The 56589-nt window shown below is 68.1% G+C and carries 54 protein-coding genes and 1 tRNA gene (2 of these 55 running past the window's edge); 27 read left to right on the forward strand and 28 right to left on the reverse strand.

The features are described from left to right. The 3 genes in view from araH to G432_RS09800 are tightly spaced (each overlapping or abutting the next) and all read left to right on the forward strand, a layout consistent with a single transcriptional unit that may run on beyond the window. Positions 1–827, forward strand: the 3' portion of a protein-coding gene (gene araH, locus G432_RS09790) for an L-arabinose ABC transporter permease AraH (protein WP_015458666.1). 190 nt of this gene lie to the left of the window's left edge; only the last 827 of its 1017 coding nucleotides appear in the window; its start codon lies off the left edge, out of view; its stop codon occupies positions 825–827. Beyond that, a complete protein-coding gene (gene dgoD / locus G432_RS09795) occupies positions 824–1969 on the forward strand; it encodes a galactonate dehydratase (protein WP_015458667.1) in 1146 nt (381 codons plus the stop codon). The genes araH and dgoD overlap by 4 nt, the downstream gene beginning before the upstream one ends. Continuing rightward, entirely contained in the window at positions 1963–2709 is a 747-nt protein-coding gene (locus G432_RS09800) for an SDR family NAD(P)-dependent oxidoreductase (RefSeq protein ID WP_015458668.1), read from the forward strand. Before dgoD ends, G432_RS09800 begins: the two co-directional genes overlap by 7 nt. Before the next feature lie 3 nt (positions 2710–2712). Here the strand turns inward: G432_RS09800 and G432_RS09805 are convergent, their stop codons facing one another. Both G432_RS09805 and G432_RS09810 read right to left on the reverse strand, forming a co-directional pair. Then, positions 2713–3141, reverse strand: a complete 429-nt coding sequence (locus tag G432_RS09805) for a CoA-binding protein (RefSeq protein ID WP_041865311.1) — start codon at positions 3139–3141, stop codon at positions 2713–2715. Between the two features lie 25 nt (positions 3142–3166). Further along, positions 3167–4180 (reverse strand): Mrp/NBP35 family ATP-binding protein, encoded by a 1014-nt coding sequence (locus G432_RS09810; protein WP_015458670.1) that lies wholly within the window; start codon positions 4178–4180, stop codon positions 3167–3169. A gap of 72 nt (positions 4181–4252) precedes the next feature. Between G432_RS09810 and hflK the strand changes: the two genes are divergently transcribed. The 7 genes from hflK to G432_RS09845 all read left to right on the forward strand — a co-directional run bounded on the left by hflK (position 4253) and on the right by G432_RS09845 (position 12988). Continuing rightward, positions 4253–5395, forward strand: coding sequence for an FtsH protease activity modulator HflK (gene hflK / locus G432_RS09815; protein WP_015458671.1), 1143 nt, complete (start codon positions 4253–4255; stop codon positions 5393–5395). Next, the gene (gene hflC, locus G432_RS09820) at positions 5392–6258 is read left to right on the forward strand and encodes a protease modulator HflC (RefSeq protein ID WP_015458672.1); all 867 of its coding nucleotides are present in this window, start codon (positions 5392–5394) and stop codon (positions 6256–6258) included. The genes hflK and hflC overlap by 4 nt, the downstream gene beginning before the upstream one ends. Before the next feature lie 132 nt (positions 6259–6390). Beyond that, a complete protein-coding gene (locus G432_RS09825) occupies positions 6391–7947 on the forward strand; it encodes a Do family serine endopeptidase (RefSeq protein ID WP_015458673.1) in 1557 nt (518 codons plus the stop codon). A gap of 62 nt (positions 7948–8009) precedes the next feature. Then, positions 8010–9671: a helicase HerA-like domain-containing protein gene (locus tag G432_RS09830; RefSeq protein WP_015458674.1), complete on the forward strand. Its 1662-nt coding sequence runs from the start codon at positions 8010–8012 to the stop codon at positions 9669–9671. 30 nt (positions 9672–9701) lie between these two features. Beyond that, the gene (locus tag G432_RS09835) at positions 9702–10334 is read left to right on the forward strand and encodes a hypothetical protein (protein WP_015458675.1); all 633 of its coding nucleotides are present in this window, start codon (positions 9702–9704) and stop codon (positions 10332–10334) included. Between the two features lie 57 nt (positions 10335–10391). Next, on the forward strand, positions 10392–11348 hold the full coding sequence (locus G432_RS09840) for an isopenicillin N synthase family dioxygenase (protein ID WP_015458676.1): 957 nt from the start codon (positions 10392–10394) through the stop codon (positions 11346–11348). A gap of 116 nt (positions 11349–11464) precedes the next feature. Then, complete coding sequence (locus G432_RS09845; RefSeq protein WP_015458677.1) at positions 11465–12988, forward strand: S10 family peptidase; 1524 nt, start codon at positions 11465–11467, stop codon at positions 12986–12988. A gap of 65 nt (positions 12989–13053) precedes the next feature. Here G432_RS09845 and queF read toward each other — a convergent pair whose 3' ends face one another. After that, a complete protein-coding gene (gene queF, locus G432_RS09850; protein ID WP_015458678.1) occupies positions 13054–13500 on the reverse strand; it encodes a preQ(1) synthase in 447 nt (148 codons plus the stop codon). 86 nt (positions 13501–13586) lie between these two features. Here queF and sseA point away from each other — a divergent pair, with 86 nt between their 5' ends. Then, complete coding sequence (gene sseA / locus G432_RS09855; RefSeq protein ID WP_015458679.1) at positions 13587–14426, forward strand: 3-mercaptopyruvate sulfurtransferase; 840 nt, start codon at positions 13587–13589, stop codon at positions 14424–14426. Then, positions 14423–15613, forward strand: coding sequence for a cystathionine beta-lyase (metC, locus tag G432_RS09860; protein WP_015458680.1), 1191 nt, complete (start codon positions 14423–14425; stop codon positions 15611–15613). The genes sseA and metC overlap by 4 nt, the downstream gene beginning before the upstream one ends. Positions 15614–15632: 19 nt before the next feature. Here the strand turns inward: metC and G432_RS09865 are convergent, their stop codons facing one another. Continuing rightward, entirely contained in the window at positions 15633–16016 is a 384-nt protein-coding gene (locus tag G432_RS09865) for a hypothetical protein (protein ID WP_015458681.1), read from the reverse strand. A 274-nt stretch (positions 16017–16290) separates the two neighbouring features. Here G432_RS09865 and G432_RS09870 point away from each other — a divergent pair, with 274 nt between their 5' ends. Next, positions 16291–17013, forward strand: coding sequence for a TorF family putative porin (locus G432_RS09870; protein ID WP_015458682.1), 723 nt, complete (start codon positions 16291–16293; stop codon positions 17011–17013). 108 nt (positions 17014–17121) lie between these two features. Here the strand turns inward: G432_RS09870 and G432_RS09875 are convergent, their stop codons facing one another. The 9 genes from G432_RS09875 to G432_RS09915 all read right to left on the reverse strand — a co-directional run bounded on the left by G432_RS09875 (position 17122) and on the right by G432_RS09915 (position 26533). Continuing rightward, positions 17122–18675 carry an ATP-binding cassette domain-containing protein gene (locus tag G432_RS09875; protein ID WP_015458683.1) on the reverse strand — a complete coding sequence of 518 codons (1554 nt, stop codon included), beginning with the start codon at positions 18673–18675 and terminating at the stop codon, positions 17122–17124. Further along, positions 18672–19460, reverse strand: a complete 789-nt coding sequence (locus tag G432_RS09880; protein ID WP_015458684.1) for an ABC transporter permease — start codon at positions 19458–19460, stop codon at positions 18672–18674. The genes G432_RS09875 and G432_RS09880 overlap by 4 nt, the downstream gene beginning before the upstream one ends. Continuing rightward, positions 19457–20377 carry an ABC transporter permease gene (locus G432_RS09885; RefSeq protein WP_015458685.1) on the reverse strand — a complete coding sequence of 307 codons (921 nt, stop codon included), beginning with the start codon at positions 20375–20377 and terminating at the stop codon, positions 19457–19459. The genes G432_RS09880 and G432_RS09885 overlap by 4 nt, the downstream gene beginning before the upstream one ends. A 78-nt stretch (positions 20378–20455) precedes the next feature. Continuing rightward, positions 20456–20878, reverse strand: coding sequence for a DUF3035 domain-containing protein (locus G432_RS09890; RefSeq protein WP_015458686.1), 423 nt, complete (start codon positions 20876–20878; stop codon positions 20456–20458). Further along, positions 20871–21383, reverse strand: coding sequence for a signal peptidase II (gene lspA / locus G432_RS09895; RefSeq protein WP_015458687.1), 513 nt, complete (start codon positions 21381–21383; stop codon positions 20871–20873). The genes G432_RS09890 and lspA overlap by 8 nt, the downstream gene beginning before the upstream one ends. Next, positions 21376–24213, reverse strand: coding sequence for an isoleucine--tRNA ligase (gene ileS / locus G432_RS09900; RefSeq protein WP_015458688.1), 2838 nt, complete (start codon positions 24211–24213; stop codon positions 21376–21378). Before ileS ends, lspA begins: the two co-directional genes overlap by 8 nt. Before the next feature lie 72 nt (positions 24214–24285). After that, positions 24286–25227 (reverse strand): bifunctional riboflavin kinase/FAD synthetase, encoded by a 942-nt coding sequence (locus tag G432_RS09905; protein ID WP_015458689.1) that lies wholly within the window; start codon positions 25225–25227, stop codon positions 24286–24288. 38 nt (positions 25228–25265) lie between these two features. Beyond that, a complete protein-coding gene (locus G432_RS09910; RefSeq protein ID WP_015458690.1) occupies positions 25266–25742 on the reverse strand; it encodes a dihydrofolate reductase in 477 nt (158 codons plus the stop codon). Continuing rightward, complete coding sequence (locus G432_RS09915; RefSeq protein WP_015458691.1) at positions 25739–26533, reverse strand: thymidylate synthase; 795 nt, start codon at positions 26531–26533, stop codon at positions 25739–25741. Before G432_RS09915 ends, G432_RS09910 begins: the two co-directional genes overlap by 4 nt. Positions 26534–26698: 165 nt before the next feature. Between G432_RS09915 and G432_RS23710 the strand changes: the two genes are divergently transcribed. Further along, positions 26699–26866, forward strand: a complete 168-nt coding sequence (locus tag G432_RS23710) for a hypothetical protein (protein WP_187293994.1) — start codon at positions 26699–26701, stop codon at positions 26864–26866. A 49-nt stretch (positions 26867–26915) separates the two neighbouring features. On the opposite strand, the gene G432_RS09920 is transcribed toward G432_RS23710, so the two are convergent. The 4 genes from G432_RS09920 to G432_RS09930 all read right to left on the reverse strand — a co-directional run bounded on the left by G432_RS09920 (position 26916) and on the right by G432_RS09930 (position 30988). Then, on the reverse strand, positions 26916–28058 hold the full coding sequence (locus G432_RS09920) for a glycosyltransferase (protein ID WP_015458692.1): 1143 nt from the start codon (positions 28056–28058) through the stop codon (positions 26916–26918). A gap of 152 nt (positions 28059–28210) precedes the next feature. Then, entirely contained in the window at positions 28211–29884 is a 1674-nt protein-coding gene (locus tag G432_RS09925; protein ID WP_015458693.1) for a hypothetical protein, read from the reverse strand. A 33-nt stretch (positions 29885–29917) separates the two neighbouring features. Further along, positions 29918–30052 carry a hypothetical protein gene (locus tag G432_RS24280; protein ID WP_269078664.1) on the reverse strand — a complete coding sequence of 45 codons (135 nt, stop codon included), beginning with the start codon at positions 30050–30052 and terminating at the stop codon, positions 29918–29920. A gap of 90 nt (positions 30053–30142) precedes the next feature. Beyond that, positions 30143–30988, reverse strand: a complete 846-nt coding sequence (locus G432_RS09930; protein WP_041865316.1) for a LysR family transcriptional regulator — start codon at positions 30986–30988, stop codon at positions 30143–30145. A gap of 99 nt (positions 30989–31087) precedes the next feature. Between G432_RS09930 and G432_RS09935 the strand changes: the two genes are divergently transcribed. Then, a complete protein-coding gene (locus G432_RS09935) occupies positions 31088–32557 on the forward strand; it encodes an amidohydrolase family protein (protein ID WP_015458695.1) in 1470 nt (489 codons plus the stop codon). Positions 32558–32565: 8 nt separating this feature from the next. Next, positions 32566–33735, forward strand: coding sequence for an amidohydrolase family protein (locus G432_RS09940; protein WP_015458696.1), 1170 nt, complete (start codon positions 32566–32568; stop codon positions 33733–33735). Positions 33736–34217: 482 nt separating this feature from the next. Here G432_RS09940 and G432_RS09950 read toward each other — a convergent pair whose 3' ends face one another. After that, positions 34218–34685, reverse strand: coding sequence for a MarR family winged helix-turn-helix transcriptional regulator (locus tag G432_RS09950; RefSeq protein WP_015458698.1), 468 nt, complete (start codon positions 34683–34685; stop codon positions 34218–34220). A 111-nt stretch (positions 34686–34796) separates the two neighbouring features. Between G432_RS09950 and G432_RS09955 the strand changes: the two genes are divergently transcribed. The 6 genes from G432_RS09955 to G432_RS09980 all read left to right on the forward strand — a co-directional run bounded on the left by G432_RS09955 (position 34797) and on the right by G432_RS09980 (position 41876). After that, positions 34797–35978, forward strand: a complete 1182-nt coding sequence (locus tag G432_RS09955) for an HlyD family secretion protein (RefSeq protein WP_015458699.1) — start codon at positions 34797–34799, stop codon at positions 35976–35978. Continuing rightward, positions 35978–37531: an MDR family MFS transporter gene (locus G432_RS09960; protein ID WP_015458700.1), complete on the forward strand. Its 1554-nt coding sequence runs from the start codon at positions 35978–35980 to the stop codon at positions 37529–37531. Before G432_RS09955 ends, G432_RS09960 begins: the two co-directional genes overlap by 1 nt. 8 nt (positions 37532–37539) lie before the next feature. Beyond that, a complete protein-coding gene (locus G432_RS09965) occupies positions 37540–38973 on the forward strand; it encodes an efflux transporter outer membrane subunit (RefSeq protein WP_015458701.1) in 1434 nt (477 codons plus the stop codon). A 202-nt stretch (positions 38974–39175) separates the two neighbouring features. Then, a complete protein-coding gene (locus G432_RS09970; protein ID WP_015458702.1) occupies positions 39176–40042 on the forward strand; it encodes an SDR family NAD(P)-dependent oxidoreductase in 867 nt (288 codons plus the stop codon). Positions 40043–40094: 52 nt separating this feature from the next. Then, on the forward strand, positions 40095–40856 hold the full coding sequence (locus G432_RS09975) for a helix-turn-helix transcriptional regulator (protein ID WP_015458703.1): 762 nt from the start codon (positions 40095–40097) through the stop codon (positions 40854–40856). A 54-nt stretch (positions 40857–40910) separates the two neighbouring features. Then, a complete protein-coding gene (locus G432_RS09980) occupies positions 40911–41876 on the forward strand; it encodes a DMT family transporter (protein ID WP_015458704.1) in 966 nt (321 codons plus the stop codon). 24 nt (positions 41877–41900) lie between these two features. On the opposite strand, the gene G432_RS09985 is transcribed toward G432_RS09980, so the two are convergent. The 6 genes from G432_RS09985 to G432_RS10010 form a co-directional block, all read right to left on the reverse strand. Beyond that, positions 41901–43277: an amino acid permease gene (locus G432_RS09985; RefSeq protein WP_015458705.1), complete on the reverse strand. Its 1377-nt coding sequence runs from the start codon at positions 43275–43277 to the stop codon at positions 41901–41903. A 60-nt stretch (positions 43278–43337) separates the two neighbouring features. Next, on the reverse strand, positions 43338–43826 hold the full coding sequence (locus G432_RS09990; protein WP_015458706.1) for a GNAT family N-acetyltransferase: 489 nt from the start codon (positions 43824–43826) through the stop codon (positions 43338–43340). Between the two features lie 59 nt (positions 43827–43885). Beyond that, on the reverse strand, positions 43886–46135 hold the full coding sequence (gene speC, locus G432_RS09995) for an ornithine decarboxylase (RefSeq protein ID WP_202192005.1): 2250 nt from the start codon (positions 46133–46135) through the stop codon (positions 43886–43888). A 63-nt stretch (positions 46136–46198) separates the two neighbouring features. Next, positions 46199–47548: a putrescine-ornithine antiporter gene (gene potE / locus G432_RS10000; protein ID WP_015458708.1), complete on the reverse strand. Its 1350-nt coding sequence runs from the start codon at positions 47546–47548 to the stop codon at positions 46199–46201. A 388-nt stretch (positions 47549–47936) separates the two neighbouring features. Then, the gene (locus tag G432_RS10005; RefSeq protein WP_015458709.1) at positions 47937–48701 is read right to left on the reverse strand and encodes an NRDE family protein; all 765 of its coding nucleotides are present in this window, start codon (positions 48699–48701) and stop codon (positions 47937–47939) included. Between the two features lie 73 nt (positions 48702–48774). Continuing rightward, positions 48775–49956, reverse strand: a complete 1182-nt coding sequence (locus G432_RS10010) for an aromatic ring-hydroxylating oxygenase subunit alpha (RefSeq protein ID WP_015458710.1) — start codon at positions 49954–49956, stop codon at positions 48775–48777. Between the two features lie 166 nt (positions 49957–50122). Here G432_RS10010 and G432_RS10015 point away from each other — a divergent pair, with 166 nt between their 5' ends. Beyond that, positions 50123–51025: an enoyl-CoA hydratase gene (locus G432_RS10015; RefSeq protein ID WP_015458711.1), complete on the forward strand. Its 903-nt coding sequence runs from the start codon at positions 50123–50125 to the stop codon at positions 51023–51025. Positions 51026–51055: 30 nt separating this feature from the next. Here the strand turns inward: G432_RS10015 and G432_RS10020 are convergent, their stop codons facing one another. Then, positions 51056–51661: a TetR/AcrR family transcriptional regulator gene (locus G432_RS10020; protein ID WP_015458712.1), complete on the reverse strand. Its 606-nt coding sequence runs from the start codon at positions 51659–51661 to the stop codon at positions 51056–51058. Positions 51662–51730: 69 nt separating this feature from the next. Here G432_RS10020 and bdcA point away from each other — a divergent pair, with 69 nt between their 5' ends. After that, a complete protein-coding gene (gene bdcA, locus G432_RS10025; protein ID WP_015458713.1) occupies positions 51731–52444 on the forward strand; it encodes an SDR family oxidoreductase in 714 nt (237 codons plus the stop codon). Positions 52445–52515: 71 nt separating this feature from the next. Continuing rightward, positions 52516–52591: transfer RNA gene (locus G432_RS10030), tRNA-Glu, on the forward strand. 593 nt (positions 52592–53184) lie between these two features. Here the strand turns inward: G432_RS10030 and G432_RS23265 are convergent. Further along, on the reverse strand, positions 53185–53400 hold the full coding sequence (locus G432_RS23265) for a hypothetical protein (protein WP_144062026.1): 216 nt from the start codon (positions 53398–53400) through the stop codon (positions 53185–53187). A gap of 61 nt (positions 53401–53461) precedes the next feature. Here G432_RS23265 and G432_RS10040 point away from each other — a divergent pair, with 61 nt between their 5' ends. After that, a complete protein-coding gene (locus G432_RS10040) occupies positions 53462–53956 on the forward strand; it encodes a LutC/YkgG family protein (protein WP_084673643.1) in 495 nt (164 codons plus the stop codon). A gap of 15 nt (positions 53957–53971) precedes the next feature. Here the strand turns inward: G432_RS10040 and G432_RS10045 are convergent, their stop codons facing one another. Both G432_RS10045 and G432_RS10050 read right to left on the reverse strand, forming a co-directional pair. After that, entirely contained in the window at positions 53972–54562 is a 591-nt protein-coding gene (locus G432_RS10045; protein WP_015458716.1) for an OmpA family protein, read from the reverse strand. Positions 54563–54858: 296 nt separating this feature from the next. Then, positions 54859–55809 (reverse strand): helix-turn-helix domain-containing protein, encoded by a 951-nt coding sequence (locus G432_RS10050; RefSeq protein WP_015458717.1) that lies wholly within the window; start codon positions 55807–55809, stop codon positions 54859–54861. A gap of 168 nt (positions 55810–55977) precedes the next feature. Between G432_RS10050 and G432_RS10060 the strand changes: the two genes are divergently transcribed. Then, positions 55978–56589 (forward strand): IS3 family transposase gene (locus G432_RS10060; protein WP_144062027.1). Its coding sequence is split into 2 segments (ribosomal slippage): positions 55978–56230 and positions 56230–56589, totalling 1128 coding nucleotides; it runs 515 nt beyond the window's last position; the frame shifts between segments, so codons are not numbered across the junction.

Here is a 56589-nt window from a genome sequence, read left to right on the forward strand (position 1 = left end):
TGCGCGAGGTGGATCTTTCGGTCGGATCGATCACTGCGCTTTCGGGCGTGGTCTGCGCGGTCGTGATCGCAAGCACCGGCAGCGTCGCGGGCGGCGTGCTGGCGGGGCTTGCCGCCGGCGGCGCGGTCGGCCTCGTCAACGGTCTGGTGATCGCGCGGCTGAAGGTCAATTCGCTGATCGTGACCCTGGCGATGATGGAGATCGTGCGCGGCCTCGCCTTTCTCGCTTCCGGCGGCGAAGCGGTGTCGATCCCCGCCGAGCGCTTCTACGAACTGGGTTCGGGGACGCTGCTCGGCATCAACTATCCGATCTGGATCATGATCGCCTGCTTCATGCTGTTCGGCGTGCTGCTCAACCGCACCGTCTTCGGCCGCAACATTCTGGCGATCGGCGGCAATCCGGAAGCCGCGCGGCTGGCCGGCGTGCCGGTGGATAGCGTGCGGATCACCGTGTTCTGCCTGCAGGGGCTGATCGCGGGACTGGCCGGCATCGTGCTGGCCGCGCGCATCACCAGCGGCCAGCCCAATACCAGCCTGGGGCTGGAGCTGGCCGTCATCTCCGCCTGCGTGCTCGGCGGCGTATCGCTGGCCGGCGGCGTCGCAACGATCACCGGCGTCGTCATCGGTGTGTTCATCATGGGTGCCGCACAGAACGCGCTCAACCTGCTCGATGTGCCGACCTTCTACCAATATGTGGTGCGCGGCGGCATCCTGCTGGCCGCCGTGATCTTCGATCGCCTGCGCCAGGCCGGCGGCCTGCGCCTGGCAAGGCGCGCCGCATCTCCATCCCCGTCCCAATCGAGTGAGAAAGGCTCCGCCACCGCATGACATCCATCGCGCGTATCGAATGGTTCCTCGTGCCGCCCCGCTGGCTGTTCGTGCGGGTCGAAACGTCGGACGGCGTGGTCGGCTGGGGCGAGGCGAGCCTCGAGGGCTTCGCCGAAGCCGTGGCCGGCGCACTGGAACATATCAAAGACCGGCTGATCGGCCATGATCCCGACAGGATCGAGGATGCCTGGCAGATGTGCCACCGCCTCGGCTTCTATCGCGGCGGGCCGGTGCTGATGTCCGCCATCTCCGGCATCGACCAGGCCCTGTGGGACATAAAGGGCCAGCGGCTCGGCGTGCCCGTGTGGCAGATGCTGGGCGGGAAGGTGCGGGATCGCGTGGACGTCTATGCCTGGATCGGCGGCGATCGCCCGGCCGACGTCGCGGAGGCGGCCGCCCGCCGAAAGGCGCAGGGGTTCCGTGCCATCAAGATGAACGGCACCGAGGATCTGGGCTGGCTCGACAGTCCGTCCCGGCTGGCGGAGCCGGTGGAGCGCCTGCGGCTGGTGCGCGAGACGGGGATGGACGCGGGCATCGATTTCCACGGCCGCGTCCACCGGCCGATGGCGCGCCAGCTCGTCCACGCACTGGAGCCGCTCGGGCCCCTGTTCATCGAGGAACCGCTGACATCCGAGCATCCGGAAGCGATAGCCCAGCTCGCGGGCCAGACGCACGTGCCGCTGGCATTGGGCGAGAGGCTCTATTCGCGCTGGGATTTCAAGCGCCTGTTCGAAATGGGCGCGGTCGACATCATCCAGCCCGATCTCAGCCATGCGGGCGGCATTTCGGAAGTGCGCCGCATCGCTGCCATGGCCGAGGCCTATGACGTGGCCGTGGCGCCGCATTGCCCGCTCGGGCCGCTGGCACTGGCGGCGTGCATGCAGATCGCCATCGCCACGCCCAATTTCGTCATCCAGGAAATGTCGCTCGGCATTCATTACAACCGCGCGGATGCCGACCTTGCGACCTATCTCGAGGATGATTCGGTGTTCGCGATCGAAAATGGCAGCGTTGCCGCCCTGACCGGCCCCGGCTTGGGCGTGCGGATCAACGAGGCCCGCGTGCGGGAAGCCGCGCGCGATCCGCATCGCTGGCGCAACCCCGCATGGCGTGGCCGGGACGGAGCCTTGCGCGAATGGTGACGCGGCCCCGCTTCGCCGGCAAGGCGGTGATCGTTACCGGCGCGCTCGGCGGCATCGGCCGGGCCGTGGCCGAAGCCTTCGCGCGCGAGGGCGCGCACCTGATGCTCGCCGATCTCGCGCCGGCCGAAGGCGCCCTTTTCGAAGACCTACGCGCGCTGGGCGCCGGCAAGGTTGCCGGCGCGGCCTGCGACGTGAGCGACGAAGACGCCGTCGGCCACGTCGTCAATCGCACGCTTGCCGAGCTGGGCGGCTTCGACGTGGTGGTGAACGTGGCCGGCGCGATGATCTACAAGCCGATCGCGGAGCTGACGGGGGCGGACTGGCATCGCCTGCTTTCGGTGAACCTGCTGGGCGCCGCTTATTTCGCCACCCGCGCGTTGCGCCACATGGCAGCCGGCGGCGCGATCGTGAACGTCGCCTCGGTGCATGCGCAGCAGACGTCGCCGCTGGTCGCTCCTTATGCCGCGGCGAAGGCCGCCTTGTGCAGCCTCACCCGCACCACGGCGATCGAGGGCAAGGATCGCGGTATCCGCGCCAACGCCCTGCTGCCCGGCGCGATCGACACGCCGATGCTCTGGTCCAGCCCAAACATCGCATCCGGCGCCGAAGTGATCGAACCGGGCGACGTCGGCCGGCCCGAGGATATCGCCTCGGCCACGGCCTTTCTCGCATCGGATGAGGCTCGCTTCATCTCCGGCGCGTCGCTGCTGGTGGACGGGGGGCGGCTGGCCAAGCTCTGAAGGTCAGGCGACGGGGGGCAGGCCCAGGCGCGGGATTTCGATCGCGGGGCAGCGGTCCATCACCACCTTGAGGCCGGCCGCCTCGGCGCGGGCGGCAGCGGCTTCGTTGACGACGCCCAGCTGCATCCACACCGCCTTCGCGCCGGCCGCGATCGCCTGGTCCACCGCCTCGCCCGCCGCTTCGGGTCGGCGGAAGATATCGACCATGTCGATCGGATCGCCCAGCTGGGACAGCTCCCGCCAGATGAATTCGCCATGGACATGCTCGCCGGTGATCTGCGGGTTCACCGGGATCACGCGATAGCCATGATCCTGCAGGAAGCGCATGACGCCGTAGCTCGGCCGGTCGGGCCGGTCGGACGCGCCGATCATCGCAATGGTCCGCACTTCGGACAGCAGGGCTGCGATATCTTCGTCGGACGTGAGCGGCACGGTCATTCTCCTCTGTTCGTCCCGTTCAGAACGTAGGAGCGGCCTTCGCGTTCAGCCAGCCCATCAGCGCGCCGGCGATATCGAGGAAAGGCTGGGCGATCGCCTCGCCATGGGCTGCCGGCGGATCGCCCGCGTCGGATGCCTTGCGGATCGCGATCTCCAGCGGCACGCGGCCGAGGAAGGGCACGCCCAGCGCCCCGGCAGCCGCCTCCGCGCCCCCGGCGCCGAAGGGGTCGCTCACCTCGCCGCAATGGGGGCAGGCATAGCCGGCCATATTCTCCACCAGCCCGATGATCGGCACCGTCGCCTGGCGGAACAGGTCGATCGCGCGGGTGGCATCGATCAGCGCCAGATCCTGCGGGGTGGAGACGATGATCGCGCCCGCGGGCTTGTGTTTCTGGATCAGCGAGAGCTGCACGTCGCCGGTGCCGGGCGGCAGATCGAGGATCAGCGTGTCCACATCCCCCCAGTCCGCCTCGATCAGCTGGCCCAGCGCGTTGCCGGCCATCGGCCCGCGCCAGGCGATCGCCTGCCCCGGCTTCACCAGATGGGCCATGGACAGCATCGGCAGGCCGAAGGGAGATTCGATCGGCAGCAGCCGCTGGCCCTCGGCTTCGGGGCGGCGGCCCTCGGTGGCGAGCAGCCGGGCCTGCGACGGGCCGTAGATATCCGCATCCACCAGCCCCACCTTCGCGCCCAGCCGCTTGAGCGCCACCGCCAGATTGGCCGCCAGCGTCGATTTGCCGACGCCGCCCTTGCCGCTGCCCACCACGATCAGCCGCCGCGCCGTCTTCTCCGCCGTCATGGCAATGCGCACGTCGCGCAGCCCGCCGAGGCCGATCAGCTTCGCCCGGATCGCCCGTTCCAGCCCGGCGCGGTCGTCGCCCGAAAGGCCGGTCACGTCCAGGATCACGCTGGCGGTGGCATCGGCATCGTTGACGCGGGGTGCGGCCGCCCGCCCGCTCGCGATCAGGCCGCGGCCCGAAACGGGATCGGCAATGGCATCGAGGGCGGCGGCGAAAGGATCGGAATCGCTCATGATTGGCGCCATAGGCCACGCAAACGGCGGATGGCACTGTTTTTCCGCGAACCGCTACTTATAATGACGCCCATGCAACAGATTTCCGGCCCGTCCGCTTCTTCCATCGCGCACCTGAACGAAAGCGGCGGGGGCGGCCCGTGGGGCGGCGGCGGATCGGGCGGGTCCGGCGGCAATGGCGGCGGGGACGGCGGCGGCCTCGGCCCGCGCAATCCGTGGAGCCAGCCTCCGCGCAAGCGCCCCCCGGGCGGCGGCGGCGGCAAGAATCAGGGGCCGAGCGCGCTGGACGAGCTGCTGCGCCGCGGCCGGGAGAAGATGGGCGGTGGCGGCGGCATGGGCGGCATGCCCCAGTTCCGCGGCCGGCCACTCTGGTTCTGGGGCCTGCTGGGCTTCATCGCCATCTGGGTCGCCATCACCAGCATCCACACGATCGGCCCGCAGCAGCGCGGCGTCGTCACCTTCTTCGGCGCCTATGCGCGCACGATGGGCACCGGCCTCAACTTCTCGCTGCCCGCGCCCTTCGAGATCGTCCAGAAGATCGACGTGGACGAGATCCGCACCGTCGACATCGGATCGACCAGCGAAAGCTCCGAGAATCTGGTGCTGACGGGCGACCAGAATATCGTCGACCTCGCTTATTCCGCGCGCTGGAACATCCGCGATCCCGAACTTTACCTGTTCGAGCTGGCCGATCCCGACGACACGATCCGCGAGGTCGCCGAAAGCGCGATGCGCGAGGAGCTGGCCCGCGTCACCCTGAACGACGCGATCGGCCCGCAGCGCAGCCAGATCGAGGCCCGCGTCGCCGCCCGCATGCAGGAATTGCTGGACAGCTATCGCGCCGGCGTCGCCGTGCAGGGCGTGGCGATCAAGCAGGCCGATCCGCCGGCCGCCGTGAACGACGCCTTCAAGGAAGTGACCGCCGCCCAGCAGCTCGCCCAGTCCTTCCTCAACCAGGCGCGCGCTTATGCGATGCAGAAGACGGCCCAGGCATCGGGCGAGGCGCAGGCGTTCGACAAGGTCTATGCCGAATATAAGCTGGCGCCCGAAGTGACGCGCAAGCGCATGTATTATGAGACGATGGAGAAGGTTCTGGCCAAGACCGACAAGACGGTGATCGAGGCGAACGGCGTGCAGCCCTATCTGCCGCTGCAGCAGCTGCGCCGGCCGGAAGCCGCCACGCCGCCCGCGACCGCGCAGGGAGCCGGCCGATGAGCCCCGCCGATCGCTTCGGCCGCACCCCCACCGCCTGGCTGGTGCTGGCCGCCATCCTGCTCGCCGCCCTGCTGATGTGCGTGAAGGTGGTGCCCGAAACCAAGCAGGCGCTGATCGTCCGCTTCGGCCAGCCGGTGCAGGTGGCCAACCGCTATCACGCCAATGAGGATTTCGGCCGCACCGGCGCGGGCCTGCTGTTCCGCATCCCCTTCGTCGAGCAGATCATCTGGGTCGACAAGCGCGTGCTCGATTTCGACATGCAGCGCCAGGCGGTGCTTTCGACCGACCAGCTCCGGCTCGAGGTCGACGCCTTCGCCCGCTACCGCATCGTCGATCCCCGGCGGATGTTCGTATCCGCCGGCAGCGAGAAGCGCGTGGGCGAGGCCCTGCGCCCGATCCTGGGGTCGGCGCTCCGCAACGAGCTGGGCAAGCGGCCCTTCGCGGCGCTGCTCAGCCCCGAACGCGGCCAGGTGATGGACAATATCCAGAACGCGCTCGCCCGCGTCGCCCGGCAATATGGCGCGGAGATCGTGGACGTCCGCATCAAGCGCGCCGATCTGCCCAGCGGATCGCCGCTGGAAAGCGCCTTCCAGCGCATGCGCACCGCGCGCCAACAGGAAGCCCGCTCCATCGAGGCCGAAGGCCGCAAGCAGGCCCAGCTCATCACCAGCGAGGCCGATGCCGATGCCTCGCGCGTCTATGCCGAAAGCTTCGGCAAGGACCCGGCCTTCTACGATTTCTATCGGGCCATGCAGTCCTATCGCATCACCTTCGGGACGGACGGCAATGAGGCGTCGGGAGCTTCGTCCGTAATACTCTCGCCGGACAACGAATATCTTCGCGAGTTCCGCGGGCGGCGCTAGATAAGGACAGGGTTGGGCAGGCGGCGTTCATTCAATCGCCGTTCAGGCGCCGCTTCCCACCTAATATAGGCTCGCGCCCCGCCCGTTCGACCAGATGGCGGCGCGGGGGGAATATCTGAGGAGTCTGCGATCGTGCGATACGCTTATGCCATCACTGCCGCCCTGCTCGCCGGCGGGGCCTCTGCGACGATGGTGCTGCAGCAACCGGTGGGGGCACAGGTGGCGCAGAACGCGCCGGGCCAGATCCAGGCCGCGGCGCCGCGCCCCGGCGCGCCGCTGAGCTTTGCCGATCTCGCCGCCAAGCTCCAGCCGGCGGTGGTCAACATCTCCACCACCCAGCGGGTGCAGGTGCAGAACCAGAACCCGTTCGCCGGCACGCCCTTCGGCGACCTGTTCGGCCGCTTCGGCGGCAGCGGCGACGGCCAGCCGATCACACGCGAGGCGACGTCGCTCGGCTCGGGCTTCATCGTGTCGCCGGACGGCTATGTCGTCACCAACAACCATGTGATCTCGGGCGGCGCCCAGGGGCGCGGCATCGTCAGCTCGGTGGTGGATTCGATCACCGTCACGCTTCCCGACCGCAGCGAATACAAGGCCAAGGTGATCGGCCGGGATCCCTATTCGGATCTCGCCCTGCTCAAGATCGAATCGAAGACGCCGCTGCCCTTCGTCCAGTTCGGCGATTCCACCCGGACGCGCGTGGGCGACTGGGTGGTCGCGATCGGCAACCCCTTCGGCCTGGGCGGCACGGTGACGGCGGGCATCGTATCGGCGCTGCACCGCTCGATCAGCGGCGGCGCCTATGATCGCTACATCCAGACCGACGCCTCGATCAACCAGGGCAATTCCGGCGGCCCGATGTTCGATCTTTCGGGCAATGTGATCGGCATCAACACCGCCATCTTCTCGCCCACCGGCGGCAATGTCGGCATCGGCTTCGCCATCCCGGCGGAACAGGCCAAGCCGGTGATCGAGCAGCTCAAGGGCGGCGGCCGGGTGAAGCGCGGCTATCTGGGCGTCGGCATCCAGCCGATGAGCGAGGATATCGCCTCCGGCCTCGGCCTGCCCAAGGATCGCGGCGAGATCGTGAGCCGGGTCGAGCCTGGCGAGGCGGCCGCCCGCGCCGGCATCCGCCAGGGCGACGTGATCGTGAAGGTCAACAACCGCGAGGTCACGCCGGACGAGACGCTGAGCTACATCGTCGCCAATTCGCCCGTCGGCACCCGCATGCCGATCGAGCTGATCCGCGACGGCAAGCGCATGACCCTGACGGTGGTGGTGGGCGAACGCCCGCCCGAGGACCAGCTTGCCGCCGCCGCCGGCGATGACGATGATGGCGACGGTTCGGCCACGCCCGCGCCCAACGCCCAGTCGACGCGCCAGTCGATCGGCCTCGGCGTGCAGGCCCTGACGCCCGAGGTCGCCCGCCAGCTCGGCGTGCCCACCACCACGCGCGGCGTGGTCGTGGCGCAGGTCGATCCGAACAGCGATGCGGCCCAGGAAGGCATCCAGCGCGGCGACATCATCCTTTCGATCAACCAGCGCCCGGTGACGACGGTGGCCGATGCCGCCGCCGCCGTGGATGCCGCGCGCAAGGCCGGCCGCTCCACTGCCCTGCTGTTCATCCAGCGCGGCAACGGCACGCCGCGCTATATCGGCGTGAAGATCAACTCCGGCAGCGGCAACTGATCGCGCGATTGCCTAAATCCCGTCGTCATGCTGAATTCCCTTCGGCATGACGACGGAGATCCATGGGCATGACCGACGACACTAGCGGCATCTTCATCGGCACGAGCCCCGCGGCCGGCCCCCAATATCTCAACCTCCGCCGCGCCAACCGCCACGGCCTGATCGCGGGCGCCACCGGCACCGGCAAGACCGTCACCCTCCAGGGTATCGTCGAAGGCTTTTCCCGCGCCGGCGTTCCCGCCTTCGTCGCCGATGTGAAGGGCGATCTTTCCGGCATGGCGCTGGCCGGATCACCGACCGACAAGCTGCACGACACCTGGGCCGCGCGCGCCGCCGAGATCGGCTATTCCGACTGGGCCTACGCGGACAATCCCGTGGTCTTCTGGGACCTGTTCGGCGAGCAGGGCCATCCCGTGCGCACCACCATATCCGAAATGGGGCCGCTGCTGCTGGCGCAGCTGATGGGGCTGAACGAGGTGCAGGAAGGCGTGCTCTCGATCGTCTTCCGCGTCGCCGACGAACAGGGGCTGCTGCTGCTCGACCTGGGCGACCTGCAGGCGATGCTGACCCATGTGGGGGAGAATGCCGCCGATCTCACCACGCGCTACGGCAACGTCACCAAGCAGAGCGTGGGATCGATCCAGCGCCAGCTCCTCCAGCTCGAATCGCAGGGTGGCGACCGCTTCTTCGGCGAGCCCGCGCTCGACATCGCCGATTTCATCACCACCGATGAAAAGGGCCACGGCACGATCAACATCCTCGCCGCCGACAAATTGATGGCGAGCCCCAAGCTCTACGCCACCTTCCTGCTCTGGCTGATGTCCGAACTGTTCGAGACGCTGCCCGAGGTGGGCGATCCGGACAAGCCGAAGCTCGTCTTCTTCTTCGACGAGGCGCACCTGCTGTTCGATGACGCGCCCCCGGCGCTGCTCGACAAGATCGAGCAGGTGGTGCGGCTGATCCGGTCCAAGGGCGTCGGCATCTACTTCATCACCCAGAATCCGATCGACATCCCCGAAAAGGTGGCGGGCCAGCTCGGCAATCGCGTGCAGCACGCGCTGCGCGCCTTCACCCCGCGCGACCAGAAGGCGGTGAAGGCGGCGGCCGAAACCTTCCGCGCCAACCCGGACGTGGACGTCGCCACCGTGATTACCGAGCTGAAGGTGGGCGAGGCGCTGGTGTCGCTGCTCCAGGCCGATGGCGCGCCGTCGCCGGTGCAGCGCACGCTGATCAAGCCGCCGTCCAGCCGGGTCGGCCCGCTGACGGAGAAGGAGCGCGCGATCATCCGCTCCGTCTCGCCCATCGACGGCAAATATGACACGGCCATCAATCGCGAGTCCGCCGAGGAGATTCTGGCGGCCAAGGCCGGGGAGGCCGCCGCCGCCGCCGCGGAAGCCAGGGCGGCCGCGGAGCAGGCGAAGCTGGATGCCGCCAAGGCCAAGGAGGACGAAAAGGCCCGGATCGCCGCGGAACGGGAAGCCGCCCGGCAGGCGAAGGAAGCCGAACGCGCCCGCGTCGCCGCCGAGCGCGAGGCCGCGAAGCCCGACGCCCTCGACAGGGCGATCACCTCCGCCACGCGATCGGCCTCCTCCTCATTGGGCCGGCAGGTGGCGAACGAGCTGGGTCGCCAGATCTTCGGCGGCAGCGGCCGTTCGCGCAGCGGGGGCGGCATCGCCGGCCAGCTCGTGCGCGGCATATTGGGCGGCCTGTTCAAGGGGCGCTGACGGCGGCGGCGGCAGAGGGAGACCGGAACGATGGCGCTGATACTGGCCGCGCTGGCGCTGCTCCAGTCGATCGACGCGACGCCCGATCCGGCAAGCCTGGCCGGCGCCTATAACGGATCGCGGGCGGAGGTGGCGGCCGAGCTGATCCTCCGCCCGGACGGCCGCTTCGAATATGGGCTGGCCTATGGCGCGCTGGACGAGACCGCGTCCGGCCGCTGGCACGTCGCCGCCGGATCGGTGGTGCTGGACAGCGATCCCGTCCGCGCACCGGCCTTCAGCTTCACCGATCGCGGACGCGGGGAACCGGGTGTCGTCACGGCCCGGCTGGTTCTGCCCAAGGAACTGAACCCGCAATTCTTCTCCTTCGTGCTGGTCGGCCCGATGATGTCGCCCGTCGAAGGCCGTGTCCGACAGGATGGGACGGCGGAAATCGCTTATGATCCCGCCCAGCCGCCCCGCGCCATCCACCTGATCCTGCCGATCTACGATCTGGTCAGCCAGGAATTCCCGCTGGACCTAAAGGGCGGCGGACGGCGGATCGAGGTGCGTTTCGCCCCCAATGATCTCGGCCGCGCCGCCTTCAACGGCACGCGGCTGCCGATCGACGGGGACAAGCTCCATTTCGAGCGGTTCGGGGAGGCGATCACCTTCCGGCGGCGATAAGGGGCGGCTTCGGCGCAGCCGATTGAGCGTCGCCACGGCCGCACTATAAGGGCGGCCATGACAAGCCTTCACAATGCCGATCAGGATCGCGTCGCCTCCGTCTCGCTGCTGCGGGCCGGGGCCGATCCCATGGAATTCGCCCGGGCGCTGGGCGGCAGCTTCGAACGCTACGGCTTCGCCATCGTCGCCGATCACGGGATCGATGCCGCGCTGATCGCGCGCGCCGATGCCGCCGCCCGCGCCTTCTTCGCCCTGCCGGAGGAGGTGAAGCGCCGCTATCATGTGCCCGGCACCGGCGGCGCGCGCGGCTACACCCCCTTCGGCGTCGAGACCGCCAAGGATGCCGTCCAGTCCGACCTCAAGGAATTCTGGCATGTCGGGCGCGAGCTGCCGGCCGGCCACCGCTTCGCCGAATATATGCAGCCCAATCTGTGGCCCACGGAAATCGCCGATTTCCGCGAAACCCAGCTCGCGCTGTTCGATGCCTTCGACGCCACCGGCCGCAAGCTGCTTTCCGCCATCGCCCGCTATCTGGGCCTCGCGCCCGACTGGTTCGACGATACGGTGGCGGACGGCAATTCGGTGCTGCGCCTGCTCCATTATCCGCCGGTATCGGCCGATGCGCCGGGCATCCGCGCGGGCGCGCACGAGGATATCAACACCATCACGCTGCTGCTGGGCGCCGAGGAAGCGGGCCTCGAGCTGCTCGACCGCGACGGCCGCTGGCTGGCGGTCGCGCCCAATGTGGGCGAGCTTGTGGTGAATGTGGGCGACATGCTGCAGCGGCTCACCAACAACATGCTGCGGTCGACCACCCACCGTGTCCGCAACCCGCCGCCCGAACGGCGCGGTTTCTCGCGCTATTCCATGCCCTTCTTCCTGCATTTCCGCCCCGATTTCCTGATCGAAACGCTGCCGGGCTGCACGGGCGAGGGCCGGCCCGACCTCTATCCCGAACCGATCACCGCGCACGATTATCTGATGCAGCGGCTGCGGGAGATCAAACTGCTGTAATAGTGTTGCAAATCACCGTCGGCGCGGCATAACGGCAGGCCTCAACAACCGCCGTATGTGCCGAGGTCTTGGGGGGATCGGGGCTCGTGCGGTCCATAAAAGGGGCTGCATTCCTCATGAAATTCCGTTCGTTGCTGCTTGCCTGCGCGATAGCCGCCTTCCCCCCCGCCGCTTATGCGGACGTGCCCGCCAAGGACGAGAAGAAGGCCGAACAGCCGGCGGCCGAAATCCCCCCGCCCACCGTTTCCGTCACCAAGCATAGCGGCCGTTTCGGCGGCACGACGATCAACTATCGCGCCACCGCCGGCGAAACCTATCTGAAGGATCAGGACGGCAAGCCGATCGCGGCGATCTATTCCACCTCCTATGTGAAGGAAGGCCCGGTCGATCCGAACCGGCCGATCACCTTCCTCTACAATGGCGGCCCCGGCTCCGGCTCGCTGTGGCTCCACATGGGCGCCTTCGGCCCGAAGCGCGTCGCCATCCCGTCCGACGCGCGCGACGATGGCGCGCCGCCCTATCCGATCGTCGACAATCCGGAGAGCCTGCTCGACGTCACCGACCTCGTCTTCATCGATCCGGTCGGCACCGGCTTCTCGCGCGCGCTCGGCAAGAAGGACCCCAAGGATTATTGGGGCGTCACCAAGGACGCGAAGTCGATCGCCGAATTCATCCGCATCTGGCTGAACGAGAATGGCCGCTGGAACGCGCCCAAGTTCATCGGCGGCGAAAGCTATGGCACCACCCGCTCGGCGGCGCTGCTGAACGAGCTGGAAGGCACCTATAACGACGTCGCGGTCAACGGCGTCATCCTGATCTCGACGATCCTCGATTTCGCGGCCGGCGCGGATACGCCCGGCAACGAGATGACGCACATCCTGAACCTGCCGTCGATGGCGGCGACCGCCTGGTATCACAACAAGGTGAGCGGCGACCGCCCGGCCAAGGTGGAGGATTTCGTCGCCCAGGCCCGCGCCTTCGCCGCCGGCCCCTATGCCGCCGCGCTGCTGAAGGGCAATGCGCTGGGCGCCGAGGAACGCGCCAGCGTCCGCCAGCAGCTTTCGCACTTCACCGGCCTGTCCGAACAGTTCCTCGACCGGGCGGACCTGCGCGTGCTGCCCAGCCGCTTCTACAAAGAGCTGCTGCGCGATCGCGGCCTCACCGTCGGCCGCCTCGACAGCCGCTACACCGGCGTCGACTATGATTCGGCGGGCGAGGAGCCGGACAATGATCCCAGCTTCTACGGCATCGACGGCGCCTATGCGGCGGCGATGAACAGCTATGCCCGCCAGACGCTCGGCTTCAAGACCGAGCGCGACTATATCAGCATCGGCGGGGTCAGGGGCTGGGACTGGAAGCTGGAAGGCGCCGGCCGCGACCAGGAAGTCTATATGAACGTCGCCCCCTATATCGGGCGGGGCCTGCGCGAGAATAGCGGCCTGCGCATCTTCGTGGGCCAGGGCTATTATGATTTCGCCACGCCCTTCTTCGCGGCGGAATATTCGCTGTCGCGGACCGGCATGCCCACGGACGGCCGCATCCAGTTCCATTATTACGAGTCCGGGCACATGATGTATGTGCGCGAACAGGATCTGAAGAAGCTGTCGGCGGATGTCCGCCAGTTCATCCGCTCGCGTTAATCGTCATCCTGAAGCCTGGCCGCCATGCCCGCGCAAGCCGGCCTGGCGGTCGGGCCGGGGAGGCTTCATCCCCGGCCGCGATAGGGGGCGACCCCCTGATCGGGCAGCCACAGCCCCGCCGGCGGCGGGCCGGACTGCCAGAACACGTCGATCGGGATGCCGCCGCGCGGATACCAATAGCCGCCGATCCGCAGCCATTCGGGCTTCATCTCGTCGAACAGGCGCTGGCCGATGCCGACGGTGCAATCCTCGTGGAAGGCGCGGTGGTTGCGGAAGCTGCCCAGGAACAGCTTGAGCGACTTGGATTCGACGATCGTTTCGCCCGGCGCATAATCGATCACCAGATGGGCGAAATCCGGCTGCCCCGTCACCGGGCAGAGCGAGGTGAATTCGGGCGCGGCGAAGCGCACCATATAGAGGCTTCCGACGCGCGGATTGGGGACGTAATCGAGCACCGCTTCCTCGGGGGAGGCGGGCAGCGCGCTGGCCTGGCCAAGATGGATCGGGTTCATGCCGCCCCACCTAGGTAAGGCCCGGGGCTTGCGCAACCTCGCCACGCGCGCGGCGATCGGCTAGGCGGGGGCCGAAGGAGCAGGCGATGGACCCACTGGTTTCGACCCGATGGCTGGCGGATGCGATGGACGAGCCCGATCTCGTCATCCTCGACGCGAGTTATTTCCCGCTCGATCCCACACGCGATCCGGCGGCCGAATATGAAGCAGACCATATTCCCGGCGCCATGTTCATGGGGCTGGCATCGCTGGCCGACACCAATTCCCCCCTGCCCGGCATGCTGCCCCCGGCGGAGAAATTCGCCAGCCGGATGGCGGCGCTGGGCATCGGCGACGGCAGCCGCGTCGTCCTCTACGATTCGACGCCGCACCGCACCTCGGCGCGCGCCTGGTGGATGTTCCGCACCTTCGGCAAGAACCAGGTCGCGATCCTCGACGGCGGCTTCCAGACATGGCAGGCCGAGGGCCGCCCGCTGGAAACCGGGCGGCGGGAGACGCGCCACCGCCACTTCACCGTCTGGAAGGACGAGGCGCGCGTCCGCGATCTCGATCAGATGCGCGCCAACCTCGCCAGCGGGGCCGAGCAGGTCGTCGACGCCCGCGGCGCGAAGCGCTTTACGGGCGAGGAGGCCGATCCGCGCGGCCTCGCTTCCGGCCATATCCCGGAATCGCGCAGCCTGCCGATGGATCGCCTGCTGAACGCGGACGGCACCTTCAAGGACGAAGCCGGCATCCGCGCCGAATTCGCCGCCGCCGGGATCGATCTCGCCCGGCCGCTCGTCACCACCTGCGGATCGGGCGTCACGGCGGCGACGGTGCTGTTCGCCGCCCATCTGATCGGCAAGGACGATGTCGCGCTCTATGACGGGTCGTGGAGCGAATGGGGCATGCGCCCCGACACACCCAAGGCGCTGGGGCCGGCATGAGCGATACGGACGATCGGGCTTTCCGCCCCGCGACAGAGGTTGTGGCGGCAGGGCGGCGGCGGGAATGGACGCAGGGCGTGGTCAACACGCCGGTCTGGCGGGCATCGACCATATTGTTCGACAGCGTGGGCGACCTGCGCGCCGCCGTCGCCAGCCCCAACGACCGGCTCTATTACGGCCGGCGCGGCACGCCGACCCAATGGTCGCTGGCCGATGCGCTGACCCGGCTGGAGCCGGGCGCGGAAGGCACGATGCTCTACCCGTCGGGCGTGGCGGCCGTCGGCATGGCGCTGCTTTCGGTGCTGAAGGCGGGGGACGAGCTGCTGATGGTCGATTCGGCCTATGAGCCGACGCGCGCTTTCTGCCGCAACGTGCTGGCGCCGATGGGCGTCACCACCCGTTTCTATGATCCGCTGATCGGCGCCGGCATAGCCGAGTTGTTCGGCGATCGCACCCGCGCCGTGTTCATGGAGAGCCCCGGCAGCCTCACCTTCGAGGTGCAGGATATCCCGGCGATCTGCGCGGCCGCCAAGGCGCGCGGCATCGCGACCCTGCTCGACAATACCTGGGCGACGCCGCTTTTCCTGCCCGCCATCGCCAGCGGGGTCGATCTGTCGATCCTCGCCTGCACCAAATATATCGTCGGCCATTCGGATGCGATGCTGGGATCGGTGACGGCGGCGCCCGGCCTGCTCGATGGCCTTCGCCGCATGACCCACGCCTTCGGCCAGCATGTCGGCCCGGACGATGCGGCGCTGGGCAGCCGGGGGCTGCGCACGCTCGACGTCCGGCTGCGCCAGCACCAGGCCGGCGGGCTGGAGGTGGCGCGCTGGCTGGAAACGCATCCCGCCGTCGCCCGCGTCCTCCATCCGGCCCTGCCCTCCTGCCCCGGCCACGACCTGTGGCAGCGCGACTTCCGGGGTGCTTCCGGGCTGTTCGCCTTCGTGCTGGCCGGCGGCAGCGACGCGGACCGCGCCGCCCTGATCGACGGGCTCGACCTGTTCGGCATCGGCTTTTCCTGGGGCGGCTTCGAAAGCCTGGCCCTGCCGGTCGATCCGGCGCCGATCCGCACCGCCACCCGCTGGCAGGCGGAAGGGCCGCTCGTCCGGCTCCATATCGGGCTGGAGGACCCCGCCGATCTGATCGCCGACCTGAAGCGCGGGCTGGATCGCTACCCCGGCCGCTGAACGGCCGCCGCCGGCGGGATCAGGCGGCCGGGCCGCGCCGGGCGACGAGCGCGGCCATCGCCGCCAGCGCGGTCGCGATCTCGGCGGCGAGGCGCCGTGCGGCGGCGCGGCAATCGCCCCGGCGGGCCGTGCGCTGGCGCAGCAATATCTCCATCCCCGCCGCGCTGAACGTCGCCGTTTCGGATGCCAGCGCATCGAATCGCCGGCGCGCGATCGGCGTCGCGCGGCCATAGCCGGCGGCGATATCTTCCGCCGAGGCCCGGTCTTCCGGGGGCGATTCCATCCCCGCCAGCCGCTCCACGAGCGCAAGCGCGCCCGCCAGCCGCGCGAAACGCCGGCCGGGATCGTCCGCATCCTCGGCCGCAGCCGGGATCGGGGGGGCAAGGGCATGATTTCCCGTCATCTGCGCCTTCGGCGATAGCAGGCCGCCGGTAAGGAAAGCCTAAACGATTCGCCCGCCGGGCCGGCCGCGCGCATGGACATCATCTGTTGCGATCCAGCAACAGTTTGTCTGATTCCCCCTCGCGAACGGCCAATTCCGTTTGTGCAGTGCGAAAAGCCCATGCACAAAAGAGCCGTTCCGAAGGCAGCCGGCCCGCCACGTCTATAGTGGAAAATGAGGCCCGGCGCTGAAGGCGCGGGGAATGGAACGAACACAAGAAGGGGAAACATTTCTCATGCGCAAGATTCTGCTGGGCCTTCCGGCCCTGGCCCTTTTCGCCGCGTCCGCACCCGCCTTTGCCGGCGGCACCGAGCCGATCGAGGGCATCACCATCAGCGGCGGCATCACCGGCGTCACCGACTATCGTTTCCGCGGCGTATCGCTGACGGACAAGGATCTCGCCATCCAGCCGACGCTGACCATCAGCCACAAGAGCGGCTTCTATGTCGGCACCTGGATGTCGAACCTGAAGGACAGCTATACCTATGGCAGCTGGGAAACCGATCTCTACGCCGGCTGGACGGGCGAGGTCGGCGCCGGCATCACCGTCGACGCCGCCGTGCTCTATTACACCTATCTCGATGGCCGCGGCGACAGCGACTATTTCGAACCCTATGTCAGCGCGTCCTACACGATCGGCCCCGTCACCGCGAAGGCGGGCGTGAACTGGGCGATCTCGTCCAACGCGACGGGCAATGAGGACTGGTTCTACAGCTACGGCCAGCTTTCCGCCGCCATTCCCAGCACGCCCATCACCGTGACCGGCAAGTTCGGCCACCAGGAACTGGGCAATTATGCGCACAGCTACAGCGACTGGTCGCTCGGCGCCTCGGCCACCTTCGGCGTGATAACCGCCGGCGTCACCTATTCCGGCACCAACATCAAGGGCATCCGCCCCTATGCCGAACCCCGGCTGGCGGACGATGCCGTGGTCTTCTCGCTCGGCGTCGCCTTCTGAACGACACTCCGGGCAAGCCGGAGCGAGAAAGGGCGCGTGGGCAACCACGCGCCTTCTTTTTTGGGCCGAGTGGCAAATCCGGCGGAACCGGATTTGCCAAACCGCCCCTCAGGCGCTGGCGGCGACGAGCGCGCGGGTGACGGGATGACAGGGCGTGCGGATCACCGCCTCCATATCGCCTTCCTCCACGATCCTGCCGCCTTCCATCACCGCGATCCGCCCGCATAGCCGCCGGGCGACGGCCAGATCGTGGGAAATGAACAAGATCGCCAGCCCGCGCGCGCGCTGAAGCCGCGCCAGCAGATCCAGCACGCGGCCCGCCACCAGCACGTCGAGCGCGGACGTCGCCTCGTCGAGCAGCAGCATCTCCGGCTCCGCCACCAGGGCACGGGCGATGGCCACGCGCTGCGCCTGCCCGCCGGAAAGCGTGGCCGGCCTCCGCCTGGCAATCGCCGGCTCCAGCTCCACCTCGGCGATCGCCCTCGCCACCGCCTCGTCCCGCGCGGCGGCATCCAGCCCCGGCCGCAGATGGCGCAGCGGCTCGGCAATGATATCGGCCACGCGCCATTGCGGATCGAGGCTCGCCACCGGATCCTGGAAGACAGGCTGGATCAGCCGCCGATCGCCCGGCCGCATCGCCTTGCGCGGCGGCAGATCCCGGCCCTGCCAGCGGACCGCGCCGGCATCGGCCGGGCCGATCCGGGCGATGGCGCGGCCCAGCGTGGACTTGCCCGATCCCGATCCACCGACGATCGCCAGCCCTTCGCCCCGGCCCAGCCCGATCGAGACGCCCGCCACCGCCGCGATGCGCCCGCGCCGCCAGCCCGGCCGGGGAAAGGAAACCGCGACGCCCCGCGCCTCCAGCAACGTCCCGCCCGCCTGCGGGAGATCGGGCGGCGGATCGGTGAGCCGGGGGCTGGCCGCGATCAGCGCGCGGGTATAATCGGCGCGCGGGTCGGCGAATATCCGCGCCGCATCCCCCGCCTCGGCGACATGGCCTTCCTCCAGCACCACCACCCGATCGGCATGCTCGGCCACCGCCGGCAGATCGTGGCTGACCAGCAGCAGCGCCAATCCCTCCTCCCGCCGCAGCCGCGCGATCAGGGCCATGACATCGCGGCGCAGGCCGGCATCGAGCGCGGTCGTCGGCTCGTCCGCCACCAGCAGGCGCGGGCCGTGGGCGATGGCGGCGGCGATCATCACCCGCTGGCGCTGCCCGCCGGACAGGCGATGGGGATATTGATCGAGCCACTCGTCGCCGCGATCGAGGCCGACGCGGGCCATCAGCGTCACCAGATCGCGCCGGTCGGGCCGGGGCGCCCCGGCCTGCCGCCATGCCTCGTCCAGCTGGCGACCGATCCTGAGATGGGGCGTGAGCGCGGTCAGCGGCTGCTGGAAGACGAAGCCGGCATGGCCAGCACGCAGCCGCCGCAGCCGCGCCTCGTCCGCACCGACCAATTCCTCCCCGCAGAGCCGCGCCGATCCCATGGCGCGAAGCGGGGAGAGGCCGAAGGGGGCGAGGCAGGTCTGGCTCTTGCCCGATCCCGATGCCCCCACCAGCGCCACGCATTCGCCCGCCGCGATGGCGAAATCGACGCCGCGCACGATCGCCCGGTCGCCGGCATGCACCTCCAGCCCCGCGACCGCATAGACCGCGCTCATGCCAGACGATCCCGCAAATCCTCGCCGATCAGGGTGAGGCAGATCAGGATCGTCACCAATATCCCGCCCGGCAGCAGCAGCGCGTGGGGCGCCACGTCCATGTCGTCCGCCCCTTCCTTCACCAATATGCCGAGCGAGGTCAGCGGCTCCTGCACGCCGAGGCCGAGGAAGGAGAGGAAACTTTCGATCATCACCACCTGCGGGATCGTCAGCAGCAGATAGGCGATGGCGATGCCGGCGAGATTGGGCAGGATATGGCCGATCATGATCGCCGGCGCCCGCGCGCCCGCCGCCTCGGCCGCGAGCACGAAGGGGCGTTCGCGCAGCGCCAGCACCTGGCCGCGCACCACGCGGGCCATCGTCAGCCATTCCACCGCGCCGATGCCGAGGAAGACGAGCAGGATCGACCGGCCGAACAGCACCATCAGCAGGATGACGACGAACATGAAGGGCAGCGCATAGAGCCCGTCGACGATCCGCATCATCGCCTCGTCGGTGCGGCCGCCCTTCCAGCCCGCGACCGCGCCCCAGGCGACGCCGATCAGCAGCGACACGCCGGCCGCCGCCGCCGCGACCAGCAGGGTGATCCGGGTGCCGGCGAGCGAACGGGCCAGCAGATCGCGGCCCACCATGTCGGTGCCGAGCGGATGGCCGGGGCTTCCCGGCGGCACGCGCACGGCATTCCAGTCGATGGCGTCATGCCGCCACGGCAGCAGCATCGGCCCGACGATCGCGGCGAGGATCACCAGCCCCAGCAGGAGGACGGGCAGGCGCGCCGCCTTCATCCGCGTATCCGCGGATCGAGCCAGCCATAAGCGAGGTCGGCGATCAGGTTGAACAGCAGGATCAGCGCGGCGTAGAGGATGACCACCGCCAGCACCAGGGGATAATCTCGGTTGAGCGCGCCCTGCACGAAATAGCCGCCGAGGCCGGGCAGCGCGAACACCGTTTCGATCACCACCGCGCCGGTGAGCAGCCCGGCGGCGGCCGGCCCCAGATAGCTCGCCACCGGCACCAGCGCCGGCCGGAGCGCATGGCGGACGAGGACGCGCAGCGGCGACAGGCCCCGCGCCCGCGCGGTGCGGACATGATCCTGCGCCAGCGCCGTCGCCAGGCCCGCGCGCGCCAGCTTGGCGATGGCGCCCGCCACCGGCAAGGCAAGCGCGATCACCGGCAGCACCAGGAAGTCTGGCCGGCCATCGCCCCAGCCCGATACGGGCAGCCAGCCGAGCCAGAGCGCGAAGACCAGCGCCAGCACCGGCCCGGTGACGAAGCTGGGCAGCGCGGTGAGCAGGGTCATCGCCAGCATGATGGCATGATCGATCGGCCGGCCGGCGCGCGCGGCGGCGAACAGCCCCGCGCCGATGCCGATCGCCAGCGACGCCACCAGCGCGAGTGCGCCCAAGGTGAGCGACACCGGCAGCCCCTGCGCCACCAGATCGGTGACGGTGAAGTCGCGATAGACGAGGGACGGCCCGAAATCCCCCTGCGCGATCCGCAGGAGATAGCGCCACACCTGCTCGTGCAGCGGCAGATCGAGGCCATAGGCACGGGCGAGCGCGGCCTCGGTCGCGGGATCGAGCGCGCGTTCGCTGTCGAACGGGCCGCCCGGCGCGACCTTCATCAGCAGGAAGGAGAGGATGACGACCGCCAGCAGCGTCGGCAACGCCGTCAGCAGCCGGCGGAGGATCAGCGCGCGCATCGCGGGCGGGCTATGCCGCGGCCGCCCGCGCAAGGGCGGGCGGACGGGAAAGGGAAGACGGGCGGAAAGCCGCCACCCTTATTGGGGCGTGGTGACCGTCGCGTCCTGGCCGGGGCCTTCGGGCGCCGCGATGATGTCGCGCGTCACCGCGCCCTTGTTCACCACGGCGGTATCGGGGTCGCCGGCCTGGGACCGGATGGCGGGCGCGGCTGCCTTGCCCGTCTGGTCGATCAGCCCGCTCTCGCCGCCGCTGCGCGGGGCCTGGCCGCCGAACATCGCCTGCAGCGCCTGGGTGGAGGAGTCGGCCTCCTGCGGGCGCGGCGCGCCGGGCTTGGGCGGCACCAGCGCGAAATCGGGCGGGATAACCAGCGGCGCCTGCCGCGCGACGGCGAACTCGTCCGGCCCGCTGCGGCCCGCAAACACCCCGCCCTGCTTGCCGCCGCAGGCCGCAAGCGCCAGCAGCGATGCGGTGGCGGCCCCGACGATGACAATCTTACGCATTCAGTTTCTCCGCAGGATCGGAACGGTCGCGCGTCAGGAAGGCGCGCAGCACCAGCAGCAGGACGCCGATGGTAATGGCGGCGTCCGCGACATTGAAGACCAAAAAGGGATACCAGCCGCCGATATGCGGCCCGAGGAAATCGACGACATAGCCCAGCCGCACGCGATCGACGATATTGCCGATCGCGCCGCCCAGCACGAGGCCGAGGGCGATCGTGTCCGCGCGGTTCTTCTCGCGCCACATCCAGATCAGCACGACCAGCGCGATGGTGGCCGTCATCCCCACCAGCAGCCAGCGTTCCAGCGCGCTGCCGGCGGTGAGGAAGCCCATCGAAACGCCGTAATTCTCCACCCAGCGCAGGTTGAAGAAGGAGGTGATCTCGATCTCGCGCACGACCTGGAGGTCGAGCGGGCCGCTGACCAGCCACTTCAGCAGCTGATCGAGGATGAAGACGATCGCCGCGGCGGCAAGCCCCAGCGCGACGCGCGGGCGGCGATCACCCATTCACCACCTCGTCGCACCGGCCGCAGAGCGTGCCGTCCTGCGTCACTTCGGGCAGGTGGCGCCAGCAGCGGCCGCATTTGTGGCGCTCGGTGACGATCACCGTCACCCCCTCGCCATCGGTTTCCGCGGTGGACAGGCGGGAAACGATGCAGATCTCGTCGAACGGAACGGAAGCCACCGCCGCGCGATCGCCGGCATCGCCCAGGCCGAGGATGATCTCCGCCTCCAGGCTCGATCCCAGCCTCTTCTCGCGCCGCAGCGGCTCGACCGCTTCGGTCACCAGCGCGCGGAGCGTGCGCAGGCGGCTCCACTTCGCCGCCATGGCGTCATCCGCCCAGCCGGTATCCACCACCGGCCATTCCAGCAGGTGCACGCTGCCCGCTTCCGGATAGCGGGTGCCCCATACTTCCTCGGCGGTGAAGCAGAGGATCGGCGCGGCATAGCGCACCAGCGTGTGGAACAGCGTGTCGAGCACGGTGCGATAGGCCCGCCGCTTCGCGCTGCCGGGGGCATCGCAATAAAGGCTGTCCTTGCGGATATCGAAGAAGAAGGCCGACAGGTCGTTATTGGCGAAATCGGTCAGCGCGCGGGCAAAGGCGTTGAATTCGAACGCATCCGCCGCGCGGCGGAGTTCCGCATCCAGCTTTGCCAGCAGGTGGAGGACATAGCGCTCCAGCTCCGGCATTTCCGCCACCGGCAGCCGCTCCGCCTCGTCGAAGCCGTCCAGCGCGCCGAGCAGGTAGCGGAAGGTGTTGCGCAACTTGCGATAGGCATCCGACGTGCCCGACAAGATCTCCTTGCCGATGCGGACATCCTCGAAATAGTCGGTCGAGGCGACCCACAGGCGCAGGATATCGGCGCCGCTTTCGTTGATGATCTTCAGCGGATCGACGACGTTGCCGATCGACTTGGACATCTTGCGGCCCTGCCCGTCCAGCGCGAAGCCGTGGGTCAGCACCGCATCATAAGGCGCGCGGCCGCGCGTGCCGCAGCTTTCGAGCAGGCTGGACTGGAACCAGCCGCGATGCTGGTCCGACCCTTCCAGATAGAGGTTGGCGCGCACGCCCTCCCCGTATCGCGCCTCGATGGTGAAGGCATGGGTGGAGCCGGAATCGAACCACACGTCGAGGATGTCGTTGATCGGCTCATAATCGGCGGCGTCATAGGCATCGCCCAGCAGCGCCTGATGATCGGCGGTGAACCAGGCATCGGCGCCGCCCGCCTTGAAGGCATCGACGATGCGGGCGTTGACGGCGGTGTCGCGCAGATATTCGCCGGTCTTGCGATGCACATAGAGCGCGATCGGCACACCCCAGGCGCGCTGGCGCGAAATCACCCAGTCCGGCCGGCCTTCCACCATCGCATGGATGCGGTTGCGCGACTTCTCCGGCACCCAGCGCGTCCGCTCGATCGCATCCAGCGCCAGTTGCCGCAAGGTCGGGCCGTTGCCCTGCGCGTGGCCGCGCGTATCGCCCTCGACCCCCGATTCCACCACCGGCAGCGCCTCGCGCCCGCCGATCTCGCGATCCATCGGGATGAACCATTGCGGCGTGCAGCGGAAGATCACCTTCGCCTTGGACCGCCAGCTATGCGGATAGCTGTGCTTATAGTCGTAGCTCGCCGCCAGCAGCGCGCCCGCTTCGCGCAGGTCCGAACAGATCGGCCCGTCCGGCGCGTTGAACTTGGGATTGATGACGGAGCCCTGCCCGCCGAGCCAGCCCCAGTCCTCGCGATATTTGCCGTCGTCGGCCACCGCGAAGACGGGATCGATGCCGTTGGCCTTGCACAGCAGGAAATCGTCCTCGCCATGGTCCGGCGCCATGTGGACGAGGCCGGTGCCGGTATCGGTGGTGACGAAATCGCCGGCCAGCAGCGGACGCGGCTTGGCGAAGAAACCGCCGAGATGGTGCATCGGGTGGCGGGCGACGGTGCCGGCGAGGGTGCGCCCCGGCATTGCGGACGACCGTTCCGCTACAGCAATGCCCGTGCGCGCGATGAAGGCATCCGCCAAATCCGCGGCCACCAGATATTTGCGATCCGCCGCGAGCAGGACATATTCAACGTCCGGCCCGTAAGCGAGCGCCTGGTTGACCGGGATCGTCCAGGGCGTCGTCGTCCAGATCACCGCATAGGCGCCCTTCAGCGCCTCGATCGGCGAGTCCGTGATCTCGAACGCCACGTCGATCTGGGTGGAGGTGATATCCTCATATTCCACCTCGGCCTCGGCCAATGCGGTCTTTTCGACCGGGCTCCACATCACCGGCTTGGCGCCGCGATAGAGCTGGCCCGATTCCGCGAACTTCAGAAGCTCGCCGACGATCGCCGCCTCGGCATCGAACTTCATGGTGAGATAGGGATCGTCCCAATCGCCCATCACGCCCAGCCGCTTGAACTGTTCGCGCTGCACCGCCACCCATTTTTCGGCATAAGCGCGGCATTCGGCGCGGAACTGGACGGGATCGACCTCGTCCTTGTTCAGCTTCTTCGCGCGATAGGCTTCCTCGACCTTCCATTCGATCGGCAGGCCGTGGCAGTCCCAGCCGGGCACATAGGGCGCATCCTTGCCCATCAGGGATTGCGAACGGACGATGATGTCCTTCAGCACCTTGTTCATGGCGTGGCCCATGTGGATGTCGCCATTGGCGTAGGGCGGGCCATCGTGGAGGATGAAGCGTTCGCGGCCCGCGCGTTCCTTGCGCAGCCGGCCGTAAATGTCGTCCGCCGCCCACTGCGCCAGAATCGCCGGCTCCTTCGCGGCGAGGCCGGCCTTCATCGGAAAGGCGGTCTTCGGCAGGAAGACGGTTTCGCGGTAGTCAGGTGCGTCGGACATCGGGGGCTTCGGCCTGGCAATAAGGTGATCGGGCCTGGCCGCCGCCGGGGCGGCCGCCAAGGTTTTCACGCTCTAGGGTAGCGGCGGTGCCGCCGCAAGCCGGCGCGCCGCTTCGGCGCAATCGGCATCGATCTGCGCCTTCAGCGCCTCCAGCCCGTCGAAGCGCAGCTCGGGCCGGATGAAGGATATCAGCTCCACCGCGATCGTCTCGCCATAAAGGCTGCCGGAATAATCGAAGAAATACGGCTCCAGCAGCTCCTTGGGCGGATCGAAGCTGGGGCGGATGCCCAGATTGGCCGCCCCGCCCACCACGCGCCCGCCGGGCAGCCGGCCGCGCACGGCATAGATGCCGTAGGCCGGGCGCAGATAATCGCCCATGTCGATATTGGCGGTGGGAAAGCCGATCTGGCGGCCCACCTTGTCGCCGTGGATCACCACGCCCTCGATCGCGAAGGGGCGGGTGAGGAGGGCGGCCGCCGCCTCGCAATCGCCGCGCTGCAGGGCATCGCGGATGCGGCTGGAGGATATCTGCCCTTCCGCGTCCGCCACCGGCGCCACCGCCTCGGTCGCGATGCCGAGCGCCTCGCCCAGTTCGGCCAGCACCGCGACATTGCCGCCGCGCGCCTTGCCGAAGGTGAAATCCTGCCCCGTCACCACCGCCGCCGCGCCGGTGCGCCCGGCGATGCGTTCGCGCACGAATTGCTCGGCGCTTTCGCCGGCCAGCTCCGCATCGAAGCGGAAGACCAGCATCGCATCGGCCCCCGCCTCGGCGAACAGGCGCGCGCGCTGGTCCAATGTCGTCAGCCGGAAAGGCGGGGTATCGGGGCGGAAGAAGCGCACCGGATGCGGATCGAAGGTGGCGACGATCAGCGGCCGCCCTTCCGCCCGCGCCCGTTCGCGCGCACGGGCGACGACGGCCTGGTGGCCGCGATGGAATCCATCGAAATTGCCGAGCGCGATCACGCCCCCGCGCAGGCGATCGGGCAGCGGGGCATCGTTGGTCAGCCGGTCCATGGCGCGAGGGCTATAGGAAAGCGGGCGCGCCGGCACAATCAGCGGTTGCGCTCGATCGTCACGAAATCGAAATCGGGGCCGCCCATTTCGCGGTTCGCGACCCGCCAGCCGGCGCCGAGCGGCGGCATCTTCGTATCCCCCTCCACGGTGCGGTGCACCTCGGTCAGCTCGATCCGGTCCGCTTGCGGCATGAAGAGCGCGTAGATCTCCGCCCCGCCGATCACGGCCACCTCCTCCACATCGCCGGCAAGCGCGATCGCCTGATCGACCGAATGGGCGACTTCCGCGCCGTCCGCCGCCCAGGCCGGATCGCGCGTCAGCACGATATGGCGGCGGCCGGGCAGCGGCTTGGGAAAGCTCTCGAAGGTCTTGCGCCCCATCACCATCGGCTTGCCCATGGTCATGGCCTTGAACCGCTTCAGGTCCTCCGGCAGCCGCCAGGGCAGCCGGCCGCCGCGCCCGATCACGCCATTATCGGCCCGCGCGACGTAGAAGGTGATGCGCGGCCGGCTCATATCGCCACCGGCGCCGCGATATGCGGGTGCGGATCATAATCCACGAAGGCGAAATCCTCATATTCATAGGCGTCGATCGAAGGCGGCCGGCGCCTGATCTCCAGCCTCGGCAGCGGCCGGGGATCGCGGCCCAGCTGCTCGCGCGCCTGATCGAGATGGTTGGAATAAAGGTGGCAATCGCCGCCGGTCCAGATGAACTCGCCCGGCTCCAGCCCGCATTGCTGGGCGAGCATGTGGGTGAGGAGCGCATAGGAAGCGATGTTGAACGGCACGCCCAGGAACACGTCGCAGCTCCGCTGGTAGAGCTGGAGGCTGAGCCGGCCGTTGGCGACATGCGTCTGGAACAGGCAATGGCAGGGGGAAAGCGCCATCCGGGGCAGGTCCGCCGGGTTCCACGCCGTCACGATCTGGCGGCGCGATCCGGGATCGCGGTTGATGAGATCGATCAGCGCGGCGATCTGGTCGACATGCACGCCGCCCGGCCCTTCCCAGTCGCGCCACTGCTTGCCGTAGACGGGGCCGAGATCGCCGTTCGCGTCCGCCCATTCGTCCCAGATGCTGACCTTCCGGTCCTTGAGCCAGGCGATGTTGGTATCGCCGCGCAGGAACCAGAGAAGCTCGATGATGATCGAGCGCAGGTGCAGCTTCTTGGTGGTGACGAGCGGGAATCCCGCCGCCAGATCCCAGCGCATCTGGTGCCCGAACACCGAAAGGGTGCCCACGCCGGTGCGGTCGGCCTGGGGCGTGCCTTCGTCGAGGATGCGGCGGATCAGCGCGAGATAATTGTCCATCGCTGCCGCTTATGGCGGCGCACGGCGCGGCGCGCAACGCCGGGGGCGGCCCGCCCCGCATGCCGGACGGACGGATTCGCGCTCGTCCGTTCGCTGTGGCATGGTGCTGCCATGAGATCCGACCGGGCGTCCGCGCCGGGCGCCCCATCTGGCAAGGAGGCCTAAATGGGTATCGACCGCGATTTCATCTGGCGTCGCTATATCGAGGAATGCGCCGCCGCGAAGACGGCCAAGGCGCGCGATGCGCAATCCGCCCACCAGCATCTCGCCAGCCGTTTCGGCGAGCAGATCCGCATCATGCGCAGCGGCCGCCCGCCCAACCTGGTGGTCTGAAGGGATTTCGCGGCCGCTCCCGCATCTGCCGGGGCGGCCGCGATCCGGCCTATTTCTTCTTCCAGACGAACAGCGACGACGCCGAATAATTCCACAGCGTGCCGATGACGATGCCGGCCGCCGAGGAAAGCCACCAGGTGAACTTCTCGGTATACATGATGTTGGCGACGCCGACATTGCCGATCACGCCGATGCCGCAGATGGCATAGAAGGCGATCAGGCCGGTCAGGAAGCTCCACCCCTTCTTCCGCTTGTCGCGATAGGTGAGGATGTTGTTGAAGACGTAGTTGGTCGTCATCGCGACCACCGTCGCCACCGTCTGCGCCGCCACGAAGGTGGATTTCAGCCCGAAATACAAGGCGGCGAAGGTGGCGAAGTGCACCACCACGCCCGATCCGCCGACCAGCGCGAACAGGAGCAGCCGGGCCGGGATGAAGCGGCCGACCAGCTTGTCGACGATGAGGACGAGATATTCCCACAATACCGCGCTATCGAGCTTGCTTTCGCCATGCTGGCGGGTGCGGAACTCATAGGGCACCTCGGCGAAGCGCAGCGGCGGATCGGCCGAGGCGAACAGATCGAGCAGGATCTTGTAGCCTTCGCCCGAAAGCCCGCGCATCGTGCGTTCGAAGGCGTCGCGGTTGATCATGAAGAAGCCGCTCATCGGGTCCTTCAGGTCCGATTTGAGGACCAGGCCGGCGAGCCGGGTGGCGAACTGGCTCATCCGCGCGCGCTTGCTGTCCCATTCGCCTAGGCCGCCGCCATCGGTGTAGCGCGATCCGACGACGATATCATATTGGCCGCTGCGCAAGAGTTCGAGCATCTCGGGCAGCTTGCGTTCGTCATGCTGCAGATCGGCATCGATCACGGCGAGCTTGGTGGCGCCCGTGGCCAGCATGCCTTCGATCACCGCGGTGGAAAGCCCGCGCCGGCCGACGCGCTGGATGGCGCGGACATTCTGGTTGTCGATCGACATCTCGCGGACGAATTCGGCGGTGCCATCGGGCGAATCGTCGTCGACGACGATCATCTCCCACCGCACGCCCTGCAGCGCATCTTCGAGAAGGCCGTATAGCCTGCCGACATTCTCGCGCTCATTATAGGTGGGAACGATGACGGCAAGCTCGATCGGGCGGCGCGCCGCGCGGCCCATGTCGATCCGGCGATCGCCTTCGGATGATACGTCAAGCACTCGATTTCTCCGCCGAATTGCCGCTTTGGCGTCCGTCCGCCCGCATCCTATGCTGCAAAGCAAAAATTCCCCCGCCACGCGCCCGCGGTCAAGCCCAGAACGCATCCGGCCCGCCGATCGGCGTTCCTAGCCGGATTTCCTTTGAATTTCGTTCATTTGGTGGCGGGACGCGCCCGGAATCGCCAGATGCGGGCGATGAACAACCCCTGGCTTTCGCGTTCCTCCACCAATTCCCACCGGGGATCGGCGGCGAGGCGGCCGGCGATCGGCCCTGCCTCCAGATGGCGGGGATGGCCGTCGATCGCCGCGCGCACGTCGCGATAGGAACCCGCCGCCACGCGGCCGACCAGGATCGCGGGCGCGCCGGCATCGATCACGGCGGCGGCCGGCGCGGTCGCGCCGAACAGCGGGCTTCCGGTCGCGAAGCGGACGAGCCGGTCGCCCGCCGGCGGTTCCGCCTGCCAGATCGCCACATCGTCATGGAAGCGCCAACGCGTCGGCAGCGCGGCATAGCCCAGCGGATCGCCGGGCTCGAAGATCAGGGTCGCCGCACTATCCTTGCCGATCGCCTCGGCGAACATCCGCCCCGGCCCATGGGCGAAGAGCGGCGCGTGCCGCCAGAGCAGGCCGGTGGCGATCAGCCCGCCCGCGACGATGGCGGCGACGGCGCCGCGCGACAACAGCGCCAGCGGGCGGCGCGCCGGCAGGCCCATCCCCGACAGGCCCACCGCGATCGCGGCGGCGGCGAAGGGCATCATCCAATAGCTGTAGGTGGGCTTGATCGCGTTCAGCGTATCCAGCGCGATATCGGCGCCGATGGTGATGGCGAGCCCGAGGAGGACGACCGCCACGAGGGAGAGGAAGGCGCCCCGCCGCGCCGGCTCCATCCCGCCCGCCGCCAGCCGCCACAGCGCGGCGGCCCCGGCCAGCACCAATCCTGCCAGCAGCAGCGACGCCGCCACCGGATAGACCATGTGGATCGATCCCACGAACAGGCGCGAGAGATAGATGGCATAGGTGGCGATCGATCCGCCGCCGGCGGCATGATCCACCTGCCCGCTGGCCGCGACGATGAAGGGCAGCACCGCCACGCTGAGCGCCGCGCCCAGCGCGCCGGAGACGGCCAGCACGATCAGCGCCCGCCGGTCGCCGATATGCCGCGCGATCAGCACCACGAACACGCACGCGCTCATCACCGCGCCGAAGAAATGGACATGCACCGTCGCCGCGCACAGCAGCGCCACGGCGAGGGGCGCGCGCCAGCCGCGATTCCAGGCGGGATCGACGATGGCGAGGAAGGGGGCGATCATCGCGCAGGCAAGCGCCAGATAGAGCGGATAGGCGCGGATTTCCGGCGCCGTCATCGCGATCTGCGGGTTGAGGCAGAGGATCGCCAGCGCGATCGCCGCACAGCCGGGGCCGAACCGCCGGCGCAGCGCCGCCGCCATCACCACCAGCCCGAGGACCAGCAGCGCGCCGTGCAGCAGCCGCAGCCCCAGCGGCGACAGCGCGAACAGGTGCACGCCCAGCCAGTCCAGCGCATAGCTGCCCAGCGGCATGCGATCGTCCGGCACCACGAACAGCGCCTTGGGCGTGCCGAGCAGCCAGTGGACCATCTTGAGGAAAGGCAGGCCGCTGCCCGACAATTGGGTGGTCTCGTCGATCCAGATATCCTGGACGAAGGCGAAACGGCAGACGACGGCGGCAAACAGGGCGATCAGCAGCAGCGATATGCCGTCCGCCCAATGGAATCCCGGCCAGGGGGGCTGGGTGCCGAACGGCCCGCCCGCCACCGCCCGGTCGATCGGGCCGCGCTGCTTCAGCAAGGGGCGTATCCGGACGGGCAAAAGACGGGCCGGTCATTCATCGCCGTCGTCCTTCCCCCTTTTGTGCCAGACGAAATAATAAAGGAGCAGCAATATGCCGAAGATCACGATCATCGTGATCAGGTTCTGCAAGGTATATTGCGTCGATCCGTTGCCCCCGAAACGCATGACCGTCCCCCATCTGGCAGTAAAGCGTTACACGCTAGCGACCATGGGAGAAAGTCCCGAACGCATGAGGCGGCGGCCGGGCGGCCGCGATCACCGGCCCCGGCGTTCCGCCAGCACGTCGCGAACCATGTCGGCAAGCCCGCCGATCGCGCCGTCGGCGGTGCGGGCATAGAGCGATATCGCCATCGGCGCGACGGGGCCGAAGGCCGGCCGTTCGCGCACGGCCGCGCCTTGCACGGCGCCCACCGGCAGCAGCGACAGGCCCAGCCCCGCCTCCACCGCCGCCAGCACGCTCTGCAGGCTGCTTCCCGAGAAAGCGACATACCAGCGCCGCCCCTGCCGTTCGAGCGCATCGAACATCTGGTCGCGATAGAGCCCGCCGGGCGGGAAGGTGACGAGCGGCAGCGGATCGCGCGCGACCAGCGCATCGTCCGCGCCGATGAACCAGCCCAGCGGTTCGGGGAAGGCGGCAAGGCTGCCATTGCCGGCCGCCATTTCCTTCACGATCGCCAGATCGAACTCGCCGTCGCGATAGCGGGTGGCGAGATCGCGGCTGAGGCCGGTGGTCACGTCCAGCCGGATCGCCTTGTCGCCGGCCATGAACCGCGCGAAGCCTTCCGCCATCGCGCCCGTCGCCAGATCCTCGGGCAGGCCGATATGGATGGGCGCGGTGCCCGCCGGATCGCGGAGCAGCAGCTCCGCCTCGTCCTGCAGGGCCAGGATGCGGCGGGCATGGCCGACCAGCCGTTCGCCGGCCGCCGTCAGCCGCACGGGCCGGGCGGATCGATCGATCAGATCGCGGCCCAGAACCTCCTCCAGCCGGCCGAGCTGCTGGCTGATGGTCGATTGCGTCATGTTCAGCCGATGCGCCGCCAGCGTGAAATTGCCGCTGTCGGCGATGGCGACGAAGCTCCTGAGCAGGCGGGGATCGAGCATGACATCATCATGAACCTTAATGGAGATCATGATAACATCTAATTTGTGAATATGGCTTCCCGCGCCTAGCTTGGCGATATCTTTTCCGGGAGCCGCCTGATGTCCTCCACGCTTCGCGGCGCGATCGCCGCCCTCCTCGCCTTCGCCGCGCCGATCGCGACGGTTTTCCCCGCGCAGGCCGCCGCCAGGGCCGGCGACGTCATCATCCGCCACGCCACGATCGTGGACGTGGAGCATGCCCGAACGCTGGCCGATCAGGCCGTGGTGACGCGCGGCGGCGATATCGTCGCCACCGGCCCCGACGCGAAGGTGGCCAGAAGCTGGCAGGCCAAGCGGAGCATCGACGCCACCGGCCGCTTCCTGATCCCCGGCCTGTGGGACATGCACATGCATTTCGGCGGCGGCCCCGAGCTGATCGAGGAAAACAAGGCGCTGCTGCCGCTCTACATCGCCCACGGCATCACCACGATCCGCGATTGCGCGGGCGACATGCCCTATGACGTGCTGGCCTGGCGCGACGAGATCGCGCGCGGCACGCTGGCCGGGCCGACCCTGCTCACCTCCGGACCCAAGATCGAAGGCATCAAGCCGATCTGGAAGGGCACGCTGGAGGTGGGATCGCAGGCGGAGGTCGATGCCGCGATCGCCCGGCTGAAGGGCCTCAAGGTCGATTTCGTGAAGATCACCGACAGCACGCTGAAGCCGGAGCTGTTCCTTTATGCCGTATCGCAGGCGAAGGCGGCGGGGCTGCGCACCTCGGGCCATATCCCGATGGCGCTCACCGTCGGCCAGGCGGTCAATGCCGGGATCAGCTCGATCGAGCATCTCGATTATGCCTTCAAGGCCGGGGTGAAGGACGAGGCGCGGATCGCCGCCGATTTCGCCGCCGGGCGGATCGACCGGGCGGAGGCCAACCGCGAGCTGGACGCCGGTTTCGATCCGGCGACGGCGATGGCCGCCTATCGCACCTTCGCGGCGAAGGGCGTGTTCGTCACCCCCACGCTGAACGGCAGCCGCGTGCTCGCCTGGCTGGACAGCGATACCCATGCGGACGACGCCTATCTCGCTTATATCGGGCCGAAGCTGCGCAAGACCTATGACTGGCGCATCCAGCGCGCCGCCCAGGCCGATGCCGCCAGAATCGCGGCGCGCCACGATCATTTCGATCGCATGGCCGCCACCCTGCCGATGCTGCGCGATGCCGGCGTCACCATCATCGCGGGCACCGATGCGGGCTTCCTCAATTCCTTCAACTATCCGGGCATCGGCCTGCATGACGAGCTGTCGCTGTTCGTCGCCAAGGGGCTGACGCCGGCCGACGCGCTTTCCGCCGCCACCCGCGCCGGGCCGGCCTGGTTCGGGCGGCTCGACCGCTACGGATCGGTCACGCCGGGCAAGGCGGCCGATCTCGTCCTGCTCGACGCCAATCCCCTGCAGGATATCGCCGCCACCCGCGCGATCGAGACCGTGATCCTGCGCGGCGAGGTGCACGACCGCGCCGATCTGGACCGCATGCTGGCCGAAGCCCGCGCCAAGGTGGCCGCCTGGAACGCCGCCGAGGCCAAGTGAGCGCCCCCGTGATCGACACGCTCTTCACCAATGCGCGGCTGGCCGACGGCAGCTTGGCGACGCTCGCCGTGGCCGCGGGCCGCTTCGTATCCGTGGGCATCGCCCCGAGGGACCGGCAGGCGGCCGAAACCGTCGACCTTGGCGGGCGGCTGGTGCTGCCCGGCTTCGTCGACGGCCATATCCACCTCGACAAGAGCTTCGTCGGCGATCGCTGGCACCCGCACCGGCCGGCCGCGACGCTGCGCGAGCGGCTCGCCAACGAGAAGGCGCTGCTGGCGGGCGCCCGCCCGGTGGCGGAACGTGCCGAGGCGCTGATCGCGCTCGCCGCCGGCCATGGCACGATGGCGATGCGCAGCCATGTCGACGTCGACGCGACCACCGGCCTCGCCAATCTCCACGCCGTGATGGAGGCGCGTGAGCGCTGGGCCGGGCGGATGGCGATCGAGCTGGTCGCCTTCCCGCAGGCGGGCATCCTCACCTGCCCTGGCACCGCCGACATCCTCGATGCCGCCATCCGCGAGGGCGCGGACGTGATCGGCGGCATCGATCCGACCACGCTGGACGGCGATGCCGACGGCCATCTCGATATCGTCTTCGGCATCGCCGACCGGCGCGGCGCGAAGGTGGACATCCACCTGCACGAGCCCGGCGAGGGCGGCATCGCCCAGCTCGGCCGGATCGCGGAGCGCACCGCCACGCTGGGCCTGAACGGCCGCGTCGCCGTGAGCCACGCTTATGCGCTGGGCGACGTGCCTGGGGCCGAGGTCGATCGCATCGCCGAACGCCTCGCCACGGCCGGCGTCGCGATCATGACCAACGCGCCCGGCAACCGCGCCTTCCCGCCCATCGCCCGCCTGCGCGCGGCCGGCGTCACCGTCTTTGCCGGCAACGACAATATCCGCGACGCCTGGTGGCCCTATGGCGATGCGGACATGCTGCGCCGGGCGATGCTGATCGGCTACCGCTCCGGCTTCTACACCGATGCCGATCTGGAAACGGCGCTGGACATGGCGAGCGGATCGGCCGCCCGCGTCCTCGGCCTCGACGGCTACGGAATCGCGCCGGGATGCGCCGCGGATTTCGTGGCGATGGATGCGCAGAACGCCGCGGCGGCCGTCGCCGGCGTGCCGGCCGCGCGGCAGCTCTTCCGTAAAGGAAAAGCGATTACGGCCCTTTAATGAACGTCGTTCATTGCCTCTTGCGGGCGGCCGCCAACATGATACCCTCCCCCTGCGATCACCGTAAGAGTGACGAATGGAGAGGTGCTTTCATGGAGCACTATGAGTCCGTGGTGCAGGAGTGCGGCTTCCGCTTGCTGTGCGTCGCAAGCGGCTTGGTGGCGAGCTTCTCCGCCATCATCTATCTCGCGCTGACCTGACGCCTCTCCGGCGCCGATCGGCGCCCACCTTCGGGGTGGCCCGGCGCGCGAGCAGGAAAGTCCCGTCAACCCGCCCCAACCCGTCATTCCCGCGCAGGCGGGAATCCATTGTGTCGGGAGCCATCGACTCAATCGAGCCAGCCGTGCCCATGGATTAGCCGCGCCGACCCACGGCTCCCGCCTTCCTGGGAAGGACGATCGGGGGAGAGAAATGCCCGCTTCCCATTCAGGCGCACAGCGATCCGAAACGCGGCAGCCCTTCCGGCCGGGAATCCACGCAGCCTAGCCCGCCGATCCCGCCTGCTCGGCCGCGCATTCGGCCTGTATTTCCTCCAGCCGGTCGTTGAGCTTGCCGATCAGCCGGGCGAGCTGCAGCGCCTCCTCGTCCGTGAGCGCGCGATAGAGGCTGTCGACGAAGCGCTGCTTAGTGGGTTCCGCCGCGCACAGCGCCGCCAGCCCGGCATCGGTGATCGAGATATATTTGGCCCGCCGGTCGGCCGGGTCCTGATCGCGCCGCACCAGCCCCTCGCGCTCCAGCGCGTCGATCGCCACCGTCACCGTCCGGGGGGCATAGGCCATGCTTTCGGCGATGTCGGTGGAGCGGACCGGCCCTTCCTTATGGATATAGCCCAGCAGCCGCGCCCGCGCGAAGGACGCGCCGGTATCCTTCATCAGCCCGTCCAGCAGCCGGTGCGTCCGCAGGTAGAAATCCCGGAGCCCCGCCGAAACCGCGTCCCTCGCCACCGTCATGTCGCATCCCGCCAGAATATGTATGTATGCATACTATATGGTCTTGCCTGATAGCGCGATCAGGTGCAAGGGGCCGCCATTACCCCTTGTGCAATTGCGAGATGATTCCCCATGCAAGAGAGTGCGGCCGGAAATGGCGCGGCGCCCGGCAACCCGTTGAGCGATGGTGAAAGTCAGGCGGCCGATCGGCTGCCCGCCTTCCGCCGGCCGGGCGTGCGGCGCGCGCTGATCATCGGGGCGGCGATCGTCATCGCGGCCGTGCTGATCTGGTTCGTGCGCTACCAGCTCTACGGCAAATATCTCGAGGAAACGAACGACGCCTATATCCAGGCCGATGCCGTGGTGATCGCGCCCAAGATATCGGGCTATGTCGCCGAGGTGTTCGTGCGCGACAACCAGGACGTGAAGGCCGGCCAGCCGCTCGTCCGCATCGATCCGCGCGACTATCAGGCGCAGGCCGCGCAGTATCAGGCGCAGATCGATGTGGCGGCCGCCAATGCCGACAATGTCCGCGCGATGATCGGCGAGCAGGAAGCCCAGATCGCCCAGGCGCGGGCACAGGCCGCCGCCGCCGACGCCCAGGCCACCTTCGCCGCGCATGAGGTGGATCGTTATGCGCCGCTGGCCGCCACCGGCGCCGAAACCGGCGAGAAGCTGACGACCCTGCGCAACCAGGCCGTGCAGGCGGCGCGGCAGGCCGCCGCCCAGCATGCCGCGCTGGCGATGGCCGAACGGCGCGTGGCCGCACTCAGGGCGCAGATCCGCCAGGCATCGGCGCAGGGCGAGGTCGCCCAGGCGCAGCTCGCCACCGCGCGGGTCAATGTCGGCTCCACCATCCTGCGCGCCAGCACCGACGGCCGGATCGGCGACAGGACGGTGCGCGTCGGCCAGTTCGTCCAGCCGGGCGCGCGGCTGATGTCGGTGGTGCCGCTGTCGGCGCTCTACATCACCGCCAATTTCAAGGAGACGCAGATCGGCCGCATGCGCGTGGGCCAGCCGGTGAAGATCCGGGTGGACGCGCTGCCGGGCGTCGACCTGGACGGCCATGTCGAAAGCGTGGCGCCGGGCACGGGCGCGCAATTCTCGATCCTGCCGCCGCAGAACGCCACCGGCAACTTCACCAAGATCGTGCAGCGCGTGCCGATCCGCATCGCGCTGGATGCCGGCCCGGATGCCCGCAAGGTGCTGGTGCCCGGCCTGTCCGTCACCGTCGAGGTCGATACCATGTCGGCCAAAGGTGAGGAGCGCCGCATCGCCGACCAGGAAGCCGCCCGCCGCAAGGCCGCGCGCTGATGGCATCCGCCGCCCCTGCCCCCGCCGTGCCGGAAAAGGCCGATGCCGCCGCCTGGCTGGCGGTGGCGGCCGGTGCGCTCGGATCGCTGATGGCGACGCTCGACATCTCGATCGTCAATTCCTCGCTGCCGACCATCCAGGGCGAAATCGGCGCCAGCGGCACCGAGGGCACCTGGATCGCCACCGCCTATCTGGTGGCGGAGATCATCATCATCCCGCTTTCCGGCTGGCTGACCCGCCTGTTCGGCCTGCGCACCTTCCTGATCATCGCCGCCGGCCTGTTCACGGCCTTTTCGGTGATGTGCGGGCTTTCCACGACCCTGCCGATGATGATCGTCGGCCGCATCGGCCAGGGCTTCACCGGCGGCGCGCTGATCCCCACGGCGATGACGATCATCGCCACCCGCCTGCCGCCATCCCAGCAGCCGATCGGCAATTCGATGTTCGGCGCCACCGTCATCATGGGCCCCGTGGTCGGCCCGGTGCTGGGCGGCTGGCTTACCGAGAATATCAGCTGGCACTATGCCTTCTTCATCAACCTGCCGGTCGGCATCGCCCTGCTGACGCTGCTGGTCGTCGCCATGCCCTACCAGAAATCGCAGCTTTCGCTGATCCGCGAGGCCGACTGGCTGGGCATATTCGGCCTCGCGCTCGGGCTTGGCGGCCTCACCGTGGTGCTGGAGGAAGGCGAGCGGGAACAATGGTTCTCCTCCTCGCTGATCGTCTGGCTGTCCGTCATGTCCGCCTTCGGCTTCGTGCTGCTGCTGATCGGCCAGTTCGTGGCACGCAAGCCGGTGATCCGGCTGTCGCTGCTGCTCGACCGGCAGTTCGGCGCCGTGGTCGCGATGGTCATCGTCGTCGGCATGGTGATGTTCGGCACGTCCTACACCATCCCGCAATTCCTCGCGACGATCTCCGGCTACAACTCGCTGCAGGCGGGCGAGATCGTGCTGCTGTCGGGCATACCGGTGATCCTGCTGATGCCGTTCACGCCCTTCCTGCTCCGCACCATCGACATCCGCGTCGCGGTGGCGTTCGGCCTCGCCGTGCTCGCGGTCAGCGCCTATATGGAAACCACGCTGACCGTCCTGTCCGACGGATCGACCTTCGTCGATTCCCAGCTCCTGCGCGGGCTCGGCACCGTCTTCTCGATGATCTACCTCAACCAGGCCGCGATCCGGTCGGTGCCGCCCGAACATGCCGGCGATGCGGCCGGCCTCTACAACGCCGCCCGCAACCTTGGCGGGTCGCTCGCGCTGGCCGGCGTGGCGGTGGTGCAGGACCAGCGCGTCTGGCTGCACAGCCGGCGGATCGAGGAAACGCTGAACGCCAATTCGATCGAGGTCCAGGCCTATGTCGATCGCCTTGCCCAGGCGCTTGGCGGCCCCGATGCCGCGATGCGCTCGATCGAGGCCAGCATCCAGGCCCAGGCGCTGACGATGACCTATTCGGACCTCTTCTGGATCCTTTCGGTCGGCATCGTCGCGGTCATGCCGCTTGTCCTGTTTCTCCGGCCGCTGCCCCAGGGCGGGCGGCCCGTCGCAGCCCATTGAGGAGCGCCATGCGCCCGTTCCCTGTCCTTCTTCCGCTTTCGATCGCCCTTCTCGCCGCCGGCTGCACGATGGGGCCGGATTATGCCGGGCCTCAGCCGCTAGCCGCCGCCAAGGCCCCCGGCGCGGCGTTCGCGCGCGCCGATACCGGCTTCTCGGCCGAAGCGCCGCTGGCCCGCTGGTGGGAATCGCTGCACGATGCGGTGCTGGACGATCTCGTCCGGCAGGCGCTCGCCGCCAATCCCGATGCCAGGGTCGCCGAGGCCCGGCTCCGCCAGGCGCGGTCGGCGCTGCGGCTGGAGCGCGCGAACGGCAGCCCCAATGTGAACGCCCAGGCCGTCTATGCCCACGCCCATCTGCCCGGCGTGGACTTTGGCGGCGAAGGCGACAGCGGCGATACCGATCTCAACCTCTACAATCTCGGCTTCGACGCGAGCTGGGAGATCGACCTGTTCGGCGGCCAGCGGCGCAAGGTGGAGGCCGCGCGCGCCGAGGCCGAGGCCGCCGGGGCGCGGCTGGCCGACGCCCAGGTCAGCCTCTCCGCCGAGGTGGCGCAGGCCTATGTCAACCTGCGCGACCGGCAGGAACGCATCGCCCTTTCCCGGCAATCGATCACGATGCTGGAACAGATGGTCGATCTCGCCCGCCAGCGCCGCGATCGCGGCACCGCTTCGCAGCTCGACGTCGATCGGCTGGAAGGCCAGCTCGAACAGGCGAAGGCCGACGTCGCCGGCCTCGATGCCGAACAGGATGCCTATCTGGACGAGCTGGCAACCCTGACGGGCGCGGCACCCGGCACGCTCGATGCCCGGCTGCGGACGCCCGGCGCGCTGCCCTTGCCGCCCGCCGCCATCGCGATCGGCGATCCGGCCGCCCTCATCCGGCGCCGGCCCGACATTCGCGCCGCGGAACGGACGCTCGCCGCCGACACGGCGAAGATCGGCGCCGCCGAGGCCGCGCGCTTCCCCCGCCTCAGCCTGATGGGCATCATCGGCATCGGCGGCACATCCTTCTCCGATCTCACCCATCTCGACGATTTTGCCGCCATCGCCGCCCCGCAGCTAAGCTGGAGCTTCCTCGATTTCGGCCGCAACAAGGCGCGGGTCGGCCAGGCCGAAGGCGTACGCGACGAGGCGGAGGCGCAATATCAGGGCGCGGTGCTGGCCGCGCTCCGCGATGCCGAGGATGCGCTCTCCCGTTTCCGCAACCGCCGCATCGCGGTCGCCACGCTCGCGCGGGCCGAGGCGCTCGCCACCCGCACCGCCGGGCTTTCGCGCGATCGCTACCGCGCCGGCACCATCACGCTCACCGACCTGCTCGATGCCGAGCGCCAGCAACTGGCCGCCCGCCAGCGGCTTTCGGCGGCCAAGGCGGGGCTGACGGGGGATTTCATCGCGATCCAGAAGGCGCTCGGCGCCGGCTGGCGGAACGGCCTCGACGAATAACGCCCCTCACCCCGCTTCCGGCCAGTGCGAAAGGACTGCCCCCAACGCGCCGATGGGAGAATCGGCGGGGGCAGGCTATATCCGGCGGATCGCCCCGGCACCGGACGAGAAACGGGCCGGGGCGAATCAAGGAAAAGGGCTGGCGTTACGTTTCCGGGGTGCGGGTGACCGCGCTCTCATTCCGGTGGTGGAAGGAAATGCCGTGGGACGAACCTGGCTGATTACCGGCAGCGCCCACGGGCTGGGCCGATCGATTGTCGAAGCCGCCTTGTCCGCCGGCGATCGGGTGGTGGCCACGGCCCGCGATCCCGCCCGGCTTTCCGACCTGGAAGGGCTGTATCGCGACCGGCTCGTCAGCTTCGCGCTCGACGTTACCGACGCGGCCCGCGCCTGGGCGGCCGTGGACGTGGCGGTGGCCCGTTTCGGCGGGGTCGACATCCTCGTCAACAATGCCGGCTTCGGCCATATCGCCCCGTTCGAACAGACCAGCGACGCCGATTTCCGCGCGCAGATCGAAACCAACTTCTATGGCGTGGTCAATCTGAGCCGCGCCGTATTGCCGGTGATGCGGCACCAGCGTTCGGGCCATATCATCAACATCTCCTCGGTCGGCGGGCGCATCAGCTCGCCGGGGCTCAGCGCCTATCAGGCGGCGAAATGGGCGGTCGGCGGCTTCAGCGAGGTGCTGGCTAAGGAAACCGCCGCCTTCGGCGTCAAGGTGATCGCGGTCGAACCGGGCGGGATGCGCACGGATTGGGGCGCCGTCGCCGGCGGCCATGCGCCCGATCTCATCGCCGATTACCAGCCGAGCGTGGGCGCGATGCTGGCGATGACGCGCGGCTATGCCGGGCACGAGATCGGCGATCCCGCGCGGATCGCCAGCCTGATCGTCGACCTTGCCGGCCGTGACGCGCTGCCCGCCCACCTCCTCGTCGGCAGCGATGCGCTGCTCGCCTTCCGCCAGGCGCAGGCCGTCCGCCAGAAGGAGGCGGAGGAATGGGCGACGATCAGCACCTCCACCGATCTTTCGGGCGTGGATATATCCGTCATTTCCAACCTGCTGGAATGAGGCGCCATGCCCGTCATTGGCCCCCGCCGCCAGCTGGTCTAGAAGGCGGGCCATGTCTTCGATGTCCCCCCGCTTCAGCCTCGCGGTGCGCAGCTACGGCGTGAACCCGGATATCGACCGGCACAGCTTCACCCAGCTCGTCCTGCCAATCAGCGGCACCCTCACCCTCGACATCGCCGGCCAGGGCCGCGATCTCGAGCCGAGCTGGGCCGCCTTCGTCGATACCGGCACCGGCCATGCGACGATGAGCCGCCGGCCCAACCGATCGCTGATCCTCGATCTGGAAACCGGCGCGGTTCCGCCCGACATGCGCGAGCGCCTGGCCCACCGGCCCTTCGTGGAGCTGCCGCCGCAGGCGATCCGGCTGGTCGATTATATGCGGATGGTGGCGGAGGACGGCGATCCGGCGCCGCCGCTGGTCGCCCATTGGGTGCCGCTGCTCCTGGACACGCTGGTCCGCCAGCCGCCGCGCCCGGCCTCCCGCCTGGCGGCGCTGCGCGCGGCGATCGAGGCCGCGCCGGGATCGCCCTGGACCACCGGCGCCATGGCGGATCACGCGGCCGTCAGCGTCAGCCGGCTCCACGCGCTGTTCCGGGCGGAACTGGATACCACGCCGCGCGCCTGGCTTGCCGGGGTGCGGCTGGATCGGGTGCGGGAATGGCTGCGCCACACCGACCGGCCGATCGCCGAGATCGCCTTTGCCGCCGGCTATGCGGACCAGAGCGCGCTTACCCGTGCGATGCGCCGCGCCACCGGCCTGACGCCCGCCGCCTATCGCCGCCAGAATCGCGAGACCAGGCCCAGAAATCCGTAGACCGGATCAAGATTTCCGCCCGCATCCGCGCCATGGCGGAGGAAACGGCGGGAAATGGTTTTCGACATGGAAGCGGATACGGGCAGGATCGGGATCGGCATCGCGTGCGGCATGGCCGCCGGTGCGCTCTGGGGCCTCGTCTTCATCGCCCCCGAACTGGCGCGTGAGTTCACGCCCCTGCAGCTCGCCGCCGGCCGCTACCTCGCCTATGGGCTGGTCGCGGCCCTGCTGCTGGCGCCGCGCTGGGCGGCGGTCACGCAGGGGCTGGGCCGGGCGGAATGGTGGGCGCTGACCTGGCTCAGCCTGCTGGGCAACAGCCTCTATTTCGTGCTGCTCGCCAGCGCGGTGCAGCGGGGCGGGGTGGCGATGACGTCGCTGGTGATCGGATTCCTGCCGGTCACCGTCACCATCGTCGGCAGCCGGGACCATGGCGCCGTGCCGCTGGGCCGCCTCGCCCCGTCGCTGCTGCTGAGCGTCCTCGGCATAAGCTGCATCGGCTGGCAGGCGATCGCGGCGCCGGGCGCGGGGTCGCGCATCGACGGGCTGATCGGCCTGGCCTGCGCGTTCGGGGCGCTCGCCTCCTGGACGACCTTCGCCGTCCACAACAGCCGCTGGCTGGCGCGCGCGGGCCATGTCTCGACCACGGACTGGAACCTGCTGACCGGCGTCGTCACCGGCGCGCAGGCGTTGCTGCTGGTGATCCCGGCGATGCTGATCGGCGCGCGGAGCCACGAAGCGGCGGAATGGCTGCGCTTCGGAGCGGTGGTATCGGGCATCGCGATCGCGGCGTCGATCCTGGGCAATGCGCTGTGGAACCGGATGAGCCGGCTGCTGCCGCTCACCCTGGTGGGCCAGATGATCCTGTTCGAGACGCTGTTCGCGCTGCTCTACGGCTTCCTCTGGGAGAAAAGGTGGCCGACGGGGCTGGAGGTGGCGGCGATGGCGATGGTGACCGCCAGCGTCGTGCTGTGCATATCCGCCCACCGGCCGCGGGGCGATCCCGCGCCGGCGGCGGCCTGAAACCTCCCCCCGCATGTTCTCCACCTAGAGCGGGGGCTTGCCTTCGGCCTCGCGGCGCAGAAGCGCCCAGGCATAGATGGGCAGGCCCAGCAGCATCAGCACCATGGTCCACAAGCCCGCCGAAGCGCCCGCGCCGAAGATGGTGACAAGCGAGAAAAGGAAGGCGATGAGCGAGACGAAGGTGAACAGGCGGATGCGCCGCCGCCCGCCCCTGGCGCGGACGGCGAAGCCCAGGATCACCCCTTCGGCCGCGGCGCAGAAGACATAAGGCACCATCTCCGCCGTGGTGGAGAGATTGATGAGTTCTCGATAGACGCCGATCAGCGTGCTGAGCCCGGTGGCCTGGAGGCAGAGCACGAAGGAGGACAGGCCGATCGAGATGACGATGCCGATCGACGGCACGCCGTTGCGATTGAGCCGGGCGAAGACCGGCGGGAACAGATCGTCCCGCGCGGCGGCGAGCGGCACCTGCGCCATCACCAGCGTCCATCCGTTGAGCGCCGCGAGCGAGGACAGCACCACCGCGCCCGCCAGCGTCCAGCCCGCCCATTTGCCCCACATCATGCTGGCGGCATCGGCGAAGGGCGAGGAGGAAACCGACAGCACCTCGCGCGGCACCACCCCCATCACCGCGACCGTGCAGAAGATGAAGATCAGCGCGCAGAGCAGGGTGCCGAGCATGGTGGCGCGCGGGATGGTGCGCGCGGGATCGACCACGTCGTCGGCCGGCACGGTGGAGGATTCGATGCCCAGGAAGGCGAACATGATGAGCGGCATCGTCGCCGCCAGCGCCGACAGTACGGGGAAATTGCCGGCGGCGGCATCGGTCGGAACCTCGATCGGCAGGAACAGGCGGGAAGGATCGACCCAGAACAGGCCGATCGTGCCGATGGCGATGAAGGGCAGCAGCTTCATCGCCACGACGATGCTCTGGAAGAGGCCCGCCGCCCGCACGCTGTGGATGTTGACGAGCGCCACGCCCCACAGCGCGGCGAGCGCGACCAGCGTGGAAAGGATCGGATCGCCGAGGATATCGGGCAGGAACACGCGCAGATAGCCGACGAAGGTGAGCGCGATCGCCGGCTGCGACACCCACATCGATATCCAATAGGCCCAAGCGACGATGAAGCCCGCGAAGGAGCCGAAGGCGTGGCGGGCATAGGCATAAGGCCCGCCCGCGCCGGGCAGCAGGCCCGCGAGCCTGGCGAAGACCAGGGCGATGCACATCGCCACCGCGCTCATCATCACCCAGCCGATCAGCGCGACATAGCCGTAGGGCGCGAGCGCCGCCGGCGAGAGGAAGAAGCCGCTGCCGATGACGTTGCCGACGACAAGCGCGCTGCAGGCGATGAGGCCGAGGCTCCGGCCGGCGGACGGCGCGGTTTCGGGCGGACTGGTCATCGGCGGGCGGACCTTTGCGGGGACGATATCATCCGGCCCCGACCGGCGGGGCGGCGGCGATCAGAGGGCACGGATGAGCGCCCGCGCTTCCGGGCCATAGCCCTTGGAGGGATCGAGCAGGCCGTCGCCCATCAGCGAGAAGCCCTGGCGTTCCCAGAAGCCGTGCGCATCGCCGACGGCGATCAGCGCGATGGCGGGGAAGCCGCCCCGCCGCGCTTCCTCCACGACGAGCGCGACCGCCTGATTGGCGAGGCCGCGCCCGCGCGTCTCGGCGCCGAGCGCGAGATCGTGGAGGAAATAGCAGTCCGCGGGCTCCGGCAGGGCGATGAGCGGGACATCGAGCACGGGCGGCGTATCGAACCGGCCCGGATGCGAGACCAGATAGCCGCCGAGCCGGCCATTCTCATGGACGAGGACATGACAGCCCGCGGGATAGAGGCGGAAGCAGGCGGCGAACACGGCCGGATTTTCCGGGTAATCGAGATGGACCACCTCCGCCAGATCGGCCACGCGGGCGATATCCGCCTCGACCATTGCCCGCCAATGCATATCCGTCCTCCCCGCTCAGGCCAGGTCCGCCCCCGATCCGATCCGCGCGCCCGCTTCGATCATTCCTTCACCACATAGGTGTAGAAGCGCGTCCGGCCGTTTTCGTTGACCTGGTATACACCCTGCACCTCGAACGAGAATCCCGGAAACAGGTTGGCGCTTTCCTCGAAGGCGAGGAAATAATCGATCATCGGCTTCGCCCGCGCGTCATAGCGTTCGCCCGGCACGACGATGCCGATGCCCGGCGGGTAGATCAGCGCCAGGGTCGCGGCGACGCGATTGCCCACCTCCGTCATCGGCACGAAATCGACATCGCCGCCGATCAGCGCCTCATTCGCCTCGCGCGCGGACATTGCCTGTTCGGGGAAGGATTCGTGGCGGAAGCAGAGCCGCTGCAATTCCTTGATATTCTTCGACCTGTAGAAATCGTGCATTTCCTGCGCGAGCTGGCGGAGCGTATAGTCGCGATAGCGTTCCGTGTTGCGGGCGTAGAGGCTGGGCAGCACATCGCCGAGCGCGCTGTCGCGGTCATAATGTTCGCGGAAGCGATCGAGCTCGGCGAGCAGCATCGCCATCTTCCCCTCGCCCACCGCCGGCGTCATCAGGAAGAGGATCGAGTTGAGATCGTTCTTTTCCGGGATGACGTTGTTGTCGCGCAGATAATTGGCGAGGATCGTCGCCGGCAGGCCGGTGCTTTCATATTCGCCGGTGCGCACGTTGATGCCGGGTGTGACCAGCATGAACTTGGTGGGATCGACGATGGCGAGGTTCCTGCCGGCGTTGCGATAGCCGTGCCAGCCCTCGTCCGCGTCCAGCCGCCAGTAGCTCTGGTCGCTGGCCAGCGTTTCGGTGGGCACGTCCTCCCACTTCACCTTCTGGCCGGCATGCGTGACGATATCGGGGACGAAGGGATCGAGGAAGCCGGCGAAGCGCCGGCGCACCGCCTTGCGCGCCTCGATCCCCAGCACGACCATGTCGTTCCACAGCACCTGCCCCGCCTTGTCGCCGTGCATCTGGGCGTTGACGTCAAGGCTGGAGAACAAGGGGTAGAAGGGTGATGTCGATGCCTGGAGCATGAACATCTCGTTGAAGCGGCGATGGTTTATCCGGCGCGGCTGATCGCGGATATGGCCGTCGCGGACATGGATCTGCGAGGCCTGGGAGAAGCCGGCAAGCTGCTTGTGGGTCGATTGCGTGGCGATGATGCCCGGATCGTCCGGCCCGAGCGTAAGGCTCATCGCGAAATGATCCTTCATCAGCGGATGGAAGGCGCCGAAGCCGGCCCAGGCCTCGTCGAAATGGATATATTCGCAGAGGTGGCCGATCTTATCGATCACCGCGCGGGCGTTATAGACCGTGCCGTCATAGGTGCATTGTTCGATGATGGCGACGCGGATCGGCCGTTCCTTCTTCCAGGCATCCGTGCCCTTGAGGCGGGGATGGTTCTTCAGCCGGTCGCGGATCGTCTTTTCGTCCAGCGCCGCCCAGTCGATCGGCCCGACCATGCCGAAGCCGTTGCGATCGGTTTCGAGATAGACGGGGATGGCGCCGGCCATGAACAGCGCGCCATGGTGGTTGGACTTGTGGTTGTTGCGATCGAACAGCACCACATCCTTGCTGCGCAGCAATGCGGTGTTGACCACCTTGTTGGACGAGGATGTGCCGTTGAGCACGAAATAGGTGCGATCGGCGTGGAAGATGCGCGCGGCCGCCTGCTGCGCCTCCAGCGGCGGGCCTTCGTGGATCAGCAGATCGCCCAGCGACACCATCGCGTTGCAGATGTCGTCGCGGAACACGTTCTCGCCCATATGTTCGTAGAACAGCCGGCCGACCGGGTGGCGCATGAAGAACTGGCCGCCCTGGTGGCCGGGGCAGGCCCAGGCGCGATTGGCATCGAAATCATATTGCATCAGCGCGCCGAAAAAGGGCGTGTGCAGCCCCTCGGCATATTTCTCGACCGCGGCCATCAGCCGCTTTTCGTAGAATTCCTTGGATTCCAGCTCGGCGATCACCACGCCGTCGAGCGCCTTCAGGAAGGGTTCGTGGAACGTCTCCTCGTTGCGGCGGCTGAGGAGGAAGATGGGCATGGCGAGACCCCGCGCCTCCCGCGCCTCGACCACGGCCGGCGCATCGGGGCGGGAGACGATGATCGCGCCGAGATCGGCCCCGCCGCGTATCGCCTCGGCCGCATCGTCCGGGTCGATCACCGTGACCTTGAAATGCAGCTCCTCCTCGATGATGTGGGCGACGAACTCGAAATCATGGCCAACCACCAGGATCCGGAAATATTCGGTAACGGGATATGCCATCTTCACGCTCCGCATCGCTGCTGAGGGAGGGACGGGCGGCCGGGAGAGGCCGCCCGGCGAGGATCATTCCTGGAGGGCTTCCCCCGGATGGGCGACATGGGCCTTCACGTCCGCATCGTAGAAGCGGGCCGCGACGAAGCCGAACAGCGTCCAGCCGAGGAAGATGCAGAGGCCGCCCAGCATCAGCGCCTCCGAGCCCGAGCTCCACAGCGCGTAATAGCTGTAGGCCGCGCCGATCAGCGCGACGATGTTGGTGATCAGCGCCTTGTGCGCGGGCACCTGCATCACCTTCTGGATCGCCATCAGCGCCGCCATGCTCATCACATAGGGCACGAGGTTGGTGACGACCGCGAAGTTGACGATGCGCTGGAACTGCTCGGCCAGTTGCGGGCTCACCGTCATCAGCGCCAGCGCCACCTGCGCCACCAGCAGCACCAGCATGCCGATGATCGGCGTGCCGTTGCGCGTGGCCTTGCCGAAGATCGGCAGGAAATAGCCGACATCGGCCGAGCTTTTGAACACCTGCGCCACGGTGAACTGCCAGCCGAGCAGCGATCCGACGCAGGCGAGCACCATCAGCGCCATCACGATGCTGCCGACCACGGGCGAGAACATCTTGGCGAACACCAGCCCGAAGGGCGCGGTGGAACTGGCGAGTTCCGTATTGGGGATGATGCCGGCGATGACGTTGGTGGAGACGATGTAGATCACCGCCGCGCTGATCGTGCCCACCATCACCGCGATCGGCACGTTGCGTTCGGGATTTTCCACCGCATCGGAATTGGCATTGGCCGATTCGAGGCCGAGAAAGGCCCAGAGGGTGAGCGCGATCGAGCTGGTGACGGCCGATCCGAACGGCAGGCCATGCGGGTTCCACGCCGCCGTCCAGGTCGATCCCCGGAACCAGAACCAGCCGAGCAGCGCCACGATCACCACCGGGATGATCACGCCCCATACCGTGACCGCGCCGATGCGGCCGGTGACGCGTGCGCCGCCGAAATTGGCGAAGGTGGTGATGCAGAGCAGCACGATCGTCCAGATGCAGGTCTGGATCGGCGAGAGCTGTTCGTTGAACAGCACCACCGCATAGCCGACGGCGGTGATCGCGATCGCGACATTGGCGATCACCAGCGACAGGCCGTAGGTGTAGTTGGCCATATAGTTGCCGCCCTTGCCGAACGCATATTCGGCATAGCCGCCCATGCCGCCGGGCTTCCGGCTCAGCATCCCGCAGCGGGCGAAGGCATAAGCGAGCGCGATCGATCCGCCCGCCGTGATGATCCACGATATGATCGATATCGTTCCCACTTCCGCCAGCTTGCTGGGCAGCATGATGATGCCGGAGCCCATCATGTTGACCGCCGTCAGGATCGTGAGCTGCCATACGTTCATCTTGCTATGTTCGGCGCTCATCCGGCGTTCCTCCTTGAAGACGCTTGCCCGGAAGCGGGCGGACCGTGGCACTGGCCCGGCGGGGACGGCGCCGGGCGATCATCGGCGGGGCCGATGGAAGGACGCAATCGCTTCAGAATGGAAATGAGGACCAGGAAGGGACTTTCCGGCATCGCCGCCGGAAATGAGCAAGCATTGGCGGCGGCGGGACAGCAATGTTACAAGGTGCTATCGCCCGCGATGCGAGACGCCGTTTCCGGAAGACTATGGACATCTCGCCCATATGCAGGCTCCGTCACGCAGGTTCCCCCCTGGCCGGATGCTGGCGGCACTATCCGTCTTTTTTACGATTGGTTCAATATTGAAATCATTACGGCTGCAAATTCGCGGTAAAGGCCGTATCCACCCACTATCGCGACCAGGAAAAGCCAAGCTCCGTCTCGCCCGTGGCCGCGCCGTCCGGGCCGTAACGGCGTTCGACGATCAGCCCCGCGCCGCGATCGTCGATGGCGACGACGGTGCTGCAGCGGGTGCCGTAGACGGGGTTGCGGATGAAGACGGGCGACTGCGTCGCCTCCTGCGGAATATCGGACGGGCCTGCGGCGATCAGCCCGACATCGGGCAGGACATCCGATCGCAGGCCATCGAGCAGCGCATGCGGCGGGAGGGCGCCGTCGACGATCCAGTCGAGCAGGGTCGCCTTGAGCTGCAGGGTCTTGGGCCAGGGTTCGTCCAGCGCGCCGTTGGACAGGCCGTAGATGCCTGGCGCCAGCCGGCTGCGCACCGGTTCGGGCCGGTTGGTAAGGAAGGTCGCCTGCCCGGCATCGGCCAGGATCAGGTTGAAGGGGTTGAAATCCCCAAGCGCAGCCGCGGCCGGATCGGCATAGGCGCCCTCGCCGCGTAGCAGATCGGTGACGAGCGCCCCGCGCGAGACGCGATCGGGGCGGGCATCGCCGAAGCCACGGAGATTGGTGACGACCGCCAGCCGCCCCCGTTCCGATACGCCGAGCCAGGTGCCGCCCGACCGCAGGTCCCGCCCCGCCAGCAAGGCGGAATCGGGATCGGGCCAGCGCGCGAGCGGGGCGGCGGGGCGGGCGTGCAGCTCATCCCGGTTGCCGGCCAGCACCAGCCGCCAGCGGGGATGCGCATGCCAGGCGAAGGCGAGGACGCACATGGCGCCCCCTATCGCAGATCGCGGCCGGCCTGGCGATGGGAGACCGCGCGGCCTCCCACGACGCCGGCGCCTTCTATTCGGCCGCCTGGGGCAGATCGGCCGCCAGCGCGCTCGCGGCGTCATGGCCGATCAGGCGATCATAATTCTTGTGCATGCGCAGCACATTCTGCTCGCGCCGACCGAGGATGATCGAGGGCACCGCACCCGATTCCATCATCACCTGCGAATTGGACTGGATCTTCATATCCTCGTCCATCGCGACCTTGATCAGCATGTCCGCGACATAGGCATCGCGGGCGCGCTGCTCCTCCGACGCATCCTTGCCCCAGCCATAGAGGCGGAACATGTAATTGCACTCGCCCGGCTCGTCGCCCGGATCGCTGCGCTGGAAGATCGCCATCGCCTCGCCCGCGATCACCACGGTGTTGGGGAAGATCGCGTTCGAGACGGAGAAATGGCAATATTCCGGCCATTCCTCCTCGGGCAGGTCCTTCAGCGTCATGATCTCGGGGCTCACCGACACCAGCGTATGGTGCAGCCCGAAATCGAGATGGACGAACTGCTGCAGCGTCATCGGCCCCACCGTCTGCGGGTGGAGGAAGGGGACGTGATAGCCCTCGACCCCGCCGTCCACGGCATGCTTCCAGTTGATCCGCGCCCTGGTGCTGAATTCCTTCACAAGCCGCAGATTTTCGAAATGATAGCCGGCGAGGTGATCCTTGATCGGGCCGAAAAACTCGTCGGCGTCGATTGTGCCATCGGGCTGGGGATGGACGAGCAGGAAGCCCATCGTCTCCACCAGCGGAAGCTGGATCAGCCCGCGATCCTCCAGCAGCCCGTCGAACGCCTGCCGGCTCGGCACGCCGACGAGGTCGCCGTTCAGCGCGAAGGTCCAGGCGTGATAGGGGCAGGTGAAGGCCTGCGCCTTGCCGCAGCCTTCGGCCAGCTGCACGCCGCGATGGCGGCAGGCGTTGAGGAAGGCGCGCGCCTGGCCGTCGCGCCCGCGCGCCAGCAGGATCGGCTTGCCGGCGATCTCGGTGGCGTAATAGTCGCCCGGTTCCGGGATGTCGGCGCTGTAGGCGAGAAGCTGGGTGCGGTTGAGGAAGAAGACCTCCTTCTCCTTCAGGAACCGTTCCTTGTCCACGAATCGGCCGATATCCAGCTCCCAGGCGGGTTCGTCCGAATATTCCAGCTCGTTATTCTCGACCATGGCGATGATGCGCTTCGCCAGGCTGATGCGCGCGGCCCTGTCCATGTTGCCCTATCCTCTCCGAAAATGCGCACTTGCCGATCTTGAATGCCGATTATGCGCGGTTTACGTGGCGATGATGTCGATCGGGAACGCAGTGAACAAGGCGTAACTATATACGGCGGGCGACGGACCGATGGCGGGACGGCCACCCGCCCAGAAGCGAAGGAAGATGCACGTGGACGATCTGGTCGAACCCAAGACCGCCGACATCGCTTATGAGACGGACGAGCCCGTGCGCTACGAGACCGACGGCGCGGTCGCCTATGTCATCATGAACCGGCCGCGCTTCCACAACGCGCAGAACAGCCAGATGACCTATGCGCTGGACGCCGCCTTCCGCCGCGCCACCGACGACGATGCGATCCGCGCGATCGTGCTGAAGGGCGAGGGCAAGCATTTTTCCGCCGGCCACGACATCGGCACGCCGGGGCGCGACATCGCCGCTTCCTGGGATCGCGTTCATCTGGTGCCCGATCATGTCAACAAGCCGGCGGCCGAGTTCCTCTACACCCGCGAGCATGAGGTCTATATCGGCATGTGCCGCCGCTGGCGGGACATTCCCAAGCCGACCATCGCCGCCGTGCAGGGCGCCTGCATCGCCGGCGGGCTGATGCTGGCCTGGGTGTGCGACATCATCGTCGCCACCGACGACGCCTTCTTCCAGGATCCGGTGGGCCGGATGGGCATTCCCGGCGTGGAATATTTCGCCCACGGGTTCGAGCTGCCGCCGCGCATCGCCAAGGAATTCATTCTGCTGGGCGATCGCATGCCGGCGGAGCGCGCCTATCAATTCGGCATGGTCAACCGGCTTTCCACCCGCGCGGCCCTGGATGCCGATGTGAAGGCGATCGCCGACGAACTCGCCACCCGGTCCCGCCTCGGCAACTGGCTGACCAAGCAGGCGCTGAACCATGTCGAGGATCTGCGTGGCAAGCGGGCCGCGACCGACGCGCATTTCCACATGCACCATTTCGCCCATGCCCAGAACGACATGATCGCCGCCAACAGCCTGGGCGGGCTGGATGCGCGATCGATGGCGGCGGCCAACAAAAGGGCGGCGGGCGACGATTGAGGGGCGAGGGAGGATTTTCCCGGCACCCTCTCAATCGTCGGCGCGCCCGGCCTCGGCACGGAAAGCGCGCTCCATCACCCCGGCGAAATCGCCCAGCATGTCCGCATCGGCTCCGTCGCGCGCCGCCGCAGACATGCCGGCGAGCGCCGTCGTCACCAGATCGGCCAGCCGATCCGCCTTCGCCGGATATTCGGCGGCGATGAAATCGCGGATGGCCCGGCGGCTGTCCGCCTTCCAGCACGCGCCGAGCGCGCGGGCCTCCGCATCGGCGCTGTTGCGGGCGCCGTCGATCACCAGGCAGCCGGCCACGCCGTCGCAGGCGGGATAGAGCCGGGCGGCCTCCCGGAAGGTGCGGCCGATCACCGCATCCACCCCGCCGCCGCCTTCCAGCGCGCGGGCGAAGATATTGGCCGGCCCCGCGGCATAATGCCGAAGCGCCTGTTCGAAGAGGCCGAGCTTGCTGCCGAACGCGGCATAGAAGCTGGGCGGCTTGATGCCGAGCGCCGCGCACAGCTCCGCCACGCCCACCGCGTCATAGCCGCGCTGGTGGAACAGGCGCATCGCCGTCGCCACCGCATCCTCCTTGACGAAGGATCGCGGCCGACCGCGTTCGCGAGGCTCTTTTGTAGCGATCATTAAATTATCCTTGCGTCGAGCGTCCGCCATTATATATAGCGGTCACTATATATTCTCAAGGAGGCCGGCATGGCTGATTTTTCCGGGAAGACCGCGCTTATCCTCGGCGGCAGCCGCGGCATCGGCGCCGCCATCGTCCGCCGCTTCACGCAGGCCGAAGCCCGCGTGATCTTCACTTATGCCGGATCGGCGGAGGCGGCCGAGCGGCTCGCCGCCGAAACCGGGGCGCGGGCGGTGCAGGCGGACAGCGCCGATCGGGATGCGCTGACGGCGGCGATCGCGGCGCAGGGGCCGATCGACATGCTGGTGATCAATGCCGGCACGCTGGCGATCGGCGATCCGCTGGCGCTGGATGCCGACACGATCGACCGGATGATCGATATCAACATCCGCGCGCCCTATCATGCCGCGGTCGAGGCCGCGCGGCGGATGCCGGACGGCGGCCGGATCATCGTCATCGGCTCCACCAACGGCGATCGCATCCCCTTCGCGGGCGGCGCGGCCTATGCGATGACCAAATCGGCGATGCAGGGCATGGTGCGCGGGCTGGCACGCGATTTCGGCGCGCGCGGCATCACCGTCAACAGCATCCAGCCCGGCCCCACGGACAGCGACATGAACCCCGCCGACGGGCCGATGGCCGAGCAGATGCACAGCTTCATGGCGGTGAAGCGCCATATCCGGCCCGAGGAGGTGGCAGAGCTTACCGCTTATATCGCCGGGCCACACGCGGCGATGATCACGGGATCGATGCAGACCATCGACGGCGGCTTCGCCGCCTGACCGCTGCGCGCCGGAGCCCGCGACTTGACTCGCGCGGCGACGCTCCATAAGGACGCGGCTCCAACGCGCATGGCCCCTTCGTCTAGCGGTCTAGGACGTCGCCCTCTCACGGCGAAAACACGGGTTCGAGTCCCGTAGGGGTCACCAAGAAATTTTAGCCGCTTAGCGCCAGAAATCCATCGTTGCCCAGCTATTTGGGTAATGAATGGAGAATAAGCACACTGATATAAGCTGAGCCAGCCGGGACCAGACTGAGACGAGACCGGGAACTACATCCCGTCCAGTAGATTCGGCGGCGGTCCAAACGGCTTGCAGATCTTCAGCACCCGTCGCTGGGTACCTCCAGCTTGCCGTCGAGCGCTGGGAGCTTCTTGTCGAAGGTTCCTTCATATCGGTGACGATGACGGTCGCAAGGTGCACGGCGTCCGGCGCTTTCAACCCCGGATATACCCGCTTTGCATCGGCTTGCGAGCGAGCGTGCCAACGTTGCGGTCCGTGGCGACAACCAGGATGTAATCGGTTCTGAGGAAATCAGAGAGGAGGTCCCCTGCGACAGCCTTCACTTCGTCGTGCTTGCACACCTCAGCCAGGGCCAAGCCCGAGGTAACGATCTCCAGCTGCTTCTTCGCCGCGAGATCGCATGGTTGCGCAGCTTGGCTCGATCTTCGACGCCACCGTCCTTAAGCAGGGGCTGCTCCTGAATGATCATCGCGATCCTAGTGCACGAGTCCCACGCATACCTAGGCGTCGCCATTCCGCACCCTCTTCAGATATTCCTCAGAACTCAGCCCGCCGGTGGACTGCCTATCGATCACGTCGGCTGGCCCAGGCAGGCTCCTCGCCGGATCGGCGAACTTGAGCCTGGTGACGTTGGCCTGAGATATTTTGCCGAGCGAACGATAACGCAAGACGCCAAGGGCGGTGACACGCCGCTGCTTCCAGACGACGTTAGCCACCGGCTCCTGCCCCAGTGCGCTCAGCGCCTCATCCGCCAGGAAGCACGTTACGTCGGCGTTGATGAGCCGACTCCGCACCACGATGAAAGATGCCCCCACATCCATCGGCACCTACGGACTGGATCGGGGCCAGCGGGACGGCACGGTCTCCGCCCTGCTGCAGGCGCGCTTTCCCGATGCACGGATCATCGCCTCGGCGGTGCCGGAATATGACGGCAATCGCGATCTCGGGGCCGTGGCCCGTCCGCGCGACCTCGCCGATGTCGTCGTCGCGATCGTGCGGGCGAGCTTCGGCGTGGCGGAAACCGGATCGGTCCTGCTGACCGATCGGGCGCTCCGCAACAATGCCGTCGCCTATCTCGCCCAGCATCTGATCGTCCTGCTCGATCCCGTCCGCATCCTGCCCACCCTGCAGGACGCCTATCTCCACCCCGATCTCCGCGACCATGCCTATGCCAGCTTCCATACCGGCCCGTCCGCGACCGCCGATATCGAAGGCATATTGATCCACGGCGCGCAGGGCGTGCGCTCGCTCACCGTCCTGCTGACGTTCTAAGCGGGGCCGGCCGTCTCATCGATCGGCGGCGGCCCGGCGGACGAGGACGAGGCTGACCCTGTCGTCGGTGGCGCCGCCAGCGCGCAGGGGGCTGTCGGGCGGCAATGGCTGGGAGGAGCCGACTCCCTTTGCCGACAACCTGTCCTCACCGATCCCTTCCTTGCGCAGCCGATCGACGACAAATCGCGCCCGCGCCTCCGACAGCGCGATATCGGCGCGCTCGTCCCCGGATGCCCGGGCATGGCCCAGGATCTGGACGTCGACGTCGGGATAGGCCTTCAGCATCATCACCAGCCGCGGAAGGCGGCCACTATCCTCGACCGTCGGGTTGGTCGAGCCGGGGAGGAATTCCTTCCCGCCCAGCTCGAACGGCATGGCCTTGCCGTCGTTCATCGCCAGCCATTCGATCAGCTGCCGCCCCACGGTTCCCTTCTGCGCGACCAGGGTCGCGCCATTGGGCAGGCCGACGATGACGTCGGCGACAGCGGCGTTGAGAGGCGCCTCCTCGGGCACCGGATTGTCCGACCGCGCATCGCAGGAGCGGAGGGCTAGCGCCCCCGCCGCGACCAGCAGGAGGAAGAGGGACAAGAAAATCAGCCTGACCATGCCCATCTCCGCCGTTGTGCGCTTCGCCTGCCGGACAGGCGGGTGCCCATCTTCCGCCGGACGCATGATATCGCCAATCGCCCGGGATAGGAATTGGCCCTCCGCCGGCGCTCGGGCCGATCGGAAAGCGGCCACGCCTCGCCGCTATCGTCGCCTCCGCGCGCGCTGCTGGAACAGGTTAAGGGGCAGACCGCCGGGAATCTTGCATCCGGTTGCGCATCCTGGCCGCCGATTGGCGCGGATGTCCGCTTCGGGGCGCCGTCGCCGGCGCCGGCGGGAGCCGCACCGCACCGGCTCTAGCGGGTGCCGTCCGAACGGCGTCCGGTCCGGCGGCGCCCCCGCTCGCGCGCATAGGCCGCGGGCGTCGAGCCGACATGGCGATGGAAGCGGCGGGTGAAATGGCTCTGGTCGGCAAAGCCCGTCATCAGCGCGATCTCGGAAAGCGGGAGATCGGTCTCCGCGATCAGCGCCCGGGCGCGCCGCAACCGGCATTGCTCGACGAAGCTGATCGCCGTCTGGCCCGTGCTGCGCTTGAACAGCCGGGCGAAATGGAACCGGCTGACGTTCACGGTCTCCGCCAGCTCGGCCAGCCCGATCGTGCGGTCGATATTGTCCTCGATATAGGCGATCAGCCGCGAAAGCTCGACGCGGCCCAGTGAGCGTTCGTCGCGCGGCTCAGCCAGTTCGAAGACATTGTAGAGGCGCAGCAAATGCGCGGCCAGGGCGGTGGATACACCATCGACGATAAGCGCCTGGGCGGGGTGCGGCTTCAGGTCCATCTCCGCCAGCAGGATCAGCGCCAGCCGCTCGATGGCGGTGTCGCGAACTTCGAAGACGTTGCGGATTTCCACCTGGGCCATGCTGCGCCGGCCGACCTGCTCGGCCGCCATGTCGACGAGCGAGGCGGGTATTCGCAGCCGTGCGGAAGCGGCCGAGTCACCATCCCAGGACGAATCATAGCCCGCCGGGAGGATGAGCGAGACGCCCGCCGAGATCATGCTTTCATGGACGGTGCCGGCCCTTCCCTGGACGAGCCTGGCATTGCCGGCCGGGCAATAGGAGATCATGTGATGGTCGAGTCCGGGAAAGCTTTCGGCGCAGTTCAGGCGTGGCCGATGGAGGTCCACGGTCACGCCGCTCCATCCGCGCTCGCGCGTGGTCGCGCACGGCGGATTGGGCCGTGCGCGCAGGATTTCGTCTATCGAGATCAGCCTGTCCTGCGGCGGGATGGGATGATGGGTGGTCATGGGCCGATCCTTGTCGCGGGCACCGACCGGGACGGACGCCCCGGAAGATCTGTGCCGCCGAGGAAGAATAAGCGAGTTATGTGTTGGAGGGGAGCCTGTCTGGGATTTGACGTGCTCCCCTGAAACTCCGCCAGTCTGAGCTAGAGTCCTTCATGAAGGAGGACGACGATGAAGCGCAGCAGGTTCACCGAGGAGCAGATTATCGGGATCTTGCGGGAGCAGGAGGCCGGTTCGAAGACGGGGGATGTGTGCCGCAAGCACGGCGTGAGCAGTGCGACATTCTACAAGTGGAAGGCGACGTATGGCGGCATGGACGTGTCGCAGGCGCGCAAGCTGAAAGTGCTTGAGGACGAGAACGCACGGCTGAAGCGGCTGCTGGCCGATGCGATGCTCGACAATGCGGTGCTGAAGGAGGTTGCCTCAAAAAACTGGTGAGGCCTGCCGCTCGTCGAAGGGCTGTCGAGGATGTTCGGCAGGCCTTCGGCATCAGCGAGCGTCGGGCCTGTGCCATCCTTGGCGTGGATCGATCGTCGATGCGCTATGCGCATCGGCGTGGTGATGATGGCGACCTGCGGTCGCGTCTTCGCGAGATCGCGCTTGAACGTCGCCGGTTCGGCTACCGGCGGCTGGGGACCATGCTGGCCCGCGAGGGCATCGTGATGAACCACAAGAAGCTGCTGCGGCTATATCGCGAGGAGAACTTGCGTGTGCGGCGCCGGCGGGGCCGCAAGCGAGCGATGGGCACGCGAGCACCGATGACGTTACCGCAAGGTCCGAACC

Source organism: Sphingomonas sp. MM-1, from assembly GCF_000347675.2.
Lineage (GTDB): Bacteria > Pseudomonadota > Alphaproteobacteria > Sphingomonadales > Sphingomonadaceae > Sphingomonas_E > Sphingomonas_E fennica.

Excerpts from the sequence above, each read along its gene's own strand:
- G432_RS09955 (WP_015458699.1), top strand. The coding sequence starts at position 34,797 with ATGCAAGAGAGTGCGGCCGGAAATGGCGCGGCGCCCGGCAACCCGTTG.
- G432_RS09975 (WP_015458703.1), top strand. The coding sequence starts at position 40,095 with ATGTCTTCGATGTCCCCCCGCTTCAGCCTCGCGGTGCGCAGCTACGGC.
- G432_RS09965 (WP_015458701.1), top strand. The coding sequence starts at position 37,540 with ATGCGCCCGTTCCCTGTCCTTCTTCCGCTTTCGATCGCCCTTCTCGCC.
- G432_RS09865 (WP_015458681.1), bottom strand. The coding sequence starts at position 16,016 with ATGACGGGAAATCATGCCCTTGCCCCCCCGATCCCGGCTGCGGCCGAG.
- G432_RS09845 (WP_015458677.1), top strand. The coding sequence starts at position 11,465 with ATGAAATTCCGTTCGTTGCTGCTTGCCTGCGCGATAGCCGCCTTCCCC.
- G432_RS09950 (WP_015458698.1), bottom strand. The coding sequence starts at position 34,685 with ATGACGGTGGCGAGGGACGCGGTTTCGGCGGGGCTCCGGGATTTCTAC.
- G432_RS09985 (WP_015458705.1), bottom strand. The coding sequence starts at position 43,277 with ATGACCAGTCCGCCCGAAACCGCGCCGTCCGCCGGCCGGAGCCTCGGC.
- queF (WP_015458678.1), bottom strand. The coding sequence starts at position 13,500 with ATGAACCCGATCCATCTTGGCCAGGCCAGCGCGCTGCCCGCCTCCCCC.
- G432_RS10005 (WP_015458709.1), bottom strand. The coding sequence starts at position 48,701 with ATGTGCGTCCTCGCCTTCGCCTGGCATGCGCATCCCCGCTGGCGGCTG.
- sseA (WP_015458679.1), top strand. The coding sequence starts at position 13,587 with ATGGACCCACTGGTTTCGACCCGATGGCTGGCGGATGCGATGGACGAG.
- G432_RS09905 (WP_015458689.1), bottom strand. The coding sequence starts at position 25,227 with ATGGACCGGCTGACCAACGATGCCCCGCTGCCCGATCGCCTGCGCGGG.
- G432_RS10015 (WP_015458711.1), top strand. The coding sequence starts at position 50,123 with ATGCACGTGGACGATCTGGTCGAACCCAAGACCGCCGACATCGCTTAT.
- G432_RS09885 (WP_015458685.1), bottom strand. The coding sequence starts at position 20,377 with ATGCGCGCGCTGATCCTCCGCCGGCTGCTGACGGCGTTGCCGACGCTG.
- lspA (WP_015458687.1), bottom strand. The coding sequence starts at position 21,383 with ATGGGTGATCGCCGCCCGCGCGTCGCGCTGGGGCTTGCCGCCGCGGCG.
- G432_RS10040 (WP_084673643.1), top strand. The coding sequence starts at position 53,462 with ATGAGCCGACTCCGCACCACGATGAAAGATGCCCCCACATCCATCGGC.
- hflC (WP_015458672.1), top strand. The coding sequence starts at position 5,392 with ATGAGCCCCGCCGATCGCTTCGGCCGCACCCCCACCGCCTGGCTGGTG.
- G432_RS09960 (WP_015458700.1), top strand. The coding sequence starts at position 35,978 with ATGGCATCCGCCGCCCCTGCCCCCGCCGTGCCGGAAAAGGCCGATGCC.
- speC (WP_202192005.1), bottom strand. The coding sequence starts at position 46,135 with ATGGCATATCCCGTTACCGAATATTTCCGGATCCTGGTGGTTGGCCAT.
- G432_RS09980 (WP_015458704.1), top strand. The coding sequence starts at position 40,911 with ATGGTTTTCGACATGGAAGCGGATACGGGCAGGATCGGGATCGGCATC.
- G432_RS24280 (WP_269078664.1), bottom strand. The coding sequence starts at position 30,052 with ATGCGTTTCGGGGGCAACGGATCGACGCAATATACCTTGCAGAACCTG.
- G432_RS10010 (WP_015458710.1), bottom strand. The coding sequence starts at position 49,956 with ATGGACAGGGCCGCGCGCATCAGCCTGGCGAAGCGCATCATCGCCATG.
- G432_RS09830 (WP_015458674.1), top strand. The coding sequence starts at position 8,010 with ATGGGCATGACCGACGACACTAGCGGCATCTTCATCGGCACGAGCCCC.
- G432_RS09930 (WP_041865316.1), bottom strand. The coding sequence starts at position 30,988 with ATGCTCGATCCCCGCCTGCTCAGGAGCTTCGTCGCCATCGCCGACAGC.
- G432_RS09935 (WP_015458695.1), top strand. The coding sequence starts at position 31,088 with ATGTCCTCCACGCTTCGCGGCGCGATCGCCGCCCTCCTCGCCTTCGCC.
- G432_RS09915 (WP_015458691.1), bottom strand. The coding sequence starts at position 26,533 with ATGGACAATTATCTCGCGCTGATCCGCCGCATCCTCGACGAAGGCACG.
- G432_RS09810 (WP_015458670.1), bottom strand. The coding sequence starts at position 4,180 with ATGAGCGATTCCGATCCTTTCGCCGCCGCCCTCGATGCCATTGCCGAT.
- G432_RS09800 (WP_015458668.1), top strand. The coding sequence starts at position 1,963 with ATGGTGACGCGGCCCCGCTTCGCCGGCAAGGCGGTGATCGTTACCGGC.
- G432_RS09910 (WP_015458690.1), bottom strand. The coding sequence starts at position 25,742 with ATGAGCCGGCCGCGCATCACCTTCTACGTCGCGCGGGCCGATAATGGC.
- ileS (WP_015458688.1), bottom strand. The coding sequence starts at position 24,213 with ATGTCCGACGCACCTGACTACCGCGAAACCGTCTTCCTGCCGAAGACC.
- dgoD (WP_015458667.1), top strand. The coding sequence starts at position 824 with ATGACATCCATCGCGCGTATCGAATGGTTCCTCGTGCCGCCCCGCTGG.
- metC (WP_015458680.1), top strand. The coding sequence starts at position 14,423 with ATGAGCGATACGGACGATCGGGCTTTCCGCCCCGCGACAGAGGTTGTG.
- G432_RS10050 (WP_015458717.1), bottom strand. The coding sequence starts at position 55,809 with ATGACCACCCATCATCCCATCCCGCCGCAGGACAGGCTGATCTCGATA.
- G432_RS09840 (WP_015458676.1), top strand. The coding sequence starts at position 10,392 with ATGACAAGCCTTCACAATGCCGATCAGGATCGCGTCGCCTCCGTCTCG.
- G432_RS10045 (WP_015458716.1), bottom strand. The coding sequence starts at position 54,562 with ATGGTCAGGCTGATTTTCTTGTCCCTCTTCCTCCTGCTGGTCGCGGCG.
- G432_RS09890 (WP_015458686.1), bottom strand. The coding sequence starts at position 20,878 with ATGCGTAAGATTGTCATCGTCGGGGCCGCCACCGCATCGCTGCTGGCG.
- G432_RS23710 (WP_187293994.1), top strand. The coding sequence starts at position 26,699 with ATGGGTATCGACCGCGATTTCATCTGGCGTCGCTATATCGAGGAATGC.
- potE (WP_015458708.1), bottom strand. The coding sequence starts at position 47,548 with ATGAGCGCCGAACATAGCAAGATGAACGTATGGCAGCTCACGATCCTG.
- G432_RS09880 (WP_015458684.1), bottom strand. The coding sequence starts at position 19,460 with ATGAAGGCGGCGCGCCTGCCCGTCCTCCTGCTGGGGCTGGTGATCCTC.
- G432_RS09990 (WP_015458706.1), bottom strand. The coding sequence starts at position 43,826 with ATGCATTGGCGGGCAATGGTCGAGGCGGATATCGCCCGCGTGGCCGAT.
- G432_RS09875 (WP_015458683.1), bottom strand. The coding sequence starts at position 18,675 with ATGAGCGCGGTCTATGCGGTCGCGGGGCTGGAGGTGCATGCCGGCGAC.
- hflK (WP_015458671.1), top strand. The coding sequence starts at position 4,253 with ATGCAACAGATTTCCGGCCCGTCCGCTTCTTCCATCGCGCACCTGAAC.
- G432_RS09870 (WP_015458682.1), top strand. The coding sequence starts at position 16,291 with ATGCGCAAGATTCTGCTGGGCCTTCCGGCCCTGGCCCTTTTCGCCGCG.
- G432_RS10020 (WP_015458712.1), bottom strand. The coding sequence starts at position 51,661 with ATGATCGCTACAAAAGAGCCTCGCGAACGCGGTCGGCCGCGATCCTTC.
- bdcA (WP_015458713.1), top strand. The coding sequence starts at position 51,731 with ATGGCTGATTTTTCCGGGAAGACCGCGCTTATCCTCGGCGGCAGCCGC.
- G432_RS09835 (WP_015458675.1), top strand. The coding sequence starts at position 9,702 with ATGGCGCTGATACTGGCCGCGCTGGCGCTGCTCCAGTCGATCGACGCG.